General features: G+C 64.9%; 54 protein-coding genes (1 of these 54 cut by a window edge). 28 read left to right on the forward strand and 26 right to left on the reverse strand.

Annotated features, from left to right (window positions below; genetic code table 11):
- Positions 1–660 carry the 3' portion of a 3-hydroxyacyl-CoA dehydrogenase NAD-binding domain-containing protein gene (locus C725_RS04885; RefSeq protein ID WP_038281773.1) on the forward strand. 204 nt of this gene lie to the left of the window's left edge, so the window shows 660 of its 864 coding nt (coding positions 205–864); its start codon lies beyond the left edge, outside the window; its stop codon occupies positions 658–660.
- A 74-nt stretch (positions 661–734) separates the two neighbouring features.
- Positions 735–1,403 carry an exopolysaccharide biosynthesis protein gene (locus tag C725_RS04890; protein ID WP_160165710.1) on the forward strand — a complete coding sequence of 223 codons (669 nt, stop codon included), beginning with the start codon at positions 735–737 and terminating at the stop codon, positions 1,401–1,403.
- Here the strand turns inward: C725_RS04890 and C725_RS04895 are convergent.
- On the reverse strand, positions 1,365–2,345 hold the full coding sequence (locus tag C725_RS04895) for a cation diffusion facilitator family transporter (RefSeq protein WP_008600528.1): 981 nt from the start codon (positions 2,343–2,345) through the stop codon (positions 1,365–1,367). The two genes, C725_RS04890 and C725_RS04895, sit on opposite strands and share 39 nt — an antisense overlap.
- 195 nt (positions 2,346–2,540) lie before the next feature.
- Between C725_RS04895 and argB the strand changes: the two genes are divergently transcribed.
- Complete coding sequence (gene argB, locus C725_RS04900; protein WP_051051230.1) at positions 2,541–3,473, forward strand: acetylglutamate kinase; 933 nt, start codon at positions 2,541–2,543, stop codon at positions 3,471–3,473.
- Here the strand turns inward: argB and C725_RS04905 are convergent.
- Positions 3,470–4,747, reverse strand: a complete 1,278-nt coding sequence (locus tag C725_RS04905) for an MFS transporter (RefSeq protein ID WP_038281780.1) — start codon at positions 4,745–4,747, stop codon at positions 3,470–3,472. The two genes, argB and C725_RS04905, sit on opposite strands and share 4 nt — an antisense overlap.
- A 107-nt stretch (positions 4,748–4,854) precedes the next feature.
- Here C725_RS04905 and C725_RS04910 point away from each other — a divergent pair, with 107 nt between their 5' ends.
- The 3 genes from C725_RS04910 to folE are packed head-to-tail and all read left to right on the forward strand — an operon-like array spanning position 4,855 to position 6,388.
- Entirely contained in the window at positions 4,855–5,205 is a 351-nt protein-coding gene (locus C725_RS04910) for a DUF4870 family protein (protein WP_008600535.1), read from the forward strand.
- A gap of 4 nt (positions 5,206–5,209) precedes the next feature.
- Positions 5,210–5,704 carry an NUDIX hydrolase gene (locus C725_RS04915; RefSeq protein ID WP_008600536.1) on the forward strand — a complete coding sequence of 165 codons (495 nt, stop codon included), beginning with the start codon at positions 5,210–5,212 and terminating at the stop codon, positions 5,702–5,704.
- Positions 5,705–5,749: 45 nt separating this feature from the next.
- Positions 5,750–6,388: a GTP cyclohydrolase I FolE gene (gene folE / locus C725_RS04920; protein ID WP_008600538.1), complete on the forward strand. Its 639-nt coding sequence runs from the start codon at positions 5,750–5,752 to the stop codon at positions 6,386–6,388.
- 161 nt (positions 6,389–6,549) lie between these two features.
- Here the strand turns inward: folE and C725_RS04925 are convergent, their stop codons facing one another.
- Positions 6,550–7,443, reverse strand: coding sequence for a hypothetical protein (locus tag C725_RS04925; RefSeq protein WP_038281482.1), 894 nt, complete (start codon positions 7,441–7,443; stop codon positions 6,550–6,552).
- Between the two features lie 251 nt (positions 7,444–7,694).
- Here C725_RS04925 and C725_RS04930 point away from each other — a divergent pair, with 251 nt between their 5' ends.
- From C725_RS04930 to mscL, 5 genes are read left to right on the forward strand one after another with little or no spacing between them, the layout of a single operon-like run.
- Positions 7,695–9,458 (forward strand): N-acyl-D-amino-acid deacylase family protein, encoded by a 1,764-nt coding sequence (locus tag C725_RS04930; protein ID WP_008600543.1) that lies wholly within the window; start codon positions 7,695–7,697, stop codon positions 9,456–9,458.
- A gap of 55 nt (positions 9,459–9,513) precedes the next feature.
- Positions 9,514–10,092 carry a LemA family protein gene (locus tag C725_RS04935; protein ID WP_008600544.1) on the forward strand — a complete coding sequence of 193 codons (579 nt, stop codon included), beginning with the start codon at positions 9,514–9,516 and terminating at the stop codon, positions 10,090–10,092.
- A 35-nt stretch (positions 10,093–10,127) separates the two neighbouring features.
- Positions 10,128–10,865: a TPM domain-containing protein gene (locus C725_RS04940; protein ID WP_008600546.1), complete on the forward strand. Its 738-nt coding sequence runs from the start codon at positions 10,128–10,130 to the stop codon at positions 10,863–10,865.
- Complete coding sequence (locus tag C725_RS04945; protein WP_008600547.1) at positions 10,865–11,524, forward strand: TPM domain-containing protein; 660 nt, start codon at positions 10,865–10,867, stop codon at positions 11,522–11,524. The genes C725_RS04940 and C725_RS04945 overlap by 1 nt, the downstream gene beginning before the upstream one ends.
- Positions 11,525–11,541: 17 nt before the next feature.
- Positions 11,542–12,018, forward strand: coding sequence for a large conductance mechanosensitive channel protein MscL (mscL, locus tag C725_RS04950; RefSeq protein WP_008600548.1), 477 nt, complete (start codon positions 11,542–11,544; stop codon positions 12,016–12,018).
- 52 nt (positions 12,019–12,070) lie between these two features.
- On the opposite strand, the gene C725_RS04955 is transcribed toward mscL, so the two are convergent.
- The 11 genes from C725_RS04955 to hemE form a co-directional block, all read right to left on the reverse strand.
- The gene (locus tag C725_RS04955) at positions 12,071–12,955 is read right to left on the reverse strand and encodes a ParB/RepB/Spo0J family partition protein (protein WP_008600550.1); all 885 of its coding nucleotides are present in this window, start codon (positions 12,953–12,955) and stop codon (positions 12,071–12,073) included.
- Positions 12,952–13,725: a ParA family protein gene (locus tag C725_RS04960; protein ID WP_008600551.1), complete on the reverse strand. Its 774-nt coding sequence runs from the start codon at positions 13,723–13,725 to the stop codon at positions 12,952–12,954. The genes C725_RS04955 and C725_RS04960 overlap by 4 nt, the downstream gene beginning before the upstream one ends.
- Positions 13,722–14,360, reverse strand: a complete 639-nt coding sequence (rsmG, locus tag C725_RS04965) for a 16S rRNA (guanine(527)-N(7))-methyltransferase RsmG (RefSeq protein WP_149864533.1) — start codon at positions 14,358–14,360, stop codon at positions 13,722–13,724. Before rsmG ends, C725_RS04960 begins: the two co-directional genes overlap by 4 nt.
- A complete protein-coding gene (gene mnmG, locus C725_RS04970) occupies positions 14,357–16,192 on the reverse strand; it encodes a tRNA uridine-5-carboxymethylaminomethyl(34) synthesis enzyme MnmG (protein WP_008600553.1) in 1,836 nt (611 codons plus the stop codon). The genes rsmG and mnmG overlap by 4 nt, the downstream gene beginning before the upstream one ends.
- Before the next feature lie 41 nt (positions 16,193–16,233).
- Positions 16,234–17,517, reverse strand: coding sequence for a tRNA uridine-5-carboxymethylaminomethyl(34) synthesis GTPase MnmE (gene mnmE, locus C725_RS04975; RefSeq protein WP_008600555.1), 1,284 nt, complete (start codon positions 17,515–17,517; stop codon positions 16,234–16,236).
- A gap of 7 nt (positions 17,518–17,524) precedes the next feature.
- Positions 17,525–17,773, reverse strand: a complete 249-nt coding sequence (locus C725_RS04980) for a DUF6489 family protein (protein ID WP_008600557.1) — start codon at positions 17,771–17,773, stop codon at positions 17,525–17,527.
- A 125-nt stretch (positions 17,774–17,898) separates the two neighbouring features.
- A complete protein-coding gene (locus tag C725_RS04985) occupies positions 17,899–18,579 on the reverse strand; it encodes a YjbE family putative metal transport protein (protein ID WP_008600560.1) in 681 nt (226 codons plus the stop codon).
- A 22-nt stretch (positions 18,580–18,601) separates the two neighbouring features.
- Positions 18,602–19,858, reverse strand: a complete 1,257-nt coding sequence (gene rho / locus C725_RS04990; RefSeq protein ID WP_008600562.1) for a transcription termination factor Rho — start codon at positions 19,856–19,858, stop codon at positions 18,602–18,604.
- Positions 19,859–20,029: 171 nt separating this feature from the next.
- The gene (gene putP, locus C725_RS04995) at positions 20,030–21,523 is read right to left on the reverse strand and encodes a sodium/proline symporter PutP (RefSeq protein WP_008600564.1); all 1,494 of its coding nucleotides are present in this window, start codon (positions 21,521–21,523) and stop codon (positions 20,030–20,032) included.
- 155 nt (positions 21,524–21,678) lie between these two features.
- Entirely contained in the window at positions 21,679–22,122 is a 444-nt protein-coding gene (locus C725_RS05000; protein WP_008600565.1) for a CopD family protein, read from the reverse strand.
- Between the two features lie 34 nt (positions 22,123–22,156).
- Entirely contained in the window at positions 22,157–23,179 is a 1,023-nt protein-coding gene (gene hemE, locus C725_RS05005) for a uroporphyrinogen decarboxylase (protein WP_008600566.1), read from the reverse strand.
- Between the two features lie 309 nt (positions 23,180–23,488).
- Here hemE and C725_RS05010 point away from each other — a divergent pair, with 309 nt between their 5' ends.
- The 11 genes from C725_RS05010 to C725_RS05060 all read left to right on the forward strand — a co-directional run bounded on the left by C725_RS05010 (position 23,489) and on the right by C725_RS05060 (position 30,299).
- Complete coding sequence (locus C725_RS05010) at positions 23,489–24,313, forward strand: pyruvate, water dikinase regulatory protein (protein WP_008600567.1); 825 nt, start codon at positions 23,489–23,491, stop codon at positions 24,311–24,313.
- A complete protein-coding gene (locus C725_RS05015; protein WP_008600568.1) occupies positions 24,310–24,918 on the forward strand; it encodes a Maf family protein in 609 nt (202 codons plus the stop codon). Before C725_RS05010 ends, C725_RS05015 begins: the two co-directional genes overlap by 4 nt.
- Positions 24,915–25,745 (forward strand): shikimate dehydrogenase, encoded by an 831-nt coding sequence (gene aroE, locus C725_RS05020; RefSeq protein WP_008600569.1) that lies wholly within the window; start codon positions 24,915–24,917, stop codon positions 25,743–25,745. The genes C725_RS05015 and aroE overlap by 4 nt, the downstream gene beginning before the upstream one ends.
- The gene (gene coaE / locus C725_RS05025; protein WP_008600570.1) at positions 25,742–26,389 is read left to right on the forward strand and encodes a dephospho-CoA kinase; all 648 of its coding nucleotides are present in this window, start codon (positions 25,742–25,744) and stop codon (positions 26,387–26,389) included. The genes aroE and coaE overlap by 4 nt, the downstream gene beginning before the upstream one ends.
- The gene (gene dnaQ / locus C725_RS05030; RefSeq protein WP_038281493.1) at positions 26,350–27,069 is read left to right on the forward strand and encodes a DNA polymerase III subunit epsilon; all 720 of its coding nucleotides are present in this window, start codon (positions 26,350–26,352) and stop codon (positions 27,067–27,069) included. Before coaE ends, dnaQ begins: the two co-directional genes overlap by 40 nt.
- Positions 27,070–27,106: 37 nt before the next feature.
- The gene (hpf, locus tag C725_RS05035) at positions 27,107–27,682 is read left to right on the forward strand and encodes a ribosome hibernation-promoting factor, HPF/YfiA family (RefSeq protein WP_008600572.1); all 576 of its coding nucleotides are present in this window, start codon (positions 27,107–27,109) and stop codon (positions 27,680–27,682) included.
- Positions 27,679–28,152, forward strand: coding sequence for a PTS sugar transporter subunit IIA (locus C725_RS05040; protein WP_038281496.1), 474 nt, complete (start codon positions 27,679–27,681; stop codon positions 28,150–28,152). Before hpf ends, C725_RS05040 begins: the two co-directional genes overlap by 4 nt.
- A 7-nt stretch (positions 28,153–28,159) precedes the next feature.
- A complete protein-coding gene (locus C725_RS05045) occupies positions 28,160–28,630 on the forward strand; it encodes a PaaI family thioesterase (RefSeq protein ID WP_008600574.1) in 471 nt (156 codons plus the stop codon).
- Positions 28,631–28,638: 8 nt separating this feature from the next.
- On the forward strand, positions 28,639–28,968 hold the full coding sequence (locus tag C725_RS05050; protein WP_276324522.1) for a DUF1491 family protein: 330 nt from the start codon (positions 28,639–28,641) through the stop codon (positions 28,966–28,968).
- Between the two features lie 157 nt (positions 28,969–29,125).
- Positions 29,126–29,734, forward strand: a complete 609-nt coding sequence (locus tag C725_RS05055; RefSeq protein WP_051051220.1) for a cell wall hydrolase — start codon at positions 29,126–29,128, stop codon at positions 29,732–29,734.
- A 58-nt stretch (positions 29,735–29,792) separates the two neighbouring features.
- The gene (locus C725_RS05060; protein ID WP_008600581.1) at positions 29,793–30,299 is read left to right on the forward strand and encodes an MmcB family DNA repair protein; all 507 of its coding nucleotides are present in this window, start codon (positions 29,793–29,795) and stop codon (positions 30,297–30,299) included.
- A 26-nt stretch (positions 30,300–30,325) separates the two neighbouring features.
- Here C725_RS05060 and C725_RS05065 read toward each other — a convergent pair whose 3' ends face one another.
- Positions 30,326–30,913: an ActR/PrrA/RegA family redox response regulator transcription factor gene (locus tag C725_RS05065; RefSeq protein WP_008600582.1), complete on the reverse strand. Its 588-nt coding sequence runs from the start codon at positions 30,911–30,913 to the stop codon at positions 30,326–30,328.
- Positions 30,910–32,196 carry an ActS/PrrB/RegB family redox-sensitive histidine kinase gene (locus C725_RS05070; protein ID WP_008600583.1) on the reverse strand — a complete coding sequence of 429 codons (1,287 nt, stop codon included), beginning with the start codon at positions 32,194–32,196 and terminating at the stop codon, positions 30,910–30,912. Before C725_RS05070 ends, C725_RS05065 begins: the two co-directional genes overlap by 4 nt.
- A 37-nt stretch (positions 32,197–32,233) precedes the next feature.
- Between C725_RS05070 and C725_RS05075 the strand changes: the two genes are divergently transcribed.
- The gene (locus tag C725_RS05075; RefSeq protein WP_008600584.1) at positions 32,234–32,875 is read left to right on the forward strand and encodes a histidine phosphatase family protein; all 642 of its coding nucleotides are present in this window, start codon (positions 32,234–32,236) and stop codon (positions 32,873–32,875) included.
- Positions 32,876–32,893: 18 nt separating this feature from the next.
- On the opposite strand, the gene C725_RS05080 is transcribed toward C725_RS05075, so the two are convergent.
- On the reverse strand, positions 32,894–33,490 hold the full coding sequence (locus C725_RS05080; protein WP_008600585.1) for an ankyrin repeat domain-containing protein: 597 nt from the start codon (positions 33,488–33,490) through the stop codon (positions 32,894–32,896).
- Positions 33,491–33,565: 75 nt separating this feature from the next.
- Here C725_RS05080 and C725_RS05085 point away from each other — a divergent pair, with 75 nt between their 5' ends.
- From C725_RS05085 to C725_RS05095, 3 genes are read left to right on the forward strand one after another with little or no spacing between them, the layout of a single operon-like run.
- Positions 33,566–34,234, forward strand: coding sequence for an SCO family protein (locus tag C725_RS05085; protein WP_149864535.1), 669 nt, complete (start codon positions 33,566–33,568; stop codon positions 34,232–34,234).
- Positions 34,231–34,668 carry a YcgN family cysteine cluster protein gene (locus C725_RS05090; RefSeq protein ID WP_008600587.1) on the forward strand — a complete coding sequence of 146 codons (438 nt, stop codon included), beginning with the start codon at positions 34,231–34,233 and terminating at the stop codon, positions 34,666–34,668. Before C725_RS05085 ends, C725_RS05090 begins: the two co-directional genes overlap by 4 nt.
- Positions 34,665–35,423 (forward strand): M48 family metallopeptidase, encoded by a 759-nt coding sequence (locus tag C725_RS05095; protein WP_008600588.1) that lies wholly within the window; start codon positions 34,665–34,667, stop codon positions 35,421–35,423. The genes C725_RS05090 and C725_RS05095 overlap by 4 nt, the downstream gene beginning before the upstream one ends.
- Here C725_RS05095 and C725_RS05100 read toward each other — a convergent pair.
- A complete protein-coding gene (locus C725_RS05100; protein ID WP_008600589.1) occupies positions 35,397–37,595 on the reverse strand; it encodes a transglycosylase domain-containing protein in 2,199 nt (732 codons plus the stop codon). The two genes, C725_RS05095 and C725_RS05100, sit on opposite strands and share 27 nt — an antisense overlap.
- Positions 37,596–37,758: 163 nt before the next feature.
- On the opposite strand from C725_RS05100, the gene C725_RS05105 reads away from it, so the two are divergent.
- Positions 37,759–39,390, forward strand: coding sequence for a lipopolysaccharide biosynthesis protein (locus tag C725_RS05105; protein WP_243442694.1), 1,632 nt, complete (start codon positions 37,759–37,761; stop codon positions 39,388–39,390).
- Here C725_RS05105 and C725_RS05110 read toward each other — a convergent pair.
- The 6 genes from C725_RS05110 to C725_RS05135 all read right to left on the reverse strand — a co-directional run bounded on the left by C725_RS05110 (position 39,279) and on the right by C725_RS05135 (position 44,175).
- The gene (locus C725_RS05110) at positions 39,279–39,770 is read right to left on the reverse strand and encodes a DUF2948 family protein (RefSeq protein ID WP_038281504.1); all 492 of its coding nucleotides are present in this window, start codon (positions 39,768–39,770) and stop codon (positions 39,279–39,281) included. The two genes, C725_RS05105 and C725_RS05110, sit on opposite strands and share 112 nt — an antisense overlap.
- A gap of 34 nt (positions 39,771–39,804) precedes the next feature.
- Positions 39,805–41,085 carry a UDP-N-acetylglucosamine 1-carboxyvinyltransferase gene (murA, locus tag C725_RS05115; RefSeq protein ID WP_008600591.1) on the reverse strand — a complete coding sequence of 427 codons (1,281 nt, stop codon included), beginning with the start codon at positions 41,083–41,085 and terminating at the stop codon, positions 39,805–39,807.
- 72 nt (positions 41,086–41,157) lie between these two features.
- Positions 41,158–42,111, reverse strand: a complete 954-nt coding sequence (locus C725_RS05120; protein ID WP_008600592.1) for an NADP-dependent oxidoreductase — start codon at positions 42,109–42,111, stop codon at positions 41,158–41,160.
- Between the two features lie 59 nt (positions 42,112–42,170).
- Complete coding sequence (rarD, locus tag C725_RS05125; RefSeq protein ID WP_008600593.1) at positions 42,171–43,091, reverse strand: EamA family transporter RarD; 921 nt, start codon at positions 43,089–43,091, stop codon at positions 42,171–42,173.
- Between the two features lie 21 nt (positions 43,092–43,112).
- A complete protein-coding gene (dcd, locus tag C725_RS05130; RefSeq protein WP_038281506.1) occupies positions 43,113–43,667 on the reverse strand; it encodes a dCTP deaminase in 555 nt (184 codons plus the stop codon).
- 4 nt (positions 43,668–43,671) lie between these two features.
- Positions 43,672–44,175 (reverse strand): UPF0262 family protein, encoded by a 504-nt coding sequence (locus tag C725_RS05135; protein ID WP_008600595.1) that lies wholly within the window; start codon positions 44,173–44,175, stop codon positions 43,672–43,674.
- 140 nt (positions 44,176–44,315) lie between these two features.
- On the opposite strand from C725_RS05135, the gene C725_RS05140 reads away from it, so the two are divergent.
- Positions 44,316–44,510: a hypothetical protein gene (locus tag C725_RS05140; protein WP_008600597.1), complete on the forward strand. Its 195-nt coding sequence runs from the start codon at positions 44,316–44,318 to the stop codon at positions 44,508–44,510.
- Positions 44,511–44,517: 7 nt separating this feature from the next.
- Here C725_RS05140 and C725_RS15235 read toward each other — a convergent pair whose 3' ends face one another.
- Together C725_RS15235 and C725_RS15240 are read right to left on the reverse strand one after the other, a co-directional pair.
- Positions 44,518–45,621, reverse strand: coding sequence for a glycosyltransferase family 4 protein (locus tag C725_RS15235; RefSeq protein ID WP_008600599.1), 1,104 nt, complete (start codon positions 45,619–45,621; stop codon positions 44,518–44,520).
- 3 nt (positions 45,622–45,624) lie between these two features.
- Positions 45,625–46,758 carry a radical SAM protein gene (locus C725_RS15240; RefSeq protein WP_149864537.1) on the reverse strand — a complete coding sequence of 378 codons (1,134 nt, stop codon included), beginning with the start codon at positions 46,756–46,758 and terminating at the stop codon, positions 45,625–45,627.
- Positions 46,759–47,063 lie beyond the last annotated feature (305 nt).

Genomic DNA, 47,063 nt, shown 5'->3' on the forward strand with positions numbered 1-47,063 from the left:
ATCGTCCTGACGGCGGACAATGCGGACCTGTCGGGCTGCGATCTGGTTATCGAGGCCGCGACCGAAAACGAGGCGGTGAAGCGCAAGATTTTCGAGGGGCTGACCCTGAAGGACGGCGCTGTCCTTGCCAGCAACACGTCCTCCATCTCCATCACGGGGCTGGGCACGGCGGCGCCGGACGCCGCCCGCTTCCTGGGTCTGCACTTCTTCAACCCGGTCCCCGTGATGAGCCTGGTGGAGATCATCCCTGGCCTCGCCACCAGCGAGGACACGGTCGGCATCGTGCGGGACTTCTGTCAGCGGATCGGCAAGGACCCGATCGAGGCAGCCGACCGCCCGGCCTTCATCGTCAACCGCGTACTCTGCCCGATGCTGAACGAGGCGATCTTCGCGCTGGGCGAGGGGATCGGCAGCGTAGAGGATATCGACAAGGGGCTGATGCTGGGCGCGAACCACCCCATGGGGCCCCTGACGCTGAGCGATTTCGTCGGCCTCGATACGCTGCACGCCATCATGCGGGTGATGCAGGAGCAGACGGGCGATCCGAAATACCGCCCTGCACCACTCCTCACCAAATATGTCGAGGCGGGCTGGTATGGCCGCAAGTCGGGCCGCGGCTTCTACGATTATTCCGGGGACGCCCCCATTCCGACCCGCTAGCCGGCGCCCGCGCGGAACCAATGCCCGCGGCATGGTTTCCAGTGGAGAACGGACGGACAAGGGGAATGCGCGCCATGACCAGCACCGCGGGGAGCACGGATAAAGACGAGCGTCCGCTGCAGACGTTGCTCGACAAGGCGCTGGAACAGGCGGACGGCGACCGGCTGAAGGTCGGCGATCTGCTGGACGCCTATGGAACGCGCAGCTTCGGACCCGTTATCGCGCTGCTGGCGCTTATCGTCATTTCACCGCTCGGCGCGGTGCCGTTCCTGCCGATGCTGTTTGCCGCGCTCATTCTGCTGATCGCCGTGCAGATTCTGTTCGGACGCAAGCATCCCTGGGTGCCGGACCGTATCCGCAAGATCGCCTTCGACAGGAAGAAGGCGGAGGCGTTTCGCGAAAAGTCGGGCGACTGGCTGAAGCGCATCGACAAGCTGATCGGGCCGCGCCTGGAATGGGCGGCAACGGGGCCTGCCGACTATGCCGCCGCGCTGGCGGTCTGCTTCCTCTGCCTTATCCTCGGCGCACCGCCGATCGAACTCATTCCCTATGCCGCCGCCCTGCCGGCGAGCGCGATCCTGATGTTCGGCCTCGGCCTTACCGCGCGCGACGGCCTGCTGATGATCCTGGGCTATCTGATCACCGCCGGGGCAACGGTGGCGGGTTATATGTGGATCTTCGGCGGCAAGGAGCAGGGCGAGCAGTCAGCAGCACTGCTCGGTGCCGGAATCGCATTCGCCTGAGGGGGCCACCCCCTCCTCCACCTCGATCGTGACGTGCTCCGCCTCGAACTCCTGTTCGAAGCGGCGGCGTATGCCCGCGCGCACGGCCGCGTGATCCGCGCCGGGGGTGACGCGTGCATGCAGCGTCAGCATCGGGCGCCGCTGGGAAATCGACCAGGCATGGACGTGATGAACCTCCATGACGTCGGCCACATGGCCCGTCAGGTCGCTTGCCACGCGGTTCGCCTCCAGCCCTTCCGGCGCACCCTCCAGCAGGATGTGGGCGCTCTCGCGCGCGACCTGCAGGGCGCCGCGCAGAATGATGAGCGCGACGAGAATCGACAGGATGGGATCAATGGGCGTCCAGCCCGTCGCCATGATGATGAGGGCCGCGCCGATGGCGGCCACGGAGCCGAGAAGATCGCCCATGACGTGGAGCGACGCCGCGCGAATGTTCAGATTGTGACGGTCGCCGCCCGCCAGCAGCTTCAGCGCGATCAGATTGACCAACAGGCCGCCGGCAGCGACCATCAGCATCACACTGCCCGTGACGGGCGCGGGCGCGGCAAGCCGCTCGAACGCTTCCCAGCAGATGATCGCGGCGATCACGAACAGGGCGAGCCCATTCACGAAGGCCACGAGAACGGAAAACCGGTCGAAACCATAGGTACGCCGCCAGTCGGCCGGACGCCGGGCCAACCGAAATCCCAACCACGACATGGCGAGAGCACCGAAATCCGTCAGCATGTGCCCGGCGTCGGCAAGCAGGGCAAGCGATCCGGACACAAGACCGCCGGCAACCTCCGCCAGCATGAAAAGGCCCGTCAATATGGCCGCGAAGCCAACGGCACGGGCATTGCCTTCCGTCACCTCAGGTGCGTGATGATGGTGGTGCGCGCTCCCGTGCTCGTGCGTATGCGCGTGCCCGTGCTGCTGCCCGTCTTTATGATCGCGCTGTGCCATGCCTCGGCGATGCCTCCCGACTGAGGCTTTTGCAAGGGATATCCGTATGTTACGAGATAACAGCGAGAGCGCCCAGGATCATTTCTCCTTTGCGTTCAAGGCGATCCCTGCCCCCTGCAATGCTCGAGCCCGCACGGATCGGGCTGGCACCGCCCGTCCTTTTCATTGGCTGCGACGGCGCATATGGAAAGCCGCATGAGCCAGACCGACCCCGCCACCCCGCCGGCCGCCGCCGGCGCGCCTCACCCCGCCATGCTCGCCAAGGCCGAAACGCTGACCGAGGCGCTGCCCTACATCCAGAAATATGCCGGGCGCGTCTTCGTCGTGAAGTTCGGCGGCCACGCCATGGTGGATGCCGCCCGCAGCCGCGAGTTCGCGCAGGACGTGGTGCTGTTGAAAACCGTCGGCATCCATCCGGTCGTCGTACATGGCGGCGGGCCGCAGATCGGCGAGATGCTGGCGCGGCTGGGCGTCGAGAGCGAGTTCGTCGACGGGCTGCGCGTGACCGATGCCGAAACGGCGCGGATCGCCGAAATGGTCCTTGGCGGGGCGATCAACAAGGAAATCGTTCGCTGGATCGGTGCGGCGGGCGGGCGCGCGGTGGGCCTGAGCGGCAAGGATGCCGGCCTCGTCACGGCGCGCAAGCTGACGCGGACGCGCCGCGATCCCGACAGCGCCATCGAACGAACCATCGACCTGGGCTTCGTCGGGGAGCCGGAGACTGTCGACGCGCGCGTGCTGGATGTGATGATCCGCGACGGCATCATTCCGGTCATCGCGCCAATTGCCGCCGGGACGGATGGACAGACCTATAACATCAACGCCGATTCCATGGCCGGCGCCATTGCCGGCGCCCTGTCGGCCGCGCGTCTGATGCTGCTGACCGATGTCGCCGGCGTGCGCGGCGCAGACGGAGAACTGATGGCGGAGCTCGGCACGGGCGACGTGAAGCGGCTGAGGGAGCAAGGCGTTATTTCCGGCGGCATGATCCCGAAGCTGGAAACCTGCGTCGACGCCATTGCCAAGGGGCTGGACGCCGCCGTCATCCTTGATGGCCGCGTGCCGCACGGCCTGCTGCTGGAATTCTTCACCCGCACGGGTGCCGGCACGCTGATAAAGTCGTCCTAGACGACTTCGCGCGGTGGGAGCGCGCGGCGCAGCCAAAGGGCGAGGCCGATGACGGGAAGATTGGCGAGGCCCGTCCAGAGGAGGACTGCCGAAACGCCAAGGCCGGCGGAAAGGAGCGCGCCGGCGCCAAGCGCGCCCACCACCATCGCCGCGGAGTTCATGATGTTGTAGCCGGCGATGGTCTGCGCACGCGCCGCCGGCTCGCTGTACGCCATCAGGATGGCATAGGTCGGCACGATGAAGGCGCCGCCGGCGATGGCGAAGAGCGTGAGGTCGAGCAGGATGCGGACACCACCGCCACGCGCCAGGAAATCCATGGGCCGCATCAGCAGCTCCGCGTCGCCGCCGCCGAACGCATTTACGGCGAAGTACAGATCGACAGACGCCGCCGCCATGACGATCAGGGCCGGCGCCAGCGGACCCGCGCCGACCCGGCCGCGCTGAAGCCTGCCCACCAGAAGCGAGCCCAGCGCGACGCCGATGGAAAAGGCGGCGACGAACAGGTTCGCCACGCCCTCGCTGGCGTGCAGCGTGTTCTTCACCAGCGGAACGAACAGGCTGGTGAAGATGATGCCGATCATCCAGAACCACGATCCGCACAGCGCCGCCAGCATCAGATGCCGCGACTGCGCGACGCGCTGAAGAACCGACCAGCTGCTGGCCAGGATGTTCGCCTGCACCCGGCCACCCGCCTCCGCCGGCGGAGCGGACGGCACGGCCAGCGCGGCGACATAGCCGGCGCAGGACACCAGCATGATGCCGATCATCAGCATCATGGGCGTGACCAGCCCGCCCGCCATCTGCCCGGACAGGATGGCGACATAGGTCCCCGCCTCGATCAGCGCGGTGCCGGCCGTGATCTCCCGCCCCTCAAGATGCTGCGGCACGATCGCGTATTTGATCGGCCCGAAAAAGGTCGATTGCAGCCCCATGGCGAACAGCACCGCAAGCATGAACGGGATGCTGCCCAGCCAGATGGCGATCCCGCCCGCCGCCATGATCAGGATCTCCGCGAATTTGATGATGCGGATGGCCCGTGCCTTGTCCACCGCATCGGCGACCTGCCCCGCCAGGCCGGAAAACAGCACGAAGGGGAGAATGAAGAGCCCGCTGGCGACGGAGACGAGCTGGGCTGCCTGCTCCGGGCTGTCCGCCAGCATGCGGTAGGTGACCAGAAACAGCAGGCCGAACCGGAACAGGTTGTCGTTGAACGCCCCCAGGAACTGGACGCCGAACAGCGGGCCGAAACGGCGCGTGCCGAGGAGCGGAAACATGGCGATGCGCCTAGCGGCGCGCGGCACGCCGCGCCAGCGTCTTGTCGTTCGCGGCAGCGCATGCCATCTCCTGAGTGCAACGAGATCCATCTGCCCGCAGGAATGTCATGGCCGCCCCTCCCGCCCAAACGCAGGCAAACCGCCCGCTCGTCACCGCCATCGTCATGTTGATCGGCGCCGTTACAGGCCTGCCGATCTTCGTCGCAGCGATCATGGCCTATCTTTTCAAGGGCGAAGCGCCGGAGGGCGGCTGGGAACGGACGCATTATTCCTATCATATCCGAACCTTTTGGGTGTCGGTTCTGATCGGCATCATCGGCGGAATACTGGTTTTCGCCGGCATCGGCATCTTCATTCTCATGCTGCTGCCGGTCTGGGTCTTCATTCGCGCCCTGCTGCCACTACTGCGCGCTGCGAACGGCGAGGCGATGCCAAATCCCTATAGCTGGATGTTCTGAAGCCGTGAAAGAGACGACCCGCTGGCGCGGCCGCTTCATCGAGGCCGTGACCGAGGAAAGCTGGGAATATGTTCGCCGCATCGGCGGTGCCGGCGCCGCCGTCATCCTGGCGGAAACCGACGCGGGCGAAATCGTCCTCGTCGAGCAATACCGCGTTCCGCTCGGCCGTCCCTGCATTGAGCTGCCCGCCGGGATCGTCGGTGACGAAGACACGCTCGAAGGCGCGGAAGTTGCGGCCCGCCGCGAACTGGAGGAGGAAACGGGATTTCGCCCCGCGCACATGGAGTCGCTGGGCGACTTCGTGACGTCACCGGGGCTGACGGCGGAGAGCTTTACGCTGTTTCGCGCCAGCGGGCTGGAGCGCACCGGCAGCGGCGGCGGCGTTGCCGACGAGGATATTCGCGTCCACCTCGTCCCCCGCAGCGATTTGCGCGACTTTCTGGCGAACGCGCGGGCACGCGGATGTGCGGTCGACAAGCTGCTGGCGCTGATCCCGTAAAGACGGTCTTTGCGGGCGCGCGGCTTTCGCCTACGGTCCGCGCCCATGACCGAAGACGAACAGCGCGCCTCGCCCGACGATGGCGATCTCGTGCGCGGAGAGGACCGCGACGCGAACATCCCGGGCGAGGTGCTGGCGGCGATCCGCACACTCATCGAATGGACGGGCGACGATCCCGCGCGCGAAGGGCTGGTCGATACGCCCGGACGCGTTGCAAGGGCCTGGAAGGAATATTGCCAGGGCTATGACGAGAATCCGGGCAGCCACCTCTCCCGCGTGTTCGAGGAAGTCGGCGGCTATGACGAGATCGTGCTGCTGCGCGACATTCCCTTTCAGTCGCACTGCGAACATCACATGGCGCCGATCATTGGCAAGGCGCATATCGCCTATCTGCCGAAAAGCCACGTCGTCGGCATTTCCAAGCTGGCGCGCGTGCTGCACGGCTTTGCGCGGCGACTCCAGGTGCAGGAGCGTCTGACGGCGGAAGTCGCGGACTGCATCTGGGAAAAGCTGCAGCCGCTGGGCGTGGCCGTCGTGATCGAGGCGACGCACGCCTGCATGACCGCCCGCGGCGTCCGCACCCCCGGCGTCACCATGACCACCAGCCGCATGATGGGCGTCTTCCGAGACGACGAACGCAGCCGCGACGAAGTCCTGAACCTGATGGGCGTGGGGAAGGGTTAGGCGCGATCCTATGGAGCGCCCCGGCAAGCCGGCCCGCATCGCAATTCCGCGCGGCCGGCGCGGGACGCCCCACGCTGCGCGTCCGCCTGTACGATCACCCGGTTGGTAACGTGCGGACGGCGGGTTGCTGGCGCCAATGATCAATTTTCGAACGAAGGCAGCTAGTCTTTAAGGAATCCTGACCGAAGCATATCGGATCGAATACGGCGCGTGACGCGCGAGCCATCCCCATTCCATGCACCATCGTAAAGGGATGCGAGAAAGCTTTCATCCCACGCCGTCAGACTTTCGGCATGTCCGGAACCATGCCTCCTCGCATATAGGCCCATGATGCTGTTCCGTCCGACTTCTATTCGGGCGGGATCGACATTGCCGATCACCGTCATTACCAAATAGTCGGCGATCTGCCGATTGCTCGCACCATCCAGCTTGGCCGCATCCACCAGCACCAACATGCGGGAAAGATCGAGGCGCGCGCCCGATGTAAGGCGAGAGGCCATGAAGCCTTTGTTCGCCGCAGCCGGAATTGCCGCCGGATTCTTGGCATCCAGCGAGAAGCCCTGGGGTGTCTGACCATCTTCGCTACGCAGATTGCCTTCCGCCAACCGGCGGACGGGGGCGGTGCTGGCGAGAAACGCATCCCTGTCCTTCTTCCCGGCCATAGCGAGCAGGTCGACGCGCTGCGTAGCAAGTTCTCTCGCCATCGCTTCCCCCTCGGCGGCGAAGATGACGAGCGCGGATGGAGCGCAGTCGCCACGAGGAAGAACCTGCAGGCCAAGCGAGTGGCCGACACGCCGAAAGCGTGCCATGAAAAATGCAGTCTGCTCTGGCGATACGCCGCGTATGTCGAGACACAGATGGGACGCCCAACGAGAGACACGGCCGTTTTCGCCGGGTTGGATCATTTCTTCGGTAAATGCCGCGATCGCGCCCGTCGGCGTGCCTTTCACCGCCCTTATGACGATCTCGCCCTGCTCTTCCTGGCCATGCAGCGGTGCACTCACAAACGCGAGAAAGCAAGCAAGCTGAATCTTGAAAAGGGTGGTCCCAATCATCGCGATTCCCGGATCAGTTGATGTGAAGGATATGAAGAGGAGAAAAGCCGAGCACCCAAGAGACTCTCACTCGACCTCATATTCTCGTGGCTCTCGGCTTATTCCCTATATTTCACACCACACAGAGCAGCACTGGTGAAAGCAGGCTGCGTCTGCCAATTCCTCCTGAAAATCGGCCTCTGCATTATCGCCAGCTTGATCGCGCACGGCAAGTGGCGGACCTTCGATCCTGTCTTTGAGGGAGGACGCTCATGTACAATCTCGTGATTCGCGGCGGCACCATCGTGGACGGCACAGGCGCGCCGCCATTCCTGGGCGACATTGCCGTTGAGGGACAGCACATCGCCGCCGTGGGCGCGGTCGGCGGCAAGGGACGACGCGAGATCGACGCCGCCGGTCTGGTGGTTACGCCCGGCTTTGTCGACATCCATACCCATTATGACGGCCAGGCGACTTGGGACCCGGAGATGGCGCCCTCCTCATGGCATGGCGTGACGACGGTCGTCATGGGCAATTGCGGGGTCGGCTTTGCCCCGGCCACACCCGATCGGCACGACTGGCTGATCGGCCTGATGGAGGGCGTCGAAGATATTCCCGGGACAGCCCTTGCGGAGGGTATGATCTGGAACTGGGAAACCTTTCCCCAATATCTGGACGCGCTGGAGGCTCTGCCGCGCACGGTCGATGTGGCGACGCACGTGCCGCACGGCGCGGTGCGCGCCTATGTGATGGGAGAGCGCGGCGCGAACAATGCGGCCCCGACGGAGGATGAGATCGCCGCGATGTCGCGGATCGTCGAGGAGGGGCTGCGCGCCGGGGCCCTGGGTTTCTCGACGTCCCGCACCGTGCTGCACAAATCGGTGGACGGCGTTCTCGTTCCCGGAACGACGGCAACGAAGGAGGAACTGATCGGCATCGGCCGCGCCATGGGCCGCGTCGGCCACGGTGTCTTCGAAATGGCATCCGACCTCAAGCGCGACTGGGACGAATTCGCGTGGATGGGAGAGCTGAGCCGGGAAACCGGACTGCCCGTGACCTTTGCCGCGCTTCAATCCATCGCCAAGGAACTGCCGCTGGAAGAGCAGCTTTCCGAAATGCGGCGCGAGAACGACCGAGGCGCAAGGATCGTGGCCCAGATCGCGCTGCGGGGAAACGGGATCATCATGTGCTGGCGCGGCACGGTCCATCCGTTCCTGTTCAAGCCGGCCTGGGCGGAGATCGCCGCCCTGCCTTGGGCAGAGCAATATGCCCGCCTCAACGATCCCGCCTTCAGGACGCGGATGCTTGCGGAAACACCGGTCTTTCCCGATAGCGACGTTCTCCCCCTCCTCCACACGATCGCCGGCGGGTGGACCGAACAGTTCGAGATGGGACCGGATTTCGACTATGAGCCCGGCGCCGACGAAAGCATCGCTGCGCGGGCGCGGGCCGCCGGGCTCCACCCGGAGGAATATGCCTATGATCTGCTGATGGCGGAGGAGGGCGCGGGCTTCATCTACTTCCCGATCCTGAACTATGCGGACGGCAACCTCGATTTCGTGAAGCCGATGCTGGAAGAGGACGACTGTGTCATCTCCCTCTCCGACGGCGGCGCCCATTGCGGCACCATATGCGATGCCGCCTCCCCGACCTTCCTGCTCGAACATTGGGTCCGCGATCGCACGCGCGGGACCATCCCCCTGGAGCTTGCCATACAGCGCCAGTGCCGCGACACCGCGCAGCTCTACGCGCTGAATGACCGCGGGACGCTGGAGCCCGGCATGCTCGCCGACATCAACCTCATCGATCTGGAGCAGGTCGGGCTGGAACGGCCATGGCTCGCCTTCGACCTGCCGGCGGGCGGCAAGCGGCTGCTGCAACGCGCCCGCGGCTACCGCATGACCATCAAGCGCGGTACCGTCACCTTCGAGGACGGCCGGCCGACAGGCAGGCATCCGGGCAAGCTCGTGCGCGGTCCGCAAGGGAAGCGCCCGACCGAGGCGCCGGGAAGACCCTTGCTGCACGCCGCGGAGTAATCCAAAAGGATCCTGTATTACCGGCGTAACACTCGAAAGGTACGGGAAGCCCAACATGAAGAACATCATTCTGATCTCCGCGGCGGCGCTCAGCCTCTCCGCCTGCGGGGTCAACAGCGTACCGACGGCCGAGGAGGAGGCGAAGGCCGCCTGGGCGAATGTCGAGAACGACTATCAGCGGCGCGCCGATCTGGTGCCGAACCTGGTGAACACGGTAAAGGGCTTTGCCGCCCAGGAACAGGAAGTCCTGACCGAGGTGACGGCGGCGCGGGCTTCGGCCACGCAGACGCGCATCGATGCGGACGATTTGGACGATCCCGCCGCGATGCAGCGCTATAGCGAGGCTCAGGATCAGCTTTCCGGCGCCCTGTCGCGCCTTCTCGTATCCGTCGAACGCTACCCGGACCTGCGTAGCCAGGAAAATTTCCTGATGCTGCAGTCGCAGCTGGAGGGCCTCGAGAATCGCATCGCCATCTCCCGCCGCGACTATAATGATGCGGTGCGCATGTATAATACGGAGATCCGGACCTTCCCCAGCCTGATTGCCGCGCGCTTCATCTACGGAGCCGAGCCGATGCAGCCCTATGAAGCGACGACGGAGGGCGCGGAAGAAGCGCCGACAGTGGAATTCTGAGGAGTCTGATCGCCTTCGCAGCGGCTGCCTGGCTGGTGGCCGCCCCCGCAGCCGCGCAGGACTTTCCAAAGCTCGCCGGACGCGTCACCGATGCGGCGAACGTCATTCCCGCCGCCGAGGAGCAGGCTCTGTCGCAGGCTCTTGCCCGTTTCGAGGCGGAGACGAAGCACCAGTTCGTGGTCGCGACCGTTCCCGACCTTCAAGGCTATGACATCGCCGATTACGGCTATCGGCTGGGCCGCGAGTGGGGCATCGGCAGCGAGGAGGAGGATGACGGCGTTCTCCTTCTCGTGGCGCCGAACGAGCGGAAGGTCCGGATCGAAGTCGGCTATGGCCTGGAACCCTATCTGACGGACGGCTACTCCTTCCTGATCATCAACCGCGCGATCCTGCCGCGCTTCAAGGCGGGCGATCTAGCCGCCGGTATCCAGGCAGGCGCCGAGGCCGTGATGACGCAGTTGGCTCTGCCCCCCGAGGAAGCCGCGGCCAATCTCGCGGCGGCAGAGGCCGAACAGGCGGAACGCGGCGACAGCGGTGTTCCCTTTGGGGTCAGCCTTCTCTTTCTTGCCATGATCGTCGGCTTCAACCTTTGGGCAATGACGAGCGGCGGCGGGCGTCGCGGGCGGCGGCGGCGCGGCGGTGTTATGATATGGGGCCCTGGGATCGGCGGCAGCGGCAGGTCGTCCGGCGGCTCCGGTTTCGGGGGCGGCTTCGGCGGCTTTTCTGGCGGCGGCGGCGGCTTTGGCGGCGGCGGTGCGAGCGGAGGTTGGTGATGGCACTGACGTCGGAAGAACATAGCCGGATCAGCGCCGCGATCCGCGAAACGGAGACCCGCACATCCGGCGAAATCCTGTGCGTCTTCACCGAAGCCGCGGATGATATGAGAATCGTGCCGCTTGCCTATGCCGGCGTGGCGGCGCTCGTGCTTCCCCCCCTGCTTCTGTTTTTCGGTTTCGTGGATCCATCCTGGTTCCTCGGCTGGCGAGCGGTCTCCGATATTCCCGTACGCGTCGTCACGAGCGTCCATGCGGGGCTGTCGGTTCTTATCTTCCTCGCCGCATGGCTGATCGCCCGTCCGCTCCGTTTCCGGCTCGCCCCACGCTCGCTGCGCGCCGCGAATGTCGACCGCGCCGCGACGGAGGCATTTCTGGCGCAAGGACTCCAAACGACCGATGACCGCACCGGCATCCTCATCTTCCTGTCCCGCTGCGACCATATCGCGGAGATCCTCGCCGATGAGGGGATTCACCGGCTTGTCGGAGAGGACGCCTGGGCGGACATCATCGAGCAGATGCTGGCCCGCGCCCGTGAAGGCCGGATCGCGGAGGCGTTTCTCGATGCCATAGCCGCGTGCGGCAACGTCCTTGCGGAACATTTCCCGCCCGGCGAACATAATCCCAACGAATTGCCGGATCGGCTGATCGAGCTTTAACGACAAAGGGGTGCGCCATGCTCAACGAGTTTAAGAAATTCATATCCCGCGGCAATGTCATGGATCTCGCCGTCGGCGTCATCATCGGCGGCGCCTTCGCATTGATCACGAAGTCATTGACCGACGACATCATCATGCCGCTCGTCAGTTACATTTTCGGAGGGATCGATTTTTCCGGATATTTTGTGCGATTGGGGCCGATTCCTAAAGGCTATGCGGGCTCCTCGACAAACTATGCCGAACTGAAGGAGGCCGGGGTGGCCTTGTTCGGTTACGGCCAGTTCGTAACCGTCGTGGTCAACTTCCTCATCCTGGCATTTATCATCTTCCTGCTCGTACGAACGGTGAACCGCATCAACATGAAGGACCCGGAAACGGAAGCGAAGACGCCGGCAGCGCCGCCCGAGGACATCATCATCCTGAAGCAGATTCGTGACGAGCTTCGCCGCAACAATGGCGGTACGGCAGCCCCTGAAACGCCGCCCGTCAGCTAAACTCTTCTTTCGGAAATTGCTTCAGGGGTCGCTCACCGGTGCGAGCGGCCCCCTATTTTGTGAGGCGCTCGATCACGTCGTCGAGTTGCGCCAGACTGGTGTAGCGCAGCACAAGCTGACCGCCCTTCCCCTGGCTGTGTTTCAGGCTGGTGTTCAGACCCGTGGAATCGCCGATGCGCCGTTCGAGCGCGGCAATGTCGGGATCGCGTTCCCGCGGAGTCGCAGCGGCCACCTTTGCTGTCCGCTTGTTTGCCTGCTCCTGGCCCAGCCGCTCGGCATCGCGTGCGGTGAGGCCCTCCTCGACAATACGCTGCGCCAGCCCCTCCGGGTCGCTGGCACCAAGGAGGGCGCGCGCATGTCCCATGCCCAGGCGTCCCTGATCGACCAGGTCCATGACCGACTCAGGCAGTTCCAGAAGACGCATCAGGTTTGCAACGTGGCTGCGCGACTTTCCGACCATCTCCGCGATCGACGCCTGAGTATGATCAAACGCCTCCGTCAGATGGCGATAGCCGCGCGCTTCCTCGATCGGTGAGAGGTCCTGGCGCTGGACGTTTTCGATGATCGCCAGCTCATAGGCTTCACTATCGGAAAGATCGCGGATGACGACGGGGATGTCGTGCAACTGCGCGGCCTGCGCCGCACGCCAACGGCGCTCGCCGGCCACGATCTCGAATTTGCCGCCATCAAGCGGACGAACGAGAACGGGCTGCAACAGACCCTTCTGACGAACGGAATCGACGAGTTCCGCCTGCGTCGCGGGATCGAACCGACGACGCGGTTGCTGCGGGTTCGGCAGAACCCGGGCGAGAGACATCATCTGCCCGCGAAAACTTGCCGGGGTGTCGGATGTGTCGGCATCCGGCACCGGCGAGTTGATGTCCTCAAGAAGGGCGGAAAGCCCCCGTCCCAAACCCGGCCGTCGACGCTCGCTCATGCTGCGTGCTTCACGGGAGCGGTTCGCGCCAGAATTTCCTGCGTCAACGCCATATAGGCTTCGGACCCGGGGCAGCGATGATCGTAGATCAGCGCGGGAAGGCCGTGGCTGGGAGCCTCCGACAGGCGCACGTTTCGAGGAATGTTCGTCTGAAACACCGTCTGTCCGAGACACGCGCGGGCATCCTCCGCCACCATTTCGGACAGGCGGTTTCGCTTGTCGTACATGGTGAGAACGACGCCCAGGATCGAGAGGCGCGGATTGAATCCTGATCGTACCCGCTCGACGGTCTTCAGAAGCTGGCTAAGACCCTCGAGCGCGTAGAATTCGCATTGTAGCGGAACGACAAGCGCGTCGGCGGCAACGAGAGCGTTGAGCGTGAGAAGGCCGAGCGAAGGTGGGCAATCGATGATCACATAGTCATAGGAGGCGGAGGACAGGGCGTCCTTCAGCCTGTTCATTCTTCGCTCCCGGTCCACAAGTTCGACCTCGGCGCCCGACAGATCGACCGTCGCGGGGACGAGTTGAAGCCCGTCGATCTGCGTCTTCAACGCCGCATCGCCTAGCGGCGCGCCATCGAGCAGCAATTGATAGGACGAGATCGCCCGCGAAGTCTGTGAAATACCAAGGCCGGTGGACGTGTTTCCCTGTGGATCGAGGTCGATCAGAAGCACGGAGCGGCCCGCGGCGGCCAGACCCGTCGCCAGATTGATTGCGGTCGTCGTCTTGCCGACCCCACCCTTCTGATTGGCAATTGCCAAAATCGTCATGGTCTTTTCCTCCCGCCCTTTCGCGCCTCGAAACCAGGTCGCCGGACGCGCTTCACATCACGAATGTGCAAGATACGCGCCTCGGGATCGGTGCGGCTCGGCAAGGTCTCGAGTTCAAAAGAGAAGTCCTTCTCCGCATCCTCGATCTCGTCCAAAGCGCGCCTGCCCTTCGGCAACACCCATAGCGTATCCCGTCCCTGAAAGCGAAGGCCCCAGTCGAGCAGCTTCGGCAGGCCGGCACAGGCCCGCGCCGAAATGATGTCCGCCTTCGGCCCTTGCATGCTTTCAATCCGGACGGAGTGAATAGTGACACGTTCTGCAATGCCCAATTTTGCCGCCACCGCCTCGAGGAACCGGCACTTTTTGTCTCGCGATTCGATAAGGTGAACTCGGCTCTCGGGAACGGTGACGGCAGCGACAAGTCCTGGAAATCCGGCGCCCGACCCCATATCCACCCAAATTTTGCGCGGCTGGCTGCCGGGCAGAGTCTCTACGAGCTGCAGGCTGTCATCGATATGCCGGGCATAAGCGTTGTCCAGCGTAGACGGCGAGACGAGATTAAAACGCGCCTGCCAATCCTTGAGCATCGCGAGATAGGTCTCGAAGCTCGCCGCTGTTTCACGTGAAACACTCACGCGGCGCGCTTGATGTGCGCCAGAAGGACGGTCAATGCAGCGGGGGTAACGCCGGGAACACGGGACGCCGCGCCGAGCGAAACGGGCCGTGCCCGACTTAGCCGTTCGACCATTTCGTTCGATAGGCCCCCAATGGCCGCATAATTCGTACCAGCGGGAATCAACGCCGCATCCTCGTTGCGCAGACGCTCGGCGTCGCGATCCTGACGCTGAAGGTAGGTTTCATATTGGCTATCGACAGCAAGCGTTTCCGCGAGTTCCGGATCGATAGGATCGCACAACATCTTCAAATCTTCGTAGGCGACGTTGGGAAAACGGAGCCACTCGAAAAGAGATCGCACCGTGCCATCCTGGCGCACGGCCAGGCCTCGGCGCGCTAGAGCGGCAGGGCTGATTTTCACGCTCTCCAACATCTGCCGCGCGGACCAGTACCGCTCTTCGGACCTCCCGAACCAGCGGGAAAGTTCCGGATCGATGGCACCGACCGCGTCCGCCAACGGCGTCAATCTCCGGTGCGCATTGTCCGTGCGCAATCGCAACCGAAACTCCGCGCGGGACGTAAACATGCGATAGGGTTCGCTGACGCCCTGCGTGACGAGGTCGTCAACCATGACGCCAATGTAGGAGTTGGCGCGGTCTAGCGGAAGCGCACGTTCTCCGCGTAGATGCAGCGCAGCGGCCGCGCCGGCGACGAGGCCCTGCCCGGCCGCTTCCTCATAACCGGTGGTGCCATTGATCTGACCCGCGAGATAAAGACCCGCAATGTCCTTGTGGGAGAGGTCCGGATTCAAACCCCTTGGATCCAGATAGTCATATTCGACCGCATAACCCGGCTCGACGATCTTTGCGTCCTCCAGACCCGCAATGGCCCGAACCATGTGCTCTTGCGCAGCCGTGGGCAGCGCGGTCGAAATCCCGTTCGGATAGATGAGCGTGCTTGAGAGGGATTCCGGTTCCAGGAAGATCTGATGTCCGTCCCGATCCCCAAAACGCACGACCTTATCCTCGATCGAGGGGCAATAGCGGGGGCCGGAGCCCTCGATATCCCCTGCATAGGTCGCACTCTCGTGAATATGGGCCCGAACGACCTCGTGCGCCCGCGCGTTGGTGCGGGTGATCGCGCAGGAAATCTGCGGCGCCTGCACCCTCTTTGTCCGGGCAGAAAAGAAGGACGGCTCGGCGTCAGGTTCCTGCCACGCCAGCCGGGACCAGTTGATCGTTCGGCCGTCCAGGCGCGGCGGGGTTCCCGTCTTCAGGCGGTGAACCGCGAGCCCCGCTTCACGCATCTGCGCACCCAGCCTTGTCGCGGCCCGCCCGCCCATGCGGCCCCCCGTCAGACGCTCTGAGCCGCGAAACAGCCGGCCGCCCAGAAACGTGCCGGTGGCCAGAATGACACATGTTGCCATCAGCTCGTCGCCATCGACCAATCGGACGCCCTCGATCCGCGTGCCGCGCAGAAGGAGCAGGGCAACCTCTCCCTCGATGATCGATACCCCTGACGATGCACCCCACCGTCTTGCGGCTGCGGCGTAAAGCTTCCGATCAATCTGAGCGCGAGGCCCGCGCACGGCCGGGCCCTTACGCCGGTTCAGCAATCGATAACCGATGGAGGCCGCATCGGCGAAGCGCCCCATTACGCCGCCAAGGGCATCGATTTCCCGAACGATGTGTCCCTTCCCCAAGCCGCCGATGGCCGGGTTGCAGCTGAGAGTGCCCAGATCTGCCTCGGAAAACGTCACCAACGCCACGGTCGCGCCGAGACGGGCCGCGGCATCGGCGGCCTCGACGCCCGCATGTCCCGCGCCGACCACAATGACGTCAAAGCGCCGCATCAACTCCTATCCTCAAATGTTTCACGTGGAACACTGCCGCGTCACTTGCCGATGCAGAACCTGGAAAAAACAGCATCCAGCATTGCATCGGTCTCCAGCTGTCCGGTCAACCGCCCAAGCGCATCGGCAGCACGGCGAAGATGCTCCGCTGCCAATATCGGATCGCCGGCTCCGTGCGCAAGGTGTAGCTCGTCACGGCACATCGCCAGATGCCGGTGTTGGCGCTCGTTGATGACCGTCGGTTCGGGGCCCGGCGCGAGAGCGCCAAGCCGGTCGCCAATCACGCTTAAGAGTTTGTCCAGCCCTTCGCCGGTACGTGCGGAAACCTGTAATCGGTCATCCGGAGGTTCGTCCACATCGCACTTTGCATGGACCGGCAGTTCGTTGGCGAAGCGCGTGCCGCTCTCGCCCAGCCGGATGACCAGATCGGCGCCACCGGCGCGCGCGGCGGCCCGCCGAACCCCTTCGGCCTCGACAGGATCGTCGGTGGCGCGCAGTCCAGCGGTGTCGATCAAGGTCACAGGCAATCCGCCGATATCCATCGGCACCTCGATCACATCGCGAGTCGTTCCGGCCCGATCGGACACAATTGCCGCGTCAGTTCGTGAGAGCGTGTTCAACAATGTGGACTTTCCGGCATTGGGCGGACCGACAATCGCGACCGTGAAGCCGCGCGACAGGCGCTGGGCGGCCGCGGCGCCCGATAGCACCAGATCGATGTCATCCCGCAGATCCGAAACCGGCGTTTGCACGCTTTGCTCCAACTCGCGCGCCACATCCTCCTCCGCATCGCCGAAGTCGAGACTGGCCTCAAGATCGGCGCGCAGGCGATTCAGGCGATCACGCCAGCCTTCCGCGGACTGGCGGATGGTCCCTCCGGCAGCCATCATAGCCTGGCTTCGTTCAGCCTCGGTTTCCGCATCGACAAGCGCGGCGAGTCCCTCCGCCTGCGTCAGGTCCAGCTTTCCCGCGCTGAGCGCCCGCCGCGCGAACTCGCCGGGCTCCGCAGCCCGAAGATCGGGCATGTCAGCAAGGAGCGATTGCAGGCGCGCAACAAGAGCGCGGCTGCCCGTCACCTGCAACTCCGCGACATCCTCTCCGGTAAAGCTGGCGGGTGCGGCAAAGAAAAGGACAAGGCCCGCCTCCAGCAAATCTCCGCTGCCCGGATCGCGCAGGGTCGTGAGTGCAGCCTGCCGGGGCGGCGGACAGCGCCCGGAAAGCGCCTCGACCGCAGCCTTTGCCGACGGGCCCGAGATGCGCAGGATCGCGACGGCCGCCGGCAGGGCGCCGCTCGACAGTGCAAAGATCGTACGGCATTCCGGCATGACCCGCTCAATCCGTCTGCTCGCCCCCCCGCTGTCCGCCCATGGCGGCGAACATGGCCTTTTGCAGGTCGGCAAAACCGGAAAAGCCGCCCATCCACGTTTTCATCGCCTGCTCCAGATCGGCCGCGCTCAGCCCCTCATCGACCATGCGTGTCATCCGTGCGACATAGGCGGCATGGACAGGCGCTAGGTCGGGCAGCCCGAAGAAGCGGCGCGCCTCCTCCGGCGAGCAATCGATGTCCAGCTTCACGTTCATGGCGTCGTCCCCTTCACTGCCATTTTCCGAACAGGGCCTTCGTCTCCGCCCGCGAATGGCGAAGCGGCTCCGCATCTTCCTTAACCCTCGGAACCTTCATAGCCGAGGCTGAGGGGCGACTTTCGCTAGGACAGGAACGTCAGGGTCGAAAGACCGACCTGCGGATCGACATACCCCTCGTAAATCATCTTCACCGCGACATAGAGGATGACCACGAGTCCGACATAGGCAATCCAGCGATAGCGTTCGATGTACCGGGCAATGATGTTCGCCGCGACGCCCATCAGCGCCACCGAAAGAATAAGACCGACGATCAGGATTCCGGGATGATCGCGGGCCGCGCCGGCAACGGCGAGAACATTGTCGAGGCTCATGGAGACGTCTGCGAGCGCCACCGCCCAAGCCGCCCCCGCAAAGCTCTTCGCGGCGTTCATACCGCTATGCTCGTCGCCCTCGATCTCCGGCGATCCGGCACTGCTGCCGCTGTCATGGCGAATTTCCCGCCACATGCGCCAGGCGACCCAAAGAAGGAGAAGCCCGCCCGCGAAGATCAGGCCGACGATTCCCATCAGCCACGTCACCATCAGCGCGAAGACGATGCGCAGCACCAGCGCCGCGAGCACACCGATGGCGATGACCTTTTTCCGATCGGCAGCCGGCAAACCGGCCGCAAGCGCACCGACCACGATCGCATTGTCGCCGGCCAGCACGATATCGATCATCAGCACCTGCAGGAACGCAGACAGCGCACTCGGACTGGTGATGTTCGAGAAATCCGCGAGGATCTGGTTCCAAATTTCCATCATGGTCTCGAAACGCCTGCGCGAACTACTGGTTCATGGACTGGAAGAAATCCTGGTTGGATTTCGAATCCTTCATCTTGTCGAGCAGGAACTCCATCGAGTCCACCGTGCCCATCTGCATGAGGATACGGCGAAGGACGTACATTTTCGACAGCGTGTCCTTGTCGACCAGCAGCTCCTCCTTGCGGGTGCCGGACTTGCCCACGTCCATGGCCGGGAAGATACGCTTGTCCGCGACCTTTCGGTCGAGAACGATCTCGGAATTGCCGGTGCCCTTGAACTCCTCGAAGATCACCTCGTCCATGCGGCTGCCCGTATCGATCAGCGCCGTGGCGATGATGGAGAGGGAGCCCCCCTCCTCGATATTGCGCGCAGCACCAAAGAAACGCTTCGGACGCTGCAGGGCATTCGCGTCGACACCGCCCGTCAGCACCTTTCCTGACGAGGGCACCACGGTGTTGTAGGCGCGGCCAAGGCGGGTGATCGAGTCGAGCAGGATGACGACGTCCTTCTTGTGCTCGACCAGACGCTTCGCCTTCTCGATGACCATGTCGGCGACCTGCACGTGACGCGTTGCCGGCTCGTCGAAGGTGGAGGAGACGACTTCGCCGCGCACGGAGCGCTGCATGTCGGTCACTTCCTCGGGCCGCTCGTCGATCAGCAGAACCAGAAGAAAGACCTCCGGATGGTTTTCCGTAATCGCCCGCGCGATGTTCTGTAAGAGGACCGTCTTGCCGGTCCGCGGCGGCGCCACGATCAGCGAGCGCTGACCCTTGCCCTGCGGCGCGATGACGTCGATCACTCGGCTGGACTTGTCCTTCACCGTCGGATCGTTGATGTCGAGATTGAGCTTCTCGTCCGGGTAGAGCGGGGTCAGATTGTCGAAATTGACACGCTGGCGAACGACATCGGGATCGTCGAAATTGATCTTCACGACCTTGGTAAGCGCAAAATAGCGCTCCCCATCCTTGGGCGCCCGGATTTCACCTTCGATCGTATCGCCCGTGCGCAGAGAGAAGCGCCGTACCTGGTTCGGCGCGACGTAGATATCGTCGGGGCCCGCCAGATAGTTCGCTTCGGGCGATCGCAGGAAACCGAAGCCATCGGGAAGCACCTCTATGGTGCCGGCACCCATGATCTCGGCGCCCTCGTCCGCCTCCGCCTTCAGGATGCCGAAGAGCAAATCCTGCTTGCGCAACGTCGAGGCGTTCTCGACACCCATCTCCTCGGCCATGGCGACGAGTTCGGCGGGCGGCTTCTTTTTGAGGTCCTGAAGATGCATGGACGGCTGGCTTCCGGCTTTGGAGAGAGGCAGGCAGCGAGAGGGCGGATACGCACCTGCACGGGAATTGTGGCTGACCTGAAGGATGGTTGTCCCCGGACGGAGACGCAGCCTTAGCTACGCTCTGCCGGGGACGAGGTCAAGACCGCTCTGTCCGTCGAGCCCGCCAATCTACTCCTGCAGCCGGCGTTCGACCTCCGCAAAGGTTTCCCTCACCTCCGGCCGAGGCTCACCCGTCATCAGACTGACGACGATTGTCGCGATGGAGGACAGGATAAAGCCGGGGACGATCTCATACATGACGTTGCTCAGCGGCTCCCCGCCGATGGTCAGTCCGCCATAGATCCAGATGAGGACGGTGACGGCGCCGACGATCATGCCGGCAAGCGCCCCCTGGCGTGTCATACGCTTCCACCAGAGACTGATGAGGACGAGAGGCCCGAAGGCCGCACCGAAGCCGGCCCATGCATTGGAGACCAGGGTCAGGACGTTCGACGATCGGTCGTACGCAAGAAGGATGGCGACCAGCGCCACCAGAAGGACCGCTGCGCGGCCCACCAGCACCAGCTCAAGGTCCGAGGCGTTCCGTCGGAGCAGCAGCGCGTAGATGTCCTCGGTCAGCGAGCTGGATGCGACGAGCAGCTGCGAAGAGATAGTTGACATGATGGCCGCCAGGATCGCTGCGAGCAGGAAGCCGGCAATCAGCGGACTGAACAGAATCTGCGACAGGACGATGAAGATCGTTTCCGGATCCTCGATGTTCATGCCGTTCTCGCTGGCATAGGCCAGGCCGATCAGACCGGTCGCGCAGGCGCCGATGATGGTGACGATCATCCAGCTCATGCCGATGTTGCGGGCCATCGGCACGTCCTTCAGTGACCGGATGGCCATGAAGCGGACGATGATATGCGGCTGGCCGAAATAGCCGAGACCCCAACTGAGGGCGGAAAAAATGGCCACCAGTCCGATGCCGCCGCCGAACCAGTCGAGAAGCGCCGGATCGATGCTGTTCAGTTCCGAATTCAGGCCGGCCGTGCCGCCCAGCTGCGTAAAGGCGACCAGCGGCACCATGATCAGCGCCACGAACATGATGCAGCCCTGCACGAAATCGGTGATGGAAACCGCCATGAAACCGCCGAACAGCGTATAGGCGACAACGACGCCGGCAGTCACCCAAAGGCCGACGCCGTAATCAAAGTTGAAGGCGCTTTCGAACAGCTTTCCGCCCGCCGTGACGCCCGAGGCCGTGTAAACGGTGAAGAAGACGATGATGACGATGGCTGAGACCAACCGCAGAATCCGCGAACCGTCCTCGAACCGCTTCTCGAAATAATCGGGGATGGTGATCGCGTCGCGCGCAACCTCGGTGTAAACCCTGAGGCGCGGCGCCACGAGCAGATAGTTGAGAAGCGCGCCGAGCGTCAGTCCGATGGCGATCCAGCCGGATGCGAGCCCGGTCACGTACATGGCGCCCGGCAGGCCCATCAGCATCCAACCCGACATGTCGGACGCGCCGGCGGAGAGTGCGGTCACGGCCGGTCCGAGCTGACGCCCGCCCAGCATGTAACCCGACACATCGTTGGCGGTCTTCAGATAAGAATAAAGGCCGATGCCAAGCATCAGCGCAAAGTACAGGCCGAGTGAGACAATCGTACCTGTTTCCATAGATTACCCCCTGCCGCCAGATGATCGGCGGCGTTCGATTGCAAATGCAAAACGCGCGCTGGCCCAGATTGCGGCCGGCGCGCGACTTGTTTCCACCTTCGCACAATTCGGCGGGGGCATGTCAAGTTCGCCCCCGGAATTGCGCCGAAGCATCATCAGAACGGCCGTACGATGACGAGGATTACGACAAGGATGACGGCAAAGGCGGGCGCTTCATTGAGGATACGCAGGCGCTTGTCCGAATAGGGCCGTTCCCCCCGGCCAAGGGTCTTCGACGTGGCCACGGCCCAGCCATGCCAACCCGACAACAGAAGGACGATCAGGATCTTCGCGTGCAGCCAGCCCTGCCCGGCCAGGCCGAGGTTCAGCGCGAGCGCGAGACCGAGACCCCAGACAAGAAACATCGAGGGATTTAGGATCATGCGCCGCAAGACGCCCGTTCGCCTGCCCCACAAGGCTTCCGCCTCGCTGCCCGGCGCGGTCTCACGCTGATAGACCAGATAGCGGCCCAGCGCGAACAGGCCCGCGATCCAGAAAATGACGAAAATGACGTGCGCCGAAAGCACCCAGAGATATGCGCCGCCCAGCCAGCCCTGCATCCGTTCCCCCTCCTCCGGCTTCTGCCCGCCGTCGCTAGCGGCGAATTTCGGTCAGCGCCGCCTCAACATGCGCGATCGGCGTGTCCTTTGAAATGCCGTGCCCCAGATTGAAGATATGCGGCCGGTCCGCAAGCTCCGATTTGATGCGCCGGATCGCGTCCGTCAGCGGCGCGCCGCCCGCTAACAGAGCCATAGGGTCGAGGTTGCCCTGAACAGGCAGCCCCTCTGGCAGCGCCCTATGCGCCCAGGCCGGATCGACGGTCTCGTCCAGCCCGACGGCATCGACGCCCGTCAGGCGTGCATAGTCCGGCAGCTTGGCGCCGGCCCCCTTCGGAAAGCCGATGACCGGCACGCCGGGGCAGCGTTCCCGCAGCGCCTCGACCAGCGTTCGTGTCGGCTCGATCACCCAGCGTTCAAATTCTGCCGGTGCCAGGCTGCCAGCCCAGCTATCGAACAACTGGACGGCTTCTGCCCCCGCAGCGACCTGGCCCGCCAGATAATCTGCCGTAACGCGGACGATCTCGTCGATCAGTTCCTGGAAGCGAAGCCGGTTTCCATAAGCCATCAGCCGGGCGGATGCCTGTTCCTTCGATCCCTCGCCAGCCACCATATAGGTCGCGACGGTCCAAGGACTGCCGGCAAATCCGATAAGCGTCGCGGCTGGCGACAGATCGGCCTTGACCGTGGCAACGGTGCGGTAAATTGCCTGCAGCCGTTCCGGAACCGGCGTCAGGCCGGAAAGCGGCTCCTCATCCATGCGGGGCGAAAGGCGCGGCCCTTCCCCGGCCGTGAAGGTCAGGGTCTGCCCCATCGCATGCGGGACGATCAGGATGTCGGAGAACAGGATCGCGGCATCGAAGCCGAACCGGCGTAGCGGTTGCAACGTCACCTCCGCCGCGGAGGCCTCCTCGTAGACGAGATCCAGAAAACCGCCCTTCTCCGCACGCAATGCGCGATACTCCGGCAGATACCGACCGGCCTGGCGCATGAACCAGACGGGCGGCGTGCTCGTCACGGTGCCGCGGAGAACGGACAGGATCGGTTTTTCGGCGTTCAAGGCCACATCCTTACAAAGAGTCTTAAAAGAAGATGGTGGTTGTGGTGGTGCATGCGCGAGTCGGGGCTTAGCGATCTATGCACAGGCTTGCCAACAGGCTCCAGTTGAACCCGACTCGCACAGACTCCGCGAGTCGCAAAACCGTCATGGAAGATTCGAACAGCGCAGCCATCCACGGGTTTTCCGCTGTGGACGAATCGAGAATGGAATCCCTGCGGAATCGGTGCCGGCGGCTTTCGCGACGACCGTGCCCGCTCGCCCGCCGAAGTTTTCCACAGGATTGTCCATAGGGTATCGGGGCGATTAGGGATGCAGCGCATGGGCGAACGCATCCACATCCATCTTATTTCCGATTCCACGGGCGAAACGCTGGAATCGGTCGCGCGCGCTAGTCTTGCGCGCTTCGAGGGCGTGGAGGCGGTCAAGCATTTCTGGCCGCTCGTGCGAACGACGGGCCATCTGGACCGGGTGCTGGAGGATGTCAGCGAACATCCGGGTCTCGTGGTCTTCACGCTGGCGACGGGTGCGGTGCGCGACCGGCTGGAGCAGCGCTGCGCCGCCCTCGGCTTGCCGGCCGTCTCTGCGATCGATCCGGTCGTCGCCGGTCTGTCGATCATCCTCGGTAAGGCCGCGACCGCGCGCCCCGGGCGGCAGCACCGGCTGGACGAGGCCTATTTCGCCCGGGTCGAGGCCATCAACTATACGATGGCGCACGACGACGGACAGGGGGAGGAGAATTGGAACGAGGCGGACATCCTGCTCGTCGGCGTTTCGCGAACCTCGAAGACGCCCACCAGCATCTATCTCGCCAATCGCGGTTTCAAGACGGCAAACTATCCGCTCGTGCCCGGACGCAAGCCTCCGCCCGAACTGTTCACCGCTACCCGGCCGTTCATCGTCGGCTTGACGACGACGCCGCAGCGCTTGGTCGAGGTACGGCGCAACCGGCTCCTCAGCCTCGCCCAGGCGCCGGAAACGGACTATGTCGACAGCGAGCGCATCAAGAAGGAGGTGCTGGAGGCGCGGCGCCTGTTCGCGGATCGCGGCTGGCCGGTCATCGACGTGACGCGCAAGGCCATCGAGGAAACCGCCGCGGCCGTCATCCGTCTGATGAACCGGGCGGAGGAGGAATGAGCGCTGCGAAGCCTCTCGTGCTGGCTTCGACCAGCCAGTCGCGCCGCGATATGCTGGCCGCCGCGGGCGTTCCATTCGAGGCTATGGCGCCGCAGGTCGATGAGGACGAGTTGAAATTGTCCCTGCGGGCGGCCAGCGCCTCTCCACGCGATCAGGCCGATGCCCTGGCCGAGGCAAAGGCCGTGAAGGTGTCCCGGCTGCTGCCCGGTGCACTCGTCCTCGGCTGCGATCAGATTCTGGAGACGGACGATGGTGGAACGCTCGACAAGGCCGCGGACATGGCAGCGCAGCGCGCGCAGCTTCTGTCGCTGCGCGGGCGGCCGCACCGCCTGATCGCGGCCGCCGTGATGGCAGAGGACGGACGTGCCGTGTGGCGGCAGGCCGAAACGGCAAAGCTGTTCGTGCGCGACTTTTCCGAAGCCTGGCTCGACGATTATCTGGCTGCGGAGGGGAAGGAACTCCTCTGGGGCGTCGGCGGCTACCGGATCGAGGGGCTGGGCGCGCAGCTGTTCGCCCGGGTCATCGGCGATCAATACGCCATTCGCGGCCTGCCGCTCTTTCCGCTGCTCGCTTATCTGCGTGAGCGCGGTGTCATGACGTCATGATGGGCGCGCGGTCGAAGAGGGTCGATACGCCCTATGCGGAGGTCATAGGCGATCCGATTGCGCATTCGAAGTCGCCGGCGATCCATAATCATTGGCTTCGCATGCTGGGCAAGGATGCGCGGTACCGCGCGCAGCATGTTCGGCCGGACGCGTTGCAGCCGTACCTGATGCAAGGCCGGGCCGATCCCGCCTGGCGCGGATGCAATGTGACGATCCCCCACAAACAGGCGGTCCTGCCTCTGGTCGACGACCATAGCGCTGCCGTGCAAGCCATCGGCGCAGCCAACACCCTCGTCATGCGGGACGGCCGGCTGGTCGCTCATAATACGGACGCGGATGGGTTTGCCGCGCCGCTCTCCGGCCGCTCGCTGCAGGGAGAGACCGCTATCGTCGTCGGGGCCGGCGGCGCGGCGCGGGCGGTTCTGCATGCGCTTTCCGCCCGCGGCATTGCGGCGGCCATCATCGTCAACCGGACACGCGACCGGGCGGCCGCACTTCTTGAAAGCTTCGCACTGGACGGCGATGTGCTGGCTCCCGGCGATGCGCTGCCGCCGGCCGCGCTGCTGGTGAACGCGTCCAGCCTGGGCATGTCGGGTCAGGCTCCGCTCGACATCAATCTTTCTTCTCTGCCGCCGAGTGCGCTGGTCTACGACATTGTCTACGATCCTCTGGAGACGCCGCTTCTGGCGGCGGCGCGGGCGCGGGGCCTGGCGGTGATCGACGGCCTTACCATGCTGATCGGTCAGGCGCGGACCGCTTTCGAACTGTTTTTCGATACGCCCCCGCACGGTGGCGATTCGGACCTGCGCCGGATGCTGACCTCTTGAGGGTCATCGGTCTCACTGGTTCCATCGGCATGGGCAAATCCACCATTGCCGGAATGTTCGCGCATCAGGGCGTCCCCGTGTTCGATGCCGATGCGGAGGTGCACCGCCTGCAAGGCCCCGGTGGCCGCGCCTTGGAGGCGATCGAGGCGGCCTTTCCCGGTGTCACGCATGCGGCCGGGCTGGACCGCGCGGCGCTTGGCAAGGCGGTGTTCGGAAAGCCCGACGCGCTAAAGGCGCTCGAGCGAATCGTGCACCCCTTGGTGGCCGAGGCGCAGGCCGGCTTCCTGCGACGTCACCGGCAAGCTCGCCGCCCCTTCGTCATTCTCGACGTGCCGCTGTTGTTCGAGCGTGGCGGCTGGAAGCGTGTCGACGGCATCGTCGTCGTTTCCGCGCCGCTTCATGTGCAACGCGCGCGTGTGCTGGCCCGGCCCGGCATGACAGCCGAAAAACTGGACGCCATCCTCGCGGCGCAGATGGCCGATGCGGAAAAGCGGCGCCGCGCGGATTTCGTCGTGGAGACCGGCATGGGCCGCCGCCGAGGCCTGATGACCGTGCGCCGTCTCACGACTTGCCTAAGCCGCGCCAGCGTCCGATATTGCCGCCAATGCGTGAAATCGTCTTCGACACCGAAACGACGGGCCTAGACCCCGCTTCCGGCCACCGCATCTGTGAGATCGGCGCGGTAGAACTGGACGGGCAGATGCCCACCGGGCGGACCTTCCACGTGCTGATCAACCCCTGCCGCGACATGCCGGCGGAAGCGGTGAAGGTGCACGGGCACACGAACGAGATCCTGGCGGACAAGCCGGTCTTTGGCGCGGTGGTCCGCGACTTCCTGGATTTCATCGGTTCCGACACGAAGCTGGTCGCGCACAATGCGATGTTCGACCTGGGCTTCATCAACCATGAACTGGTGCTGTGCGGTCAGCCGAAGATCAGGGAAAGCCGCATCGTCGACACGCTGGCGATCGCGCGCAAGAAATTTCCCGGCAGCCGTCAGACGCTGGACGTGCTCTGCAACCGCTTCGGTATCGACCTCAGCCGCCGCGTGAAGCACGGCGCACTGCTCGACGCCGAACTGCTGGCGGACGTTTATGTCGAGCTGATGGGCGGCCGGCAGCGCGGCATGGAGCTGAAGGTCGAGACCGAAACGCTGATCGCGGAGGTGGCCGTCCGGCCCCGCCGCGATTGGCCGGAGCGGCATTTCGAGATTCCGCCTGTCGAGCGCGAACGCCACGCTGCGTTCGTCGCGAAGCTGCCGAACGCCATCTGGGCGCGATATCTTGAACCGGACCGGCAAACGATATCGTCCGATATGAGTTGAGCCATTTGCGGGGGCGTTGGACTAAGGAGAAGAAACCATGGACATCCGCGTATCCGGACATCAGCTCGACGTAGGCGCTGCGCTGACGACCCATGCCGAAACCCGGCTGGGTGACATGGCCGAAAAGTTCTCGGTCGGCGTGACGGGCGCAACTGCGACGCTTGCGCCGGGTCCGCACGAGCATGAATTCGATTGCAGTATCGTCATTCAGTTGAGCCAGGGGCTCGTCATGAAGTCGAACGCCAAGGTGCATGGAGAGGCGCGGGCAGCGTTCGACAGTGCAGCGGACAAGATCGAGAAGCAGCTTCGCCGTTACAAGCGCAAGCTGACCGATCGGGAGCGGCGCGGCGCGAACGGTGTGCAGATGGAATCCACCTACCGCGTGCTGCAGCAGGAGGCGGACCAGGAAGCCGAGGTGGCGGAGGACAGCGCGCCGCTGATCATTGCCGACATGCCCGATCATATCCCGGAGGTCAGCGTTTCGGACGCGGTCATGCTGCTTGACCTGCGCCACACCAACGCCCTGATGTTCAAGAACGGGCAGACCGGCGCGTTCAACATGGTCTACCGGCGCGAGGACGGCCATGTCGGATGGGTGGAACCCGGGAAATGAGGGGCGTCAGCCCCGAGGCGCTGCTGTGCGAGGGCTGCGTTCTTGCCCGGCTGCAGGTTGCGGACAGCCGCGGCCTGATGGCCCGGCTGGCTGAGCCCCTGTCGCGCAGCAGCGGCTTTGCCGCGCCGCTTATCGCCGAACGGCTGATCGAGCGGGAGCGTGTGGGAACGACGGCACTCGGCGGCGGAACCGCCATCCCGCACGCGCGGCTTCCGGGCCTTCGCGCACGCACGACGGTGTTCGCGACGCTCGCCCGCCCCCTGGACATGGCGGCCCTCGACGGCGAGCCGGTTGACGCGGTCTTCGGGCTCATCTCGCCGGAGGACGCGGGCGCCGATCATCTGAAGGCGCTGGCGGCGATCAGCCGCTTCTTTCGCGACAAGGATTTGCTGCGCCGCCTGCGCGGGGCCGATTCGAACGACGCACTCCTGGCCCTCCTTTGCCATGCCGGCTGGAGTGAGGCGGCATGAGGAGCGGATGGATGGCTGCCGCCGCGTGACGAATACACAGGAGCATCTTCGCGCGCTGGAGGCGCTTTACAATGCCGCGCCGATCAACCGGCTGTTCCGGTCGTCGCTGGAACTGCCCACTGTCGGCGAATCGAACCTCGCCTTCGAGGTCGGCGAGGAGCATTTTCATGCGGCGGGCGCGGCGCACGGCACGATCTACTTCAAGATGCTGGACGACGCGGCCTTCTATGCGGTCAACAGCGCGGTGAGCGATGTCTTCATCCTGACCACGGCCTTCAACCTTCATCTGGAGCGGCCGGTTCCGGCGGGACGGCTGGTCGCGGAGGGACGGATGGTGAGCGGGCGCCGCCGTCTGTTCGTCGGGGAAAGCCGGCTTGTGACCGCGGACGGGGAGGAGGTCGCTCGGGGAACCGGCACCTTCATGCGGTCGAAGATCGCCCTTGCCGACATTCCGGCCTATGCGGGGGCGCGTCGCTGACCGGACGTCTGCCCACCCGATTATGGCTCGACGGTCTGCGCCGTAAGGTGGCGGCGAGCGGTGATTTCGTCACGGTTCTGTCGCGCGGCGATCCCGATTCGGGCGCCGTCATCCTTGTCGGCCGAACGCGGGAGGGCACCCAGTCTGCCTATGTCCGGACCAATCTGGGCGAGGGACGAATCGAGTGGCGTGTCGTGATAGAAGACGATCCGCCGCCCGGTGAAAAGATCGAGGATTTCTTGAAAAAGCAGAAGTCCTACGATCCGGATCTCTGGATTGTCGAACTGGATATCGCTGATCCCGCACGTTTCATCGCGGATCTAAAGGCGTTGAGTTGACCCGAAACGCCATCCCGCCATATGAGTTCCATAGAAATTAAGCGCCCTGTGGGGGGCGTACTTGTAAACCGAGAGCAATCGACGGGCATGGCAGAAAGTTTGCCGCCCTTCGCCGCAAGGATGGCGACGATCGCTCCGAGACAGGGCTCATACGGACATGTTGAAATCGAAGCGGGCCATTGCGGTGGCTCTGGCGGCGCTCGGCTTGACCGCAGCGGCCGATATACCGACCGACCTGCAGCACAATTCCATCGGCATGACCACGGCGGACGCGGCGCTGGAACTTCAGGCGGAGCCGGTCGAATATCAGATTCCTTCCTTCGGCGAGGCCGAGGAGGCTGATCTTTCCCTACCGACGCTTGTCGATCGCCTGTCCGATTATGGCGATATCGAGTTCGACGAGGAGATGCGGTGCCTTGCAAGTGCCGTCTACAACGAGGCGCGGGGCGAATCGATCGAGGGTCAGCTTGCCGTGGCGCAGGTGGTTCTGAACCGTGCGGCCGATCCGCGCTGGCCGAAAACGATCTGCGGCGTCGTCTATCAGCGCTATCAGTTCAGCTTCACCTTCGACAACGAACCCGACTTTCCGAAGGTCCATACCCAGCCTTGGCGGCAGGCAAAGGCGATCGCCATCGTCGCCGCCACGGAAAGCTGGGACGATCTGACCGACAGCGCCGTCTATTACCACGCCGACTATGTCCGCCCGAATTGGCGCGGCGCGTTCACGCAGACGGCGAACATCGGCCAGCACCTGTTTTATCGTTGATCGGACGGAGCGGCGCGCGGCCCTTTCTTTCCTGCCGTGTTCCGTTAATGTTCACGGTATGGCCACGCGTTCCCCGGGAATCGAATCGGAAGATGCCTCGTCAAGCGCTCCGCTGATCGCTGCCGACGTCGCGCGCGGCGTCGGCAGGCTGTTCTGGCACCGCCGGTTCGTCTGTCTGACAGAGGTGTGTCTGCCCGGCGGGCGCCGCGTCGACGTCATGGCGCTGGGCCCCGACGGCACCCTTTGCGTCGTGGAGATCAAGGTTTCCGTCGCCGATCTGCGCGGTGATCGCAAATGGCCGGATTATCTGGAATGGTGCGATCAGTTCTACTGGGGCATTCCTGCTGGCTTTAATGCGGATCTCTTGTCGGAGGAGTGCTTTTCCCCCGGGCATTGTGGCCTGATCGTCGCCGACCGATTCGGGGCGGAAATGCTGCGACCCGCCGCCACCGACAAGCTGAACGCCGCGCGCCGCAAGCGTGCGGTGGCGTTGTTCGCGCGCGTGGCGGCCGCCCGCGTGATGCGGGCGGGGGACGAGTTTCTGGAAGGATCCTCGGAACTGTAGGGCAGGCACCTGCGCCGCCCCATTCTTCAGCGCGGGCTGCGTTTCGCCAGAATGCGCTGCAGCGTGCGCCTGTGCATTTTTAGCCGGCGCGCCGTTTCCGATACGTTGCGGTCGCACAGTTCATAGACACGCTGAATATGCTCCCAGCGGACCCGGTCCGCGGACATGGGATCTTCGGGCGGTTCCGGCTGCGCCCCGCCCTCCGCGCTCAACGCCTTTATGATATCATCGGGATCTGCGGGCTTGGCGAGATAATCGACGGCGCCGGCCTTGATGGCGGCGACCGCGGTGGTCAGGTTCCCGTACCCCGTCAGCATGACGATGCGAATGTCCGGCCGTTGGTCGCGCAGTTCGGCGACGAGTTCCAGCCCGGTGCCGTCTTCCAGCTTCATGTCGAGAACCGCATGGGTCGGCCGGACGCGCCCCGCGCGCTCGCGCGCTTCTGCAAGGGAGGAGGCGGCAACGACATCATAGCCGCGCCGCGCGAGCGTCAGTTCCAGTCGCTGGCGAAAGCTCTGATCGTCATCGACCAGCAGCAGCGTGCCCAGGCTCTTCTCGCCCGATGCGGGAGTAGCCTCCCTGAATTCGCTCGTCGTCTCTTCGGCCATGATCATCCGCCCTCCTCTTCCTTGTCCGCGGGGCCATCCCTTTGCGGCCAACTGATCTCAACGCGGGCGCCTTGGCTCCCGTTGCGGAAGCGCACGCGCGCCCCGGTCCGCTCCAGAAGGGTCGTGGCGATAAAGACGCCAAGTCCGGTGCCGCCGGCGCGCGATCGAGATGGGCCGAGATAGGGCTCGCCCAAATGGGGCAAAAGGTCGCTTGGGAAGCCGGGTCCGTCATCCTCGATGTGGATGGCGAGGCGGTCGGTGTCGGAGGTGACGGCAAGCACCACTTCGCTGCTGGCGTATCGCACCGCATTGTCCGCAAGATTGAGGATACCGTGTTTCAGTTCCGGCGTGCGCATGACCTGCGGCGGCCGCTCGGCGGGCGCGGCCACATGGACGGGCACCCGCGCGCCCTCGAAGCTCTGCGCGATCTCGTGCAGCAGCGTGTCGGCGCGCACGGCCGGGAACGGTGCGTCCGCCTCCGATCGTCGCGCAATGCCCCGCAGGATGGCGCGGCACCGCTCCGCCTCCCGCGCCAGCAATTCGACATCGCCGCCGAAATCCTCGTCGTTCGCAAGCTCGGACTTCAGGTCCTTCGCGATCAGCGTGATGGTGCCGAGGGGGCCGCCCAGTTCGTGCGCGGCCGCGGCGGCCAGCGCGCCGAGCGCCGACATTTTGGTCTCCCGCTCCAGCACGGCTTGCGTCGTCACCAGCGCCTGCTGCCAGCGCCGCGCCTCAAGCGAAACCTGCAGCACATAGGCAGCGATGAAGCAGATGGAAAAGGCCAGCGCTGCAAAGGTCGCCACCTCGTAGAGGACGGGCATGGAGGGCGGCGTCCCCTTCCACGGCAGCGGTTCCGCCCATAGCCATTCGGCAATCAGGATCGCCACCGCTATCGCCATCAGCGCGATCGTCGCCCGCTTGCTGAGCAGCGTGGCGGAAACCGTGACCGGCACGATCATCAGCACGACGAAGGGATTGTTGATGCCGCCCGTCAGGGACAGGAGCACGCCGAGCTGAACGAGATCGAAGGCGAGATGAAGAAGCGCCTCCGCCCCCACCAGCCGGGCGGCGCGGGGATAAAGATAGAGGAGGCCAAGATTGAGGATGACGGAGGCAAGAAGCGCGCAGCCAATGCCGAAATAGGGAAATGGGAAGCCCAGTCCCAGGCCGATGATGATGAACGTCAGCGATTGTCCTGCGATCGCCATCCAGCGAATGAGAACCAGCGTTCGCACCCGGACGCCCGGCTGGCCGAGAGCGGCAGGAAGAGGGGGGCTCGCGCTTTGCATCCGCCTTCCTCTATAGCGCAGCCAAGGGAGGGGCACGATGGACGAAACCGCGCAGGTTACGCGCTGGCATCTGGTTCGGCACGCGCCGGTCGTCGGGGCGGGCAAGGGCGCGCTTGGCCTTCTTTACAAGACGCATGACGATCCGGCGGACACGGCCGACGCGCCCGCCTTTCGCTTTCTGTCCGGCTGGCTGCCGGCTGGCGCCGTGCTGATCAGCAGCGGCCTTCGCCGTACCGATGCGACTGCCGATGCCCTGCTCGCGGCCGGTTACGAAGCAGGTGAACGGCGCAGCGACGCGCGATTTCAGGAGCAGTTCTACGGCGACTGGCATGGTGCCGACCGGCAGGTGATCGCCGAAACGCCGGCGCGCCGCCCGCACAATTTCTGGTTTCACGACGCCGCGACGCAGCCGCCGGGCGGCGAGAGCTTCTTGGACCTGTGCAGGCGGGTCGCTGCGGGGCTGGAGGCGCTGAGCGCGGACCTGACCGGGCGCGACGTCGTGCTGGTGGGCCATGGCGGCACGTTCCGCGCCGCCATGGCGCACGCCCTTGGCATACCGCCGGACCGGGCGCTGACGATCAGCTTCGACAATCTGTCCGTGACGCGGATCGACCATCGACCCGGCGCCCATGCCGGGGGTGCCTGGCGTACGGTCTACGTGAACCGGCGTCCGGGCTGACGCCGGGGACCGCGAGCCTTACAGGCTGGGGCCAACCACCTCTTCCTGTTCGACAGCGCCCTGCTCAATCAGCTCTTGAACGCGTCGAGCGCGCGGATCACGCTCGGCATATTCGCGGGCGGACAAGCCGGCGATGGAATCGCGCTGGTCGGGGTCCGCCCCGGCCTTCAGCAGGATGCGAATGCTGTCGAGGTCGCGGCGCTGCACGGCCTTGATCAGCGCCGTCTCGCCGCTGTCATTGGCGGCGTTCACATTGGCGCCGTAGTGCAGCAGCAGCCGCACGCCGTCGAGAAATCGCAGGCCGGCCGCCGTGATCAGGGCCGTATTGCCATTGGCGTCGCGCGCATTGATGTCGGCGCCATGCTGCTGCAACAGGTTGATCCAGGGGGCATCGCGACGCTCCGTGACGATATGTAGCGGGGTCTTGCGCGTATCCGGATCGTGGGCGTTTACGAGTGTCGAGCCGGGCCTTGTCAGAAATTCCAGGGCGGCGGCACCGTCGGCGCTTTTCACCGCCTTCAAAAACTCGTACCTGTCGCTCATCTGAGCAGCGGCCGGCATCGCCAGACCGAGGCCGATCAGAAGGGCGGCCAATGTCGCCGTCAGGCGCTTCATGATAACTATCCCCATCGCTCTTTTCGGTTCGGGCCGTAGCATAGGCCCGGTCACCTATTCTATAGGGTGCTGCCCATGAACATCGCACAACCACGCTTCGTCCCGCCGTCGGCTGCCGCCGCACACGATCCATCCCGCATGTTGAAGGCGTTGGCGATGGGCGGGCTGATTCTGGTCGGCGCCTGTTCGCAGGCGGGCGGCGACGGCGATGCGAGCGCGGGTGCGGCGGAGCCGCCCATGGCGGGCGCCGACCTTGGGGGGCCATTCACGCTGCAGAATGCGGACGGTGAGACGGTTACGAACCAGGATTTCGCGGGGCAGTACCGCCTCGTCTATTTCGGCTACACCTTTTGCCCGGACGTCTGCCCGGTCGATGTTCAGCGCATGGGCAAGGCCTATGCCGAACTGAAGCAAAGCGATCCCGAACTGGCCGCGCGTCTGCAGCCGATCTTCATCACCATCGATCCGGAGCGGGACACGCCGCAGGTGGCGCAGGAGTTCGCGGACAATTTCGGACCCGGGATTCTTGGCCTCAGCGGCACGCCGGAGCAGATCGAGACGGCAGCGCTGGCATACCGCGTTTATTATTCCAAGGGAGACGCGCGGGACGACGGCTTCTACCTTATGGACCACAGCGCCTATATCTATCTGATGGATGAGAATGGCGAACCGGTGAACTTCTACGATCGGGGCCAGACACCGGCGCAGATGGCGGCGGACATCCGCAAGTGGATGACGTCATGACCGCCGAGCCCTTCTGGCGGCGGAAGCGGCTGCACGAAATGACGCGGGCGGAGTGGGAATCGCTGTGCGACGGGTGCGGCAAATGCTGTCTGATGAAGCTGGAGGACGAGGATAGCGGCGAGATTTCCGCGACCAATATCGCTTGCCGCCTGCTCGATACGCACAGCTGCCAGTGCACCAGCTACCGAACGCGCCGGTCCATCGTTCCCGACTGTATCCGCCTCAGCGCCGCGAATCTTTCCAGCTTCGCCTGGCTGCCCACGACCTGCGCCTACAGGCTGTTGTCGCAGGGCGAGGACCTGCCCGATTGGCATCCGCTCGTCAGCGGCGATCCCGAGACGGTGCACAGCGCCGGCATTTCCGCGCGCGGCTGGACCATCTCCGAAAACGAGGCGGGGCCGCTGGAACATCATCTGACCGACCGGGTGCTGTGAGGCTTCGGCGCGGCGGCGCGTCCGCCGGACGCGGCCGGGCCGAACCCTCCGGACCGGCGACGCTACGGCTTGCCGGGCGTGAGGTGCCGCTGGAGGTGCGCCGCTCCGCCCGGGCGCGAAGACTGACCCTGACGGCCGATGCCAGCCGCGGCGTGATCCGGCTGACGCTGCCGCCGCGCGCCTCCGCGCGAACGGCGGAGCGGTTCCTGACCAGCCGTATGGATTGGCTCGCCGAGCGCGCGCGCCGCTTCCCGCAGCCCTGCCCCCTGGTCGACGGCGCGCGCATTCCGTATCGCGGCAAAACGCTGCTGTGCCGTTGGCGGGCGGATGCGGCACGGGCACCCCGGCTGGCGGAGGAGACGCTGACGGTCGGCGGTCCTGCGGAGTTCATGAACGACCGTATCGTCCGATGGCTGAAGCGGGAGGCCCGTGCGGCCCTGAGAGGCGACTGCGAGGAGATCGGTGCCCGGGGCGGGATTGAGACGGACGGTCTTCGCGTAACGGTCCGCGACACCCGCCGGCAGTGGGGCAGCTGCGCGCCCGACGGACGTCTCAGCTTTTCCTGGCGGCTGATTCTCGCGCCGGATTTCGTGCGCCGTTCGGTGGCTGCGCACGAGCTTGCGCATCTGCGGCACCGGCACCACGGTCCCACCTTCCATGCGGAGGCCGAGCGCCTGCTGGGTGCCTCGCACGCACCGGCCGATGCGTGGCTGCGCGCGAACGGCGCGCTATTGCACTGGATCGGGCGGCAATAGGTCGGTGGGGGCATTCGGGTTGGCTGTACCGGCCCTGCCCTCCTGCGGTTGCGGTCGATCCGGCGCACCGCCCCCTCCATTCACCGGTTCGTCGAGCCAGGCGTCGGAGCGGCGGGGCCGCGTGGGAACATCGGCTGCGCCAAGCCGGCCCGAACGCTGTGCATCTGGTGACGAAGGATCGATGCCCGGTTCCGCATAGCGAGTGCCGAGGTCATCGGGACCGCCGCGACGGGAAGCATCCGGGGCCGAAGCCGCCTCTCCGTCATAGGCGTAATCCTCGCCATAATAGCCGTCCGAATCATATTCCTCGTCGTCCCATCCGTCCGCGCCGATGCCATAGACCTCCATGTCGGGTTCGGCGAACAGGTCGCCCTCCTCCCCGATATCGCTGTCGAGCGGCCGCACGGGCATGCCCTCCACCGCCGTTTTCATATAGGCCGCGAAGGCGCGCGCCGGACTGCTGCCGCCGGTCAGGCCGGAAACCGCCTTGTTGTCGTCGCGGCCCATCCACACGCCGGTGACGAGATCTGCGGTGAAGCCGACGAAATAGCCGTCGTGATAATTGCTGGTGGTACCCGTCTTGCCGCCGGTCGGCCGGCCGGTGGCGGCAGCCTTGCCCGTCCCCTCCGTCACCACGGATTCGAGGAGGTTCGTCATGTTCGTGGCGACCCACGGGGCCAGGACGACGCGGCCCGGCCCGGGCTCGCGCTCATATTCGGTGAAGCCGCTCGCCGTCTCGATCTTGGTGATGCCATAGGGCTCGACCAGATTGCCGCCATTCGCGACCGCACCATAGGCGGCCGTCATTTCCAGCAGCCGCACGGTGGACGTGCCGAGCACCATGGCCGGCTGCCGGCTGATGTTCGTGTCGATTCCCAGGCGCCGCGCCATCATGGCGACATTGTTGAATCCCACGCGCTCACCCAGCTGCGCCGCCACCGTGTTGTAGGAATTGGCAAAGGCCTGCCGGACCGTGACGTTTCCGCGATGCCCGCGTCCGTAATTGCGGGGGGTCCAGCCGTCGATTGTGATCGGCGCGTCCTGTACGATATCGTTCGGCGTAATGCCGTTCTCGATCGCGGTCAGGTAAACGAACAGCTTCCAGGACGATCCGGGCTGGCGCTCCGCGATCGTGGCCCGGTTGTAGTTGGAGCTGACGTAATCGCGGCCGCCCATCATCGCGCGCACCGCGCCGTCCGGCGACATGGATACCAGCGCCCCTTGCGCGCTTTCCGGCGTCTGGTTCTGCACGGCCGCCTCCGCGGCGAGTTGCATGCGCGAAACCAGCGTGGTGGTCACGATCAGCGGTTCGACACGCTCGTCGGTTAAATCATCGACCTGCTGAAGAACCCAATCGGTAAAATATCGCACATTGTTCTGCTTCGGCTGGGGCGCGAATTCGAGCACCGCAATCTCCTGTTGCAGAGCGTCCGCATCCCCGACGACGCCGTCGCGCGCCATGGTGTTCGCGACCACATAGGCGCGGGTGCGCGCCCGTTCGGGGTCGGAGGACGGCGCGAAGCGGGACGGCGCCTTCACCAGACCGGCAATGATCGCGGCCTCGGCGGCGCTCAGCTCGCTGGCGCTGTGCCCGTAGAAACGGCGGCTGGCCGCATCGATGCCATAGGCGCCGCCACCAAAATAAACCCGGTTCAGATAGAGTTCGAGGATCTGTTCCTTGGTGAAGCGCCGCTCCATCGCGAGCGCCAGCAGCGCCTCTTTCCCCTTGCGGATGAAGCTGCGTTCATTGGTCAGGAACAGATTCCGGGCGAGCTGCTGCGTGATGGTCGAGGTCGCTTTGGGTCCGTCCCAATCGCGCGCCGCGACGGCGACGGCGCGTGTCAGCCCGATGGGGTCGATGCCGGGATGCGAGAAAAAGCGGCGATCCTCGACCGCGAGCATGGCGCCCACCATGACGGGCGGAATCTGGTCGTAGGTCAGCCAGCCGCCATAGGACGGCCCCTCGTTCACCAGGACGACACCGTCCGCGCTGACGACCCGAACGGCCTGTCCGTTGGGTGACTTCATCAGTGTCGCGAATCCCGGCAGGTTCGCCATGGTGACGATGACGGCGCCGATGAGGAGCGCGAGGCCAATGCCGCCGACGATGAGAGCAGCCCGCCAGGCGGCACCCCAGAGACGGCGCGGTGTCGACACGGATTTTTTCTTCATGGACCTAAAACAGTTCGTTCGTTCGCGCGGCAGGCTCCGCAATGGCGCCGCCAGACTGGGCCCGCGCTGATGAGCGCCCGATGAAGCGCGCTGTTTGCGGACCGGAGCAAGATACGCCCGGATATTGCCGCAGCCCCCGCTTCGCGTCTATGCGAAAACGGTTTTGAGCGCCGCCGACCCCTCTGCAACGCCCGCCGCGCGCGGTGACGACACGAAGGCGCTTGCCAAGGGCGGCCGCACCAACTTCGTCGGTTTCCTGCTGCGCCTGATGGGGCGCATTCCGTTTCTGATCATCGGCGGACAGATTTACGGCGCGGAGGCGCTGGGCCGTTTCGCCTATGCGACCATGATCGTCGAACTGATGGCGGCGGTGGCCACGCTCGGCCTTCGCCGCGGGATCGCGGCCGAGCTGGCGAAGGAGGAACGCCCGGCGACGCACGTGATCGGCGATGCGCTGCTTCTCGGCACCAGCCTCGCCCTCGCCGGAGCGGCCATCCTGATCGCGGTGCCGGAACTGCTGTTTCCGAATTCGAAGATCAGCGGCCTCGACCGCCTGTTCCCGCTCGCCGCGGTCTTCTTCGTGGCGACGGAGGTGCTGCTGGCCGCCCTCGCCTATCGCCATAATGTCCAGGCGACGGTGACGGCGCGGGCGCTGATCGAACCCTGGGCAATCACCATTGCTGCCGCCGGCCTGGCCCTGGTTCCCGAATGGCGGCCCGACGCGCTCATTATCTCCTATGCCTTTGCGATGTTCGCAGCACTGATCGCGGCCATGATCCCGGCGCTGCGCATGTTCGGCTTGCCGCAGGCCTGGCGTCCGCGCCCGCGAGAGCTGTTCGCGCTGATGCGGCAGAACTGGCCGCTGGCGGGCGCGGATGCGGCCGACTGGGCAATGCGCAGGATCGACATCATCATCCTTGGCCAGTTCGCGGCGCCGGCCGTTCTTGGGGTCTACTACGTCGCCCAGCAATTCGCCTCCCTGCCGCAAAAGCTGAAGGTGACGTTCGATCCGGTGCTGGCGCCGGTCATCGCGCACGGCGTCAGGGACGGCGACCTGACGGGGGTGGCGCAGCAATTGCGGCAGGTCGGCTTCTGGATCATCTCCGCCCAGCTCGGCATCGCACTGATCCTCGGCTTTACCGGCGAGGCCTCGATGGAGGTGATCGGCGACGGCTTCGGCGCGGGCACCGGCATTCTGTTCCTGCTGCTGGGTGCGGAGGTCCTCTACGTCACCGCTGCCGTCACGGAGGGTGCGCTCGTCTACATGGCGCGGCACCGGAACCTCCTGGTTTCCCTCATCGCACTCGGCGCACAGGTGGCGATGACAGTCGCCTTCGTCGCCAGTTTCGCCGCGCTGTTTCCGAACGTAGCGGCGGACCGCCCGGTACAGGGTATCGGCGCGGCATTGGCGCTGGCGCTTGCCGCTCTCCTCGCGTCTGTCCTGAAGGTGGCGCTGATGCACAGGCTGATCCCCGATCCGGTCAGCGGCTGGCGGTGGGTGTTCCTGCCCGTCACGGTGGCGACGTCTGCCGCCGGCTTTGCGTCGATGACCTTCCTTCCGCCCTTCTGGCAGTTGACCGTGGGCCTTCCCGTACTGCTGACGATCTATGGCAGTCTGATGTGGTTCTTCGCGTTCAAGGGGCCGGACCGGCTGCTGTTCAGCAAGCTGTCGGAGGCGAAGGGTCAGGAGGAGGAAGCGGAGGAACTCGGCGTGCCCGTGCCGCTGGGCGACGTGCCGACGAGATCGTCGCCACTGCCTTCCTCCTCGTCGGACGGGGCCTCGTCGTCGTCATGACCGGGCCGCGCGCTTGCGGGCCAGGGGTCGCCGACATCCTCGAGTAGCATGTCGATGGCCTCGACGCGGCAACGCACGCTGGTGCCGCCGGCGAAAACCATTTCGATCAGGTCGTCGTCCCCCTCGATATGGAGCAGCTCGAGCACGGCCGCGCGGCTGTCCGGCCAGGACCGGCGCTGCGCCTTTGTGACCCCGTGAATGCGCAGGATCGTATGACAGCGCTCCGCCGCCTCGACTTCCCAGCGGTATCGATTGACCAGCAGCGAGAGGATGCGCCTGCGTCCGTCATAATGGGTGTCGCAGGCGCGCAGCAGCGAATCCTGCAGCAGCGCGGCGATGGTTTCCAGATCCTCCCGGTCGCAGGCAATCAGGCGGGCCATGGGCGCTTCCTCTTCTCTCTCGTTTTCGCGGCGCTCAATCGCCCGACGCGCGCTGGATATCGGCGCCGACCGCCGACAGTTTCTCTTCCAGTCGCTCGTAACCGCGGTCCAGATGATGAACGCGCAAGACCTCCGTTGTTCCCTCAGCCGCCAGCCCGGCGATGATCAGGCTCATGGAGGCGCGCAGGTCCGTGGCCATCACGGCGGCGCCCTTGAGCCGCTTGACGCCGCGAACCGTGGCCGTGCGGCCGGATACCTGAATGTCGGCGCCCATCCGTTCCAGTTCGCCGACGTGCATATAGCGGTTTTCGAAGATGGTTTCGGTCAGCACGCTGACGCCGCTTGCGAGCGACAGCATCGCCATCATCTGCGCCTGCATATCTGTGGGGAAGTCCGGATAGGGATGCGTGGTGATGTTGACCGGGCGGATGCCACCGGTGCAGCGGACGCGCAGCCCCTCGTCGGTCTGCTCAAGGGATACGCCCGCCGCCTCCAGCTTCTCCGCCACGGCCTCGAAATCCCGGGCATCGGCGCCGATCAGTTCGACGTCGCCGCCCGTGATCGCCGCGGCGCAGGCGTAGGAGCCCGCCTCGATCCGGTCCGACATGACCCGGTAGGTGTCGCCGTGAAGGCGGGGAACGCCGCGCACGCGGATCGTGCCCGTACCGTGCCCCTCGATCTTCGCGCCCATTCCGATCAGGCACTGCGCCAGGTCGACGATCTCCGGCTCGCGCGCGGCGTTGACGATCTCCGTGTCACCGTTCGCCAGCACGGCTGCCATCAGGGCATTCTCCGTGGCGCCCACGGACACGATGGGAAAGTCGATACGCCCGCCCTGCAATCCCTTTGGGGCGCGGGCGTGGACATAGCCGGCCGAAACCTCGATTTCGGCGCCCAGCGCCTCCATTGCCTTCAGGTGCAGGTCGACAGGCCGCGCGCCGATCTCGCAGCCGCCGGGAAGCGGCACCTTCGCCTCCCCGCAGCGGCCCAGAAGCGGCCCCAGAACGAGAATGGAGGCCCGCATTTTTCGCACGATGTCGGCGGCAGCGGTGGTCGAGGTTACGCGGCCCGCCTTCAGCGTCATGACACGGCCGAACACCTCCGGCCGCTTGCCCTCGATCTCCGTTGACGTGCCCAGCTGGTTCACCAGATGGCCGAACATGTCGACATCGGCGAGGCGCGGCAGATTGCGAAGTGTCAGCGGCTCCTCTGTCAGAAGGGCGGCCGGGATCAGCGTCAGCGCCGCATTCTTCGCACCCGAAATCTGCAGCTTGCCCTTCAGCGGGGTCCCGCCCCGAATGACGATCTTTTCCATGGCTTCGCGGTTAACGATTATTCCCCGGCATCGGAAGGGGGCGGGCGGCGCGAACGGCCGCCCGCTAACCCCTCAGCCTTCGTCCTCGTCGTCGATCGTGACGATCACCTTGCCTTGGACATGGGCCTCTTCAAGGCGTCGATGCGCCGCGTCGAGCTCGGCGAAGGGAAAGCTGCGGTCCACGGCGACGTGAACACGGCCTGCCGCGATCAGATCGGCGATTTCGGCAAGCTGCGACCCGTTCGGCTCCGCCATGTAGCGCGCCGCCTTTGCGCCCTTCTCCCGGGCGGCGTCCGCGTCAGGCTCTTCCAGGGTCGAAATCATGCGGCCCCCTTGTTTCAGGACCTGCCAACTCTTCTTCTGCACGTCGCCGCCGAGAAGGTCGAACACCAGATCGACGTCGGCACCCATGTCGGTGAAATCCTGAGCGTCCGTATCGATCACACGGTCGGCGTGAAGGCCGTGCAGGAAGTCGCGGTCGGCAGCGCGGCCGGTCGCGGTCACGCGCGCGCCGCGTACCTTGGCGAACTGAATCGCCAGATGACCGACGCCGCCGGCCGCGCCGTGGATCAGCACATGCTCACCAGTCTTCTTCAGTCCGCCATGGTCGAACAGACCCTGCCATGCCGTCAAGGCGGCAAGCGGGACGGCGCCCGCGCCGCTCATGTCCATATGGGCGGGCAGAACGGCAAGTTCGGACGGCTTCATCAGAACGTGGGTGGCATAGGTCCCGCGTTCGAAACCGGGCATGCCGTAAACCCGCTGACCATGAGCGAAGCCGTCCGCGGCCGCGCCGACGGCTTCGACGACGCCGGCGATATCGCGGCCCAGAATGACGGGCAGGTCGTCCGTCTCAATGGGGGGGAATTCACCGCGACGCGTCTTGTAGTCGACGGGGTTGATGCTGGTTGCCTTGACGGCTACCAGGACCTCGTCAGCGCCCGGTACTGGCCGCTCCAGTGTCTCGCGCTGGAGGGTCTCGAGGTCGCCAAAGGCGTGGATGCGCCAAGCCTGCATGTTCGCCATGCCATGTCTCCTTGCTGAGGGTCGGTTGCGGGTTCACCGGGCCAACACCCGGGCCGGCCTTAGGCTCCCTCGGCAGCTTCCGTGCCGCGCCGTTTCCGCCCGCGAAAGCCGCCGATCGAAAAGGCTGCGAGGCCCGCCCAGATCAGCGCGAACGCGGCCAGCCGGGCCTCGTCCATCGGTTCCCCATAGGCAAAGACGCCGAGAAGGAAGACGATGCTCGGCGCAATATATTGCAGGAAACCCAGCGCGGAGAGATTGAGGCGACGCGCCGCATGGCCGAACAGGCCGAGCGGCAGCGAGGTGACGATGCCCGATCCGATCAACACCAGCATCAGACTGAGCGGATGACCGAACACGCCCTCCGGCGTCTGCAGCAGCCAGAAAAGGGCGATCGGCGTCAGGATCACGGTCTCCACGATCAAACCCGTGACGGCATCCACCGCCGCCCGGTTGCGCGCCAGGCTGTAGAGCGCGAAAGCGGTGGCAATGCCGATGGAGGTGAACGGCAAGCCGCCGCGCAGGACGGTCATGACGGCGATTCCGCAAAGCGCCAGACCGATGGCCAGCCACTGCCACCCGTTCAGGCGCTCCCGAAGGACAATCACGCCAAGCGCGGTGTTGAACAGCGGCTGCATGAAATAGCCGAGGCTGGTGTCGAGAACACGGCCATCCAGAACCGCCCAGGTGTAAAGGAACCAGTTGGCCCCGATCATGGCCGCGCTGAAGCTCAGCCAGAGGACGAGCGACGGGGTTCGCAGCGCGGCGAGCACCGGCGGCCAGCGGCGCAGCGCAGTCACGACCAGGATCATGATTACCGCCGACCAGAGAATGCGGTGCGCCAGTACGGCGGCGGCGGGGACGCCCTCCGCCAGCTTTATGTAGACCGGCATCAGCCCCCACAGGGCATAGGCGCCGAGGCCGGCATAAAGCCCGGCGCGGCGCTCGCGCGCGTCCACCGGCGGATTTGCAGGCGCGTTCACGGGGAGCGGTTCCTGTCCGCGCTAGAGCCGGGGCAGCGTCACGCCGCGCTGGCCCTGATATTTACCGGCGCGGTCTGCATAGCTCGTCTCGCAGGGTTCGTTTCCTTTCAGGAACAGGAACTGACACGCGCCCTCATTGGCATAGACCCGGGCAGGCAGCGGCGTCGTGTTCGAGAATTCGAGCGTTACGTGACCTTCCCAGCCCGGCTCCAGCGGCGTCACGTTCACGATGATGCCGCAGCGCGCATAGGTCGATTTGCCAAGGCAGATGACGAGGACGTCACGCGGAACCCGGAAATATTCCACCGTGCGGGCCAGGGCGAAGCTGTTCGGTGGGATGATGCAGCAATCGGTCTTGCGGTCGACGAAGCTGTTCGAATCGAAGTTTTTCGGGTCGACGACGGCGCTGTCGACATTGGTGAAGATCTTGAACTCGTCGGCGACGCGCGCGTCATAGCCATAGGAGCTGAGACCGTAGGAAATGGTGCCCTCGCGCCGCTGCCCATCCTCGAAGGGTTCGATCATCCCCATGGTCCGCGCCTGCTCGCGGATCCACTTATCCGACATCACCGACATTCTGTTATCCCCTGATATGAAGCACGCAGATCAGCGTGAAGAGCCGGCGCGCCGTGTCGAAATCGACCTCGATTCGCTCCCCCAGCCGGTCCTTCAGCAGATCGGCGGCTTCGTTGTGTATGCCGCGCCGCGCCATGTCGATGGCCTCGATCTCGTGCGGCGCGCGTTCACGTATGGCCTGATAATAGCTTTCGCAGATCGCGAAATAGTCGCGAATGGTCCGGCGAAAGGGGGATAGCGGTACGACCACCGTTGCCAGTTCGCTGTCGTCTTCCCGCTTCACGTCGATCGCCAAGCGGCCGTCGCGGACATGAAGCAGGATGCGGTATGGCCCCTCAACATCGGCGCCGCCTCCGTCCGGTGCCTCGATCAGGCGAAAGGAGTTCCCCTCCAGCAGGTCAAAGATCGCGACGCGTCGTTCCTGTTCGATGTCGGCGCTGCGCCAAAGAATGGTGCGCTCGTCAAGGGCAATGTCGATGATCCGGTGGTCGGGCACGCCCGCGCTCATAGCGCGGTCGGCGGAGCGCCGCCAGCACCCCGCAGGCGTCGCCGGACTGCAACCATCTTCGCGCTTCGTGCGTCTTTCCAGTCACGGTGGGCACATTTGTCGAGCTTGAGTGAGGATGCCCGCTGAGAAGGGAAGAGACCATGGCACCGACAGTCGATCCGAATGGCCGGGGTTACCGCATTCTCTACCGGCAGGGCGAAACCAACTATTGTCCCGGTTGCGGCCACGCGAACTGGTATATTGGCCGGCACGCCGCGGAATGCGCGTTCTGCGCCACGGTCCTGCCCCTCGGCGCCTCGACCCACAAGGAGCCAGAATACGCGCTCGCCGGCTAGGGCGCAGTCAAATGGCAGCTCCCTTTGGCTCCGCCATGGCAGGGACAGCGCCGCCGTTCCTGGCCGTTCCGTCGTCCGCCTCTGCACTCCTCGCCAAGGCGGCGCGGTAGAGGGACTCATACCGGCTCTGCTGAGCCGGCAGATCGAAGGTTGCGGCCCGCCGCCGCGCGGCAGCGGCCATCCTCCGGCGCCTCTCGGGCGAGTCTGCTAGGCTGCGGATCGCCTGGGCCAGCAGGTCCGGTCTTCGCGGCGGGACAAGGCTTACCCCATCGCATTCGCCCCGGGCGATTTCGGGGATGCCGCCGACCCGCGTGGCGATACAGGGGAGGCCGGCTGCCATGGCCTCCAGCAACGCGAGCGGCGTCCCTTCATGCGCCGAGCAAAGCACGAACAGATCAAGCGCGCGGTAATAGGCATTCATGTCGCCGACTGCGCCCAGGAAGCGGCAATTGCCGCCGCGTGCCTGCGCGAAGAGGCTCTCATATTCCGCCCCGGCGCCCGCAATCACAAGCGCTATGTCCCGCCCCGCCATACGGACTGCGGAGATCAGGTCGCCTTGGCGCTTTACCGGATGCAGGCGCCCGGCGGTCCCCACTTGTAGAGCAGCTCCTTTTCTCTCCGGCCGTGCTTCGGCACGAAAGACAGTCACGTCGATCGCGGAGGGGATGATTTCGCAGGGCCTGCGCGTGAACCGCGCAACCTGCCGCGCCAAATTGCCGGAGACCGCTGACACGGCGCCCGCTTGGCGCAGAGCCTGCCATATGGGTTTGGCGGCCCGCCAGTCGCTGCGCAGATCCGCGTGGATCGTAACGATCAGGCGCACCTCCGGCGGCAGGGCGCGCGCTGCGTAGATTGCTGCAACGGGACCGTGCGCATGAACGATGTCGATCTCGCGCGACAGGATTTGCCTTAGCCGGTCCGCAAAATCGGCTTTGGTCCGATCCAAAGTGCGCGGTTCCAGATTGTTCGCAAACGGTGCGACGGGCCGGTCTGCCTCGAATGTAATAACAATGTCGCCGGGGCGGCCAGTGCAAAGCTGCGCCACCGTGCGTTCCCGGCCGCCAGTCTCCAGCGATGCGGTCAGATGGGCGACGCGGATCGGCGGCGCCACGGGTCAGTCTCGCAGCATGGCGGCGGCTCGCTCCCGGTAGAGACGCGCGCTGGGCGCATGCTTCATGACCCGGGCGCCGCGTTCGCAGTGACAGTTTGGGCAGTCGAGGCGGAAGGCGGAGCGCGCATGGTCGTGATGCCGGGATGTGCCGATCAAATCGCGCAGCCGGGTCTGGTGCAGATTGCCGAGGTCAAAAGTGACGTAGCAAAGCTTCACGGACCCGTCGGCGCCGACCCAAAGCAGCTTTCCGGCATCGCACGGGACGCGCATCCGGTCTGTCTTCAAGGCCCAGTCGGGAATGGAGGCGAGGCTGGCTGCGCTTTCCGTCAACAGATCGGGCTTTGCGGCTTTCAGGCGGACGAGGTGCTCCGCCATCCGGTTCAGACGGTCGGCGTCGCGGTCGCGAAACTGAAGGTTCCGTTCCGGCCCCTCCTGAAAATAGGGGAGTGAGTAGTGCACGATATCGATCTGCATCCGCGCATCGAAGCGTTCGGCGATCGCCCTGGCGCGTTCGAAACTGTCGATGTCGCAGGTGCCGCGGTGCAGTAGGAAATTGAACTGAAGCGCGAGCGTATCCGGCCCGTATCGCGCGCGCGTGCTGTGCAACGATTCGAGCAGCCGTTCATAGCGGCCGCCGCGCTGTACATAGTCATCGAACGCCGCCCCGGTGCCATAGAAGCCGATGGTGGCCTTGCGCAGACCGGCCGCATGCAGCGCATCGATTCTTCTGTCCAAGATAAGAGCGTTCGTCGTCAGATAGGCACCGATGCCGAGCGACTGCGCCTTCTCTAACATGGCGGGCAGGTCGGGATGCAGCAGCGGCTCGCCGCCGTAGAGGCGAACGGCCGGGACACCCGCGGCGTGAGCGTCCTCGAGCAGATCCTCGACGATATGCAGCGGCAACTGCGCTCCCGGCATGAAGTCGCGCCCATAGCGGCAGCCGATACAGCGGAAATTGCAATGCGCCGTGACGGCCACGGTAATCTTTTCCGTGCGAGCCCGCACCACACTCGGCCAATGTTCCGCCACACGGCCGAGCAGGCGTTCGCCGGAATGGTGCATGGATTGAAGCGCTGGCCTTGCCGCGGGAACAGCCCGTGCGATACGCCGCCCCGCGCCCACAAGATCTATGGGCACGATGACATGCTTCCCCACGGATACTGGGCCATCACATTCTCCCCCCGGACATGCGAATCGAGTCTTTAATCCTGATGGTTAAAGGAAATCGAGACGCCTGCGCAATGCCTGCCGCCAGACAGAAGAGCGTCGGCGCCTGCTATACGTTGCTTGGCCGACAGGAAGAAGGGAACATGGCGCACCCGACATGATGAAGGTGGGCACTGTAATTATTGGGAGATACGCGTAGTAATCCGATGATCAGAGCGATCTAAACTAGGCGCAGGCCCCATTAAAGTGCTTGCGGGAACGACCTCGAGCTGACT

Source organism: Pacificimonas flava, from assembly GCF_000342165.1.
GTDB lineage: Bacteria > Pseudomonadota > Alphaproteobacteria > Sphingomonadales > Sphingomonadaceae > Pacificimonas > Pacificimonas flava.

Excerpts from the sequence above, each read along its gene's own strand:
- C725_RS04890 (WP_160165710.1), top strand. The coding sequence starts at position 735 with ATGACCAGCACCGCGGGGAGCACGGATAAAGACGAGCGTCCGCTGCAG.
- C725_RS04895 (WP_008600528.1), bottom strand. The coding sequence starts at position 2,345 with ATGGCACAGCGCGATCATAAAGACGGGCAGCAGCACGGGCACGCGCAT.
- argB (WP_051051230.1), top strand. The coding sequence starts at position 2,541 with ATGAGCCAGACCGACCCCGCCACCCCGCCGGCCGCCGCCGGCGCGCCT.
- C725_RS04905 (WP_038281780.1), bottom strand. The coding sequence starts at position 4,747 with ATGTTTCCGCTCCTCGGCACGCGCCGTTTCGGCCCGCTGTTCGGCGTC.
- C725_RS04910 (WP_008600535.1), top strand. The coding sequence starts at position 4,855 with ATGGCCGCCCCTCCCGCCCAAACGCAGGCAAACCGCCCGCTCGTCACC.
- folE (WP_008600538.1), top strand. The coding sequence starts at position 5,750 with ATGACCGAAGACGAACAGCGCGCCTCGCCCGACGATGGCGATCTCGTG.
- C725_RS04925 (WP_038281482.1), bottom strand. The coding sequence starts at position 7,443 with ATGATTGGGACCACCCTTTTCAAGATTCAGCTTGCTTGCTTTCTCGCG.
- C725_RS04930 (WP_008600543.1), top strand. The coding sequence starts at position 7,695 with ATGTACAATCTCGTGATTCGCGGCGGCACCATCGTGGACGGCACAGGC.
- C725_RS04935 (WP_008600544.1), top strand. The coding sequence starts at position 9,514 with ATGAAGAACATCATTCTGATCTCCGCGGCGGCGCTCAGCCTCTCCGCC.
- C725_RS04945 (WP_008600547.1), top strand. The coding sequence starts at position 10,865 with ATGGCACTGACGTCGGAAGAACATAGCCGGATCAGCGCCGCGATCCGC.
- mscL (WP_008600548.1), top strand. The coding sequence starts at position 11,542 with ATGCTCAACGAGTTTAAGAAATTCATATCCCGCGGCAATGTCATGGAT.
- C725_RS04955 (WP_008600550.1), bottom strand. The coding sequence starts at position 12,955 with ATGAGCGAGCGTCGACGGCCGGGTTTGGGACGGGGGCTTTCCGCCCTT.
- C725_RS04960 (WP_008600551.1), bottom strand. The coding sequence starts at position 13,725 with ATGACGATTTTGGCAATTGCCAATCAGAAGGGTGGGGTCGGCAAGACG.
- mnmG (WP_008600553.1), bottom strand. The coding sequence starts at position 16,192 with ATGCGGCGCTTTGACGTCATTGTGGTCGGCGCGGGACATGCGGGCGTC.
- mnmE (WP_008600555.1), bottom strand. The coding sequence starts at position 17,517 with ATGCCGGAATGCCGTACGATCTTTGCACTGTCGAGCGGCGCCCTGCCG.
- C725_RS04980 (WP_008600557.1), bottom strand. The coding sequence starts at position 17,773 with ATGAACGTGAAGCTGGACATCGATTGCTCGCCGGAGGAGGCGCGCCGC.
- C725_RS04985 (WP_008600560.1), bottom strand. The coding sequence starts at position 18,579 with ATGATGGAAATTTGGAACCAGATCCTCGCGGATTTCTCGAACATCACC.
- rho (WP_008600562.1), bottom strand. The coding sequence starts at position 19,858 with ATGCATCTTCAGGACCTCAAAAAGAAGCCGCCCGCCGAACTCGTCGCC.
- putP (WP_008600564.1), bottom strand. The coding sequence starts at position 21,523 with ATGGAAACAGGTACGATTGTCTCACTCGGCCTGTACTTTGCGCTGATG.
- C725_RS05000 (WP_008600565.1), bottom strand. The coding sequence starts at position 22,122 with ATGCAGGGCTGGCTGGGCGGCGCATATCTCTGGGTGCTTTCGGCGCAC.
- C725_RS05010 (WP_008600567.1), top strand. The coding sequence starts at position 23,489 with ATGCAGCGCATGGGCGAACGCATCCACATCCATCTTATTTCCGATTCC.
- C725_RS05015 (WP_008600568.1), top strand. The coding sequence starts at position 24,310 with ATGAGCGCTGCGAAGCCTCTCGTGCTGGCTTCGACCAGCCAGTCGCGC.
- aroE (WP_008600569.1), top strand. The coding sequence starts at position 24,915 with ATGATGGGCGCGCGGTCGAAGAGGGTCGATACGCCCTATGCGGAGGTC.
- dnaQ (WP_038281493.1), top strand. The coding sequence starts at position 26,350 with ATGCGTGAAATCGTCTTCGACACCGAAACGACGGGCCTAGACCCCGCT.
- hpf (WP_008600572.1), top strand. The coding sequence starts at position 27,107 with ATGGACATCCGCGTATCCGGACATCAGCTCGACGTAGGCGCTGCGCTG.
- C725_RS05040 (WP_038281496.1), top strand. The coding sequence starts at position 27,679 with ATGAGGGGCGTCAGCCCCGAGGCGCTGCTGTGCGAGGGCTGCGTTCTT.
- C725_RS05045 (WP_008600574.1), top strand. The coding sequence starts at position 28,160 with ATGGATGGCTGCCGCCGCGTGACGAATACACAGGAGCATCTTCGCGCG.
- C725_RS05055 (WP_051051220.1), top strand. The coding sequence starts at position 29,126 with ATGTTGAAATCGAAGCGGGCCATTGCGGTGGCTCTGGCGGCGCTCGGC.
- C725_RS05060 (WP_008600581.1), top strand. The coding sequence starts at position 29,793 with ATGGCCACGCGTTCCCCGGGAATCGAATCGGAAGATGCCTCGTCAAGC.
- C725_RS05065 (WP_008600582.1), bottom strand. The coding sequence starts at position 30,913 with ATGATCATGGCCGAAGAGACGACGAGCGAATTCAGGGAGGCTACTCCC.
- C725_RS05070 (WP_008600583.1), bottom strand. The coding sequence starts at position 32,196 with ATGCAAAGCGCGAGCCCCCCTCTTCCTGCCGCTCTCGGCCAGCCGGGC.
- C725_RS05075 (WP_008600584.1), top strand. The coding sequence starts at position 32,234 with ATGGACGAAACCGCGCAGGTTACGCGCTGGCATCTGGTTCGGCACGCG.
- C725_RS05080 (WP_008600585.1), bottom strand. The coding sequence starts at position 33,490 with ATGAAGCGCCTGACGGCGACATTGGCCGCCCTTCTGATCGGCCTCGGT.
- C725_RS05085 (WP_149864535.1), top strand. The coding sequence starts at position 33,566 with ATGAACATCGCACAACCACGCTTCGTCCCGCCGTCGGCTGCCGCCGCA.
- C725_RS05090 (WP_008600587.1), top strand. The coding sequence starts at position 34,231 with ATGACCGCCGAGCCCTTCTGGCGGCGGAAGCGGCTGCACGAAATGACG.
- C725_RS05100 (WP_008600589.1), bottom strand. The coding sequence starts at position 37,595 with ATGAAGAAAAAATCCGTGTCGACACCGCGCCGTCTCTGGGGTGCCGCC.
- C725_RS05110 (WP_038281504.1), bottom strand. The coding sequence starts at position 39,770 with ATGGCCCGCCTGATTGCCTGCGACCGGGAGGATCTGGAAACCATCGCC.
- murA (WP_008600591.1), bottom strand. The coding sequence starts at position 41,085 with ATGGAAAAGATCGTCATTCGGGGCGGGACCCCGCTGAAGGGCAAGCTG.
- C725_RS05120 (WP_008600592.1), bottom strand. The coding sequence starts at position 42,111 with ATGGCGAACATGCAGGCTTGGCGCATCCACGCCTTTGGCGACCTCGAG.
- dcd (WP_038281506.1), bottom strand. The coding sequence starts at position 43,667 with ATGTCGGTGATGTCGGATAAGTGGATCCGCGAGCAGGCGCGGACCATG.
- C725_RS05135 (WP_008600595.1), bottom strand. The coding sequence starts at position 44,175 with ATGAGCGCGGGCGTGCCCGACCACCGGATCATCGACATTGCCCTTGAC.
- C725_RS05140 (WP_008600597.1), top strand. The coding sequence starts at position 44,316 with ATGGCACCGACAGTCGATCCGAATGGCCGGGGTTACCGCATTCTCTAC.